This window comes from Marinomonas dokdonensis (genome assembly GCF_052747885.1).
This window is the reverse complement of sequence record NZ_JBRAND010000003.1, coordinates 1-57,671: the sequence shown is the minus strand read 5'-3', so window position 1 is coordinate 57,671 and position 57,671 is coordinate 1. Positions and strand designations below refer to the sequence as shown.

General features: G+C 46.4%; 48 protein-coding genes, 1 tRNA gene and 2 riboswitches (1 of these 51 running past the window's edge). Of the genes, 26 read left to right on the top strand and 23 right to left on the bottom strand.

All coding sequences use genetic code 11. The features are described 5' to 3' along the window. From ACUM5Y_RS08040 to ACUM5Y_RS08015, 6 genes are all read right to left on the bottom strand, one after another. On the bottom strand, window positions 1-159 hold the 5' end (the start) of the coding sequence (locus ACUM5Y_RS08040) for an ABC transporter ATP-binding protein (RefSeq protein WP_445976357.1). It extends 951 nt beyond the left edge of the window; the window shows 159 of its 1,110 coding nt (coding positions 1-159); it begins with the start codon at window positions 157-159; the stop codon falls past the left edge of the window. Between the two features lie 93 nt (window positions 160-252). Next, a complete protein-coding gene (locus ACUM5Y_RS08035) occupies window positions 253-1,137 on the bottom strand; it encodes a carbohydrate ABC transporter permease (RefSeq protein WP_445976356.1) in 885 nt (294 codons plus the stop codon). Then, window positions 1,130-2,059: a carbohydrate ABC transporter permease gene (locus ACUM5Y_RS08030; protein WP_445976355.1), complete on the bottom strand. Its 930-nt coding sequence runs from the start codon at window positions 2,057-2,059 to the stop codon at window positions 1,130-1,132. Before ACUM5Y_RS08030 ends, ACUM5Y_RS08035 begins: the two co-directional genes overlap by 8 nt. Window positions 2,060-2,147: 88 nt before the next feature. Further along, complete coding sequence (locus ACUM5Y_RS08025; protein ID WP_445976354.1) at window positions 2,148-3,395, bottom strand: ABC transporter substrate-binding protein; 1,248 nt, start codon at window positions 3,393-3,395, stop codon at window positions 2,148-2,150. A gap of 198 nt (window positions 3,396-3,593) precedes the next feature. Continuing rightward, on the bottom strand, window positions 3,594-5,042 hold the full coding sequence (locus tag ACUM5Y_RS08020) for an ATP-binding protein (RefSeq protein WP_445976353.1): 1,449 nt from the start codon (window positions 5,040-5,042) through the stop codon (window positions 3,594-3,596). After that, window positions 5,032-5,766 (bottom strand): response regulator, encoded by a 735-nt coding sequence (locus tag ACUM5Y_RS08015; RefSeq protein WP_445976352.1) that lies wholly within the window; start codon window positions 5,764-5,766, stop codon window positions 5,032-5,034. Before ACUM5Y_RS08015 ends, ACUM5Y_RS08020 begins: the two co-directional genes overlap by 11 nt. A gap of 195 nt (window positions 5,767-5,961) precedes the next feature. On the opposite strand from ACUM5Y_RS08015, the gene ACUM5Y_RS08010 reads away from it, so the two are divergent. The 7 genes from ACUM5Y_RS08010 to ACUM5Y_RS07980 all read left to right on the top strand — a co-directional run bounded on the left by ACUM5Y_RS08010 (window position 5,962) and on the right by ACUM5Y_RS07980 (window position 14,959). Then, on the top strand, window positions 5,962-6,936 hold the full coding sequence (locus tag ACUM5Y_RS08010) for a carbohydrate kinase family protein (RefSeq protein WP_445976351.1): 975 nt from the start codon (window positions 5,962-5,964) through the stop codon (window positions 6,934-6,936). 375 nt (window positions 6,937-7,311) lie between these two features. Further along, complete coding sequence (locus ACUM5Y_RS08005; RefSeq protein ID WP_445976350.1) at window positions 7,312-8,664, top strand: ABC transporter substrate-binding protein; 1,353 nt, start codon at window positions 7,312-7,314, stop codon at window positions 8,662-8,664. A gap of 115 nt (window positions 8,665-8,779) precedes the next feature. Then, a complete protein-coding gene (locus ACUM5Y_RS08000; protein ID WP_445976349.1) occupies window positions 8,780-9,790 on the top strand; it encodes a carbohydrate ABC transporter permease in 1,011 nt (336 codons plus the stop codon). Window position 9,791: 1 nt separating this feature from the next. Further along, complete coding sequence (locus ACUM5Y_RS07995; protein ID WP_445976348.1) at window positions 9,792-10,934, top strand: carbohydrate ABC transporter permease; 1,143 nt, start codon at window positions 9,792-9,794, stop codon at window positions 10,932-10,934. Between the two features lie 63 nt (window positions 10,935-10,997). Further along, window positions 10,998-12,089, top strand: a complete 1,092-nt coding sequence (locus tag ACUM5Y_RS07990) for an ABC transporter ATP-binding protein (protein ID WP_445976347.1) — start codon at window positions 10,998-11,000, stop codon at window positions 12,087-12,089. Window positions 12,090-12,167: 78 nt separating this feature from the next. Continuing rightward, a complete protein-coding gene (locus tag ACUM5Y_RS07985) occupies window positions 12,168-13,790 on the top strand; it encodes an alpha-glucosidase family protein (RefSeq protein WP_445976346.1) in 1,623 nt (540 codons plus the stop codon). A gap of 101 nt (window positions 13,791-13,891) precedes the next feature. Next, window positions 13,892-14,959: a LacI family DNA-binding transcriptional regulator gene (locus ACUM5Y_RS07980; RefSeq protein ID WP_445976345.1), complete on the top strand. Its 1,068-nt coding sequence runs from the start codon at window positions 13,892-13,894 to the stop codon at window positions 14,957-14,959. Here the strand turns inward: ACUM5Y_RS07980 and ACUM5Y_RS07975 are convergent, their stop codons facing one another. The 10 genes from ACUM5Y_RS07975 to ACUM5Y_RS07930 all read right to left on the bottom strand — a co-directional run bounded on the left by ACUM5Y_RS07975 (window position 14,960) and on the right by ACUM5Y_RS07930 (window position 26,011). Continuing rightward, window positions 14,960-15,682 (bottom strand): 3'-5' exonuclease, encoded by a 723-nt coding sequence (locus ACUM5Y_RS07975; protein WP_445976344.1) that lies wholly within the window; start codon window positions 15,680-15,682, stop codon window positions 14,960-14,962. A 1-nt stretch (window position 15,683) separates the two neighbouring features. Next, window positions 15,684-17,540 carry a DUF294 nucleotidyltransferase-like domain-containing protein gene (locus ACUM5Y_RS07970; RefSeq protein WP_445976343.1) on the bottom strand — a complete coding sequence of 619 codons (1,857 nt, stop codon included), beginning with the start codon at window positions 17,538-17,540 and terminating at the stop codon, window positions 15,684-15,686. A 24-nt stretch (window positions 17,541-17,564) separates the two neighbouring features. Then, a complete protein-coding gene (locus ACUM5Y_RS07965; protein WP_445976342.1) occupies window positions 17,565-18,131 on the bottom strand; it encodes a TMEM165/GDT1 family protein in 567 nt (188 codons plus the stop codon). An 11-nt stretch (window positions 18,132-18,142) separates the two neighbouring features. Then, a riboswitch (yybP-ykoY riboswitch) is annotated at window positions 18,143-18,319 on the bottom strand. 78 nt (window positions 18,320-18,397) lie between these two features. Then, entirely contained in the window at window positions 18,398-19,984 is a 1,587-nt protein-coding gene (locus ACUM5Y_RS07960; RefSeq protein ID WP_445976341.1) for a BCCT family transporter, read from the bottom strand. 408 nt (window positions 19,985-20,392) lie between these two features. Further along, window positions 20,393-21,580 (bottom strand): radical SAM family heme chaperone HemW, encoded by a 1,188-nt coding sequence (hemW, locus tag ACUM5Y_RS07955; protein WP_445976340.1) that lies wholly within the window; start codon window positions 21,578-21,580, stop codon window positions 20,393-20,395. Then, window positions 21,577-22,185 carry an RdgB/HAM1 family non-canonical purine NTP pyrophosphatase gene (gene rdgB, locus ACUM5Y_RS07950; RefSeq protein WP_445976339.1) on the bottom strand — a complete coding sequence of 203 codons (609 nt, stop codon included), beginning with the start codon at window positions 22,183-22,185 and terminating at the stop codon, window positions 21,577-21,579. The genes hemW and rdgB overlap by 4 nt, the downstream gene beginning before the upstream one ends. 18 nt (window positions 22,186-22,203) lie before the next feature. Next, entirely contained in the window at window positions 22,204-22,794 is a 591-nt protein-coding gene (gene metW, locus ACUM5Y_RS07945; RefSeq protein ID WP_445976338.1) for a methionine biosynthesis protein MetW, read from the bottom strand. Continuing rightward, on the bottom strand, window positions 22,794-23,966 hold the full coding sequence (gene metX, locus ACUM5Y_RS07940) for a homoserine O-succinyltransferase MetX (RefSeq protein WP_445976337.1): 1,173 nt from the start codon (window positions 23,964-23,966) through the stop codon (window positions 22,794-22,796). Before metX ends, metW begins: the two co-directional genes overlap by 1 nt. A 150-nt stretch (window positions 23,967-24,116) precedes the next feature. Further along, window positions 24,117-24,722, bottom strand: coding sequence for a 16S rRNA (guanine(966)-N(2))-methyltransferase RsmD (gene rsmD, locus ACUM5Y_RS07935; RefSeq protein WP_445976336.1), 606 nt, complete (start codon window positions 24,720-24,722; stop codon window positions 24,117-24,119). Continuing rightward, window positions 24,719-26,011, bottom strand: a complete 1,293-nt coding sequence (locus ACUM5Y_RS07930; protein ID WP_445976335.1) for a peptidase M16 family protein — start codon at window positions 26,009-26,011, stop codon at window positions 24,719-24,721. Before ACUM5Y_RS07930 ends, rsmD begins: the two co-directional genes overlap by 4 nt. Window positions 26,012-26,193: 182 nt before the next feature. On the opposite strand from ACUM5Y_RS07930, the gene ftsY reads away from it, so the two are divergent. The 4 genes from ftsY to rpoH all read left to right on the top strand — a co-directional run bounded on the left by ftsY (window position 26,194) and on the right by rpoH (window position 30,198). Then, window positions 26,194-27,477 (top strand): signal recognition particle-docking protein FtsY, encoded by a 1,284-nt coding sequence (gene ftsY, locus ACUM5Y_RS07925; protein ID WP_445976334.1) that lies wholly within the window; start codon window positions 26,194-26,196, stop codon window positions 27,475-27,477. Window positions 27,478-27,524: 47 nt separating this feature from the next. Beyond that, on the top strand, window positions 27,525-28,196 hold the full coding sequence (gene ftsE / locus ACUM5Y_RS07920) for a cell division ATP-binding protein FtsE (RefSeq protein ID WP_445976333.1): 672 nt from the start codon (window positions 27,525-27,527) through the stop codon (window positions 28,194-28,196). After that, window positions 28,196-29,203: a permease-like cell division protein FtsX gene (ftsX, locus tag ACUM5Y_RS07915; RefSeq protein WP_445976332.1), complete on the top strand. Its 1,008-nt coding sequence runs from the start codon at window positions 28,196-28,198 to the stop codon at window positions 29,201-29,203. The genes ftsE and ftsX overlap by 1 nt, the downstream gene beginning before the upstream one ends. Before the next feature lie 128 nt (window positions 29,204-29,331). After that, entirely contained in the window at window positions 29,332-30,198 is an 867-nt protein-coding gene (rpoH, locus tag ACUM5Y_RS07910) for an RNA polymerase sigma factor RpoH (protein ID WP_445976331.1), read from the top strand. Between the two features lie 45 nt (window positions 30,199-30,243). On the opposite strand, the gene ACUM5Y_RS07905 is transcribed toward rpoH, so the two are convergent. The 6 genes from ACUM5Y_RS07905 to metK all read right to left on the bottom strand — a co-directional run bounded on the left by ACUM5Y_RS07905 (window position 30,244) and on the right by metK (window position 36,480). Further along, the gene (locus ACUM5Y_RS07905; RefSeq protein ID WP_445976330.1) at window positions 30,244-31,101 is read right to left on the bottom strand and encodes an energy transducer TonB; all 858 of its coding nucleotides are present in this window, start codon (window positions 31,099-31,101) and stop codon (window positions 30,244-30,246) included. A 5-nt stretch (window positions 31,102-31,106) separates the two neighbouring features. Further along, complete coding sequence (gene gshB, locus ACUM5Y_RS07900; protein WP_445976329.1) at window positions 31,107-32,054, bottom strand: glutathione synthase; 948 nt, start codon at window positions 32,052-32,054, stop codon at window positions 31,107-31,109. A gap of 103 nt (window positions 32,055-32,157) precedes the next feature. Further along, a complete protein-coding gene (locus ACUM5Y_RS07895) occupies window positions 32,158-32,766 on the bottom strand; it encodes an OmpA family protein (protein ID WP_445976328.1) in 609 nt (202 codons plus the stop codon). A 104-nt stretch (window positions 32,767-32,870) separates the two neighbouring features. Continuing rightward, window positions 32,871-34,364 carry a TolC family outer membrane protein gene (locus ACUM5Y_RS07890; RefSeq protein WP_445976327.1) on the bottom strand — a complete coding sequence of 498 codons (1,494 nt, stop codon included), beginning with the start codon at window positions 34,362-34,364 and terminating at the stop codon, window positions 32,871-32,873. Window positions 34,365-34,491: 127 nt separating this feature from the next. Continuing rightward, window positions 34,492-35,223 (bottom strand): 16S rRNA (uracil(1498)-N(3))-methyltransferase, encoded by a 732-nt coding sequence (locus ACUM5Y_RS07885; protein ID WP_445976326.1) that lies wholly within the window; start codon window positions 35,221-35,223, stop codon window positions 34,492-34,494. Window positions 35,224-35,316: 93 nt separating this feature from the next. Next, window positions 35,317-36,480 (bottom strand): methionine adenosyltransferase, encoded by a 1,164-nt coding sequence (metK, locus tag ACUM5Y_RS07880; protein WP_445976325.1) that lies wholly within the window; start codon window positions 36,478-36,480, stop codon window positions 35,317-35,319. 77 nt (window positions 36,481-36,557) lie between these two features. Beyond that, window positions 36,558-36,633: riboswitch (SAM riboswitch) on the bottom strand. A gap of 228 nt (window positions 36,634-36,861) precedes the next feature. On the opposite strand from metK, the gene tkt reads away from it, so the two are divergent. From tkt to serA, 11 genes are all read left to right on the top strand, one after another. Beyond that, entirely contained in the window at window positions 36,862-38,862 is a 2,001-nt protein-coding gene (gene tkt / locus ACUM5Y_RS07875; protein ID WP_445976324.1) for a transketolase, read from the top strand. A gap of 103 nt (window positions 38,863-38,965) precedes the next feature. Continuing rightward, on the top strand, window positions 38,966-39,985 hold the full coding sequence (locus tag ACUM5Y_RS07870; RefSeq protein WP_445976323.1) for a type I glyceraldehyde-3-phosphate dehydrogenase: 1,020 nt from the start codon (window positions 38,966-38,968) through the stop codon (window positions 39,983-39,985). Window positions 39,986-40,053: 68 nt separating this feature from the next. Then, window positions 40,054-41,214 carry a phosphoglycerate kinase gene (locus tag ACUM5Y_RS07865; RefSeq protein WP_445976322.1) on the top strand — a complete coding sequence of 387 codons (1,161 nt, stop codon included), beginning with the start codon at window positions 40,054-40,056 and terminating at the stop codon, window positions 41,212-41,214. Between the two features lie 299 nt (window positions 41,215-41,513). After that, a complete protein-coding gene (fba, locus tag ACUM5Y_RS07860; protein ID WP_445976321.1) occupies window positions 41,514-42,581 on the top strand; it encodes a class II fructose-bisphosphate aldolase in 1,068 nt (355 codons plus the stop codon). A gap of 110 nt (window positions 42,582-42,691) precedes the next feature. Further along, window positions 42,692-42,776, top strand: a tRNA-Leu gene (locus tag ACUM5Y_RS07855). A 186-nt stretch (window positions 42,777-42,962) separates the two neighbouring features. Beyond that, complete coding sequence (locus ACUM5Y_RS07850; protein ID WP_445976320.1) at window positions 42,963-44,084, top strand: substrate-binding domain-containing protein; 1,122 nt, start codon at window positions 42,963-42,965, stop codon at window positions 44,082-44,084. Further along, complete coding sequence (locus tag ACUM5Y_RS07845; protein WP_445976319.1) at window positions 44,072-46,645, top strand: hypothetical protein; 2,574 nt, start codon at window positions 44,072-44,074, stop codon at window positions 46,643-46,645. The genes ACUM5Y_RS07850 and ACUM5Y_RS07845 overlap by 13 nt, the downstream gene beginning before the upstream one ends. A 3-nt stretch (window positions 46,646-46,648) precedes the next feature. Further along, window positions 46,649-47,341, top strand: coding sequence for a 5'-methylthioadenosine/S-adenosylhomocysteine nucleosidase (mtnN, locus tag ACUM5Y_RS07840; RefSeq protein ID WP_445976318.1), 693 nt, complete (start codon window positions 46,649-46,651; stop codon window positions 47,339-47,341). Between the two features lie 6 nt (window positions 47,342-47,347). Beyond that, complete coding sequence (locus tag ACUM5Y_RS07835; RefSeq protein ID WP_445976317.1) at window positions 47,348-48,325, top strand: hypothetical protein; 978 nt, start codon at window positions 47,348-47,350, stop codon at window positions 48,323-48,325. A gap of 101 nt (window positions 48,326-48,426) precedes the next feature. Beyond that, complete coding sequence (gene trmA / locus ACUM5Y_RS07830; protein WP_445976316.1) at window positions 48,427-49,524, top strand: tRNA (uridine(54)-C5)-methyltransferase TrmA; 1,098 nt, start codon at window positions 48,427-48,429, stop codon at window positions 49,522-49,524. A 140-nt stretch (window positions 49,525-49,664) separates the two neighbouring features. Next, window positions 49,665-50,894 (top strand): phosphoglycerate dehydrogenase, encoded by a 1,230-nt coding sequence (gene serA, locus ACUM5Y_RS07825; protein ID WP_445976315.1) that lies wholly within the window; start codon window positions 49,665-49,667, stop codon window positions 50,892-50,894. A 59-nt stretch (window positions 50,895-50,953) separates the two neighbouring features. On the opposite strand, the gene ACUM5Y_RS07820 is transcribed toward serA, so the two are convergent. Further along, a complete protein-coding gene (locus ACUM5Y_RS07820; RefSeq protein ID WP_445976314.1) occupies window positions 50,954-52,927 on the bottom strand; it encodes a methyl-accepting chemotaxis protein in 1,974 nt (657 codons plus the stop codon). A 340-nt stretch (window positions 52,928-53,267) separates the two neighbouring features. Here ACUM5Y_RS07820 and ACUM5Y_RS07815 point away from each other — a divergent pair, with 340 nt between their 5' ends. The 4 genes from ACUM5Y_RS07815 to ACUM5Y_RS07800 all read left to right on the top strand — a co-directional run bounded on the left by ACUM5Y_RS07815 (window position 53,268) and on the right by ACUM5Y_RS07800 (window position 57,214). Next, a complete protein-coding gene (locus ACUM5Y_RS07815; protein ID WP_445976313.1) occupies window positions 53,268-54,380 on the top strand; it encodes an extracellular solute-binding protein in 1,113 nt (370 codons plus the stop codon). A 74-nt stretch (window positions 54,381-54,454) separates the two neighbouring features. Next, window positions 54,455-55,546, top strand: coding sequence for an ABC transporter ATP-binding protein (locus ACUM5Y_RS07810; protein WP_445976312.1), 1,092 nt, complete (start codon window positions 54,455-54,457; stop codon window positions 55,544-55,546). Beyond that, on the top strand, window positions 55,530-56,417 hold the full coding sequence (locus tag ACUM5Y_RS07805; RefSeq protein WP_445976311.1) for an ABC transporter permease: 888 nt from the start codon (window positions 55,530-55,532) through the stop codon (window positions 56,415-56,417). The genes ACUM5Y_RS07810 and ACUM5Y_RS07805 overlap by 17 nt, the downstream gene beginning before the upstream one ends. Then, window positions 56,414-57,214: an ABC transporter permease gene (locus ACUM5Y_RS07800; protein ID WP_445976310.1), complete on the top strand. Its 801-nt coding sequence runs from the start codon at window positions 56,414-56,416 to the stop codon at window positions 57,212-57,214. The genes ACUM5Y_RS07805 and ACUM5Y_RS07800 overlap by 4 nt, the downstream gene beginning before the upstream one ends. Window positions 57,215-57,671: the final 457 nt, after the last annotated feature.

Sequence of the window (57,671 nt, the reverse complement as noted above, 5' to 3'; positions counted from 1 at the left end):
TTCTAAACCAGCGATGGAGTTCATTAGAGTGGATTTACCACAACCAGATGGCCCTACCAGAATGAGAAACTCACCCGCTTCGATGCCAATGTTAATGCCTTTTAAAACTTCTGTGCTGCCGTAGCGTTTTTTTACGTTATCAATGACTAGACTTGCCATGTTGTGCTCCAAATTCTTTACGAATCATAGTGTTAGTAAGCCACCCGCGCGGTGATGAATGAAAGAGCGCGAGTGCTGTTGCTGTAATAATGATTAACCTTTTACTGCTCCGGCGGTGAGGCCACGAACAAAATATTTACCAGCGAAAATGTACACAGCTAGGGTTGGCAATGCGGCGATGATGGCGGCGGCCATATCGACGTTATACTCTTTACCCCCAAAGCTGGTGTTCACTAGGTTATTCAATGCCACGGTAACCGGCTGGGTATCAAAGCCTGAGAAGGCGACACCAAACAGGAAGTCGTTCCAAATTTGCGTAAACTGCCAAATCACGGTGACCACGATGATAGGTGTCGAAACTGGCAAAATGATGCGATAAAAGATGGTGAAAAAGCCGGCCCCATCAAGGCGTGCTGCTTTCACCAGCTCACCCGGAATGGATTGGTAAAAGTTACGGAAGAATAAAGTGGTAAAGGCCACCCCATACACCACGTGAACAAACACCAGACCTGTGGTGGTATTGGCAATACCTAACCAGCCCAAGGTACGTGCCATAGGCAACAGAATTACTTGGAAAGGAATGAAACAACCTACTAATAGTGCTGCGAAAAACAGATCGCTACCGCGGAATTTCCATAGGGAAATAACATAACCATTGAGTGCGCCCAGCAGGGTGGAAATCGCCACCGCAGGTAACACGATCTGGAAGGAGTTCATGAAGTAGGGTGAGAGTCCGCCACAGCTGCTGCCGGTACATGCTCCAGACCAAGCTTTCGACCAAGCGTCAAAATTCAGTGCACCGGGTAATGACAACAAGGTGCCAGTGCGGATTTCTTCTACGTCTTTTAGGGACGTCAGTAACATGACAATAAAGGGCATCAAGTACACCGCCGCCATAACCAGCAAAACAGTGTATAGGGCTACTCTTAGTATCTTTTCAACGCCTGTGGTTTGACGGCGAGTCGCTTTATTACTCATGGCGTTCACCTCGCAATTCAGAGTACAAATAAGGGATCAAAATCGCCAACACACAACCTAACATGACCATGGCAGAGGCGGAGCCTAGGCCGATTTGGCTACGGGTAAAGGTATGGGCGTACATGAAGTTAGCGGGTAAGTCGGAAGAATAACCAGGGCCGCCATTAGTTAAGGCTGCTACCAAGTCAAAACTCTTAATGGCAATGTGTGACAAGATCACCAGAGCACTGAAAAACACAGGTTTCAGAGAAGGCAAAATAATACGGCGATAAGTGGTAAAAGTGCTGGCACCGTCTAGGTGAGCCGCTTTAATCAAGTCTCCATCGACACCGCGTAAGCCGGCTAGAAACAGCGCCATAACAAAGCCAGACGCCTGCCATACTGCGGCAATAACCAAACAGTAAACCACCATGTCTGGGTTGATTAGCCAGTCGAATTTAAAGTTTTCAAAGCCCATATCTACCATTAGCTTTTCTAAGCCATTGGTTGGGTTAAGTAGCCATTTCCATGCGGTACCTGTGACGATAAAAGAGATCGCCATAGGGTAAAGATAAATGGTACGGATAGCGCCTTCGGCGCGAATCTTTTGGTCTAGGAAGATGGCTAAGACCACCCCTAGGAATAAACAAATGAGGATAAATAGGCCACCGAATACACCTAGGTTAGTTAAGGCGACTATCCAGCGGTCATTGTTGAATAGGCGTTCGTATTGATCTAGCCCAACGAATTTATAAGAGGGCAACATACGAGAATTGGTGAAGGACAATACAGCGGTCCAAATCATATAGCCGTATATGCAAACTAGGGTCACGATGACCGTAGGCGCCATAACGAGTTTTGGCATCAAGTCGGCCAAGCTTAGGCGTGCAGGACGACCTGACTGAGTCTTGGCAGACACAGAATTGGCGGTTTTAGTATTCATAATGAGTGCTTCACTACAGGGGAGGAACGGAGAGGCTGACCACAGGCCAGCCTCCTGTTTTGCTTTACTGGTCTAATAAGACCTGTGCTTACATGCTGGCTTTCACCGCACGTGCTAGCTTGTCTACAGCTTCTGTGGCTTGCATAGACTCGTTGTTGAAGAAGTTCGTTACGACGTCGTAAATTGCTCCTTGAACCATAGAGTTTACGGCCATGCCGTGAGCCATACTTGGTACTAGATCACCCGTAGATGAGCTGGCCAAGAAAGCGTCCATGGCAGAATGAGCACAAGCATCAAACTTATCTCTTGGCATATTCAAGCGTGCTGGAATAGAGCCTTTGTTAAGGTTGAAGGTTTCTTGGAAGTTCGGCTCAAGGATCAGACGCGTAAGGTCTTGCTGGGCTTTTTGAGCTTCATCACCGTCCACTTGGAACATGGCAAGGGAGTCGATGTTAAAGGTGAAGGTGCCACTGGTGCCAGGCGCTGGGAAACAAACGTAATCGATACCGGCTTGTTTGCCCGCCGCAGTGAATTCGCCTTTCGCCCAATCGCCCATGATTTGAATGGCCGCTTCGCCATTGATGACCATAGAAGTAGCAATGTTCCAGTCGCGACCAGAGAAGCCTGGGTCAACAAAGTCGTGCATCTTCTTGAAAGTCGTGAAGACATCTATCATGTCTTGGCTGCGTAGGGTTTCATCAGAGAGTTCAATGAAGGCTTTTTTGTAGAAGTCAGAACCTTTAGCAAGGGCAATGGCTTCAAATAAGGTTGCGTCCTGCCATGCTTGGCCACCGTGGGCTAGCGGGGTAAAACCAGCATCTTTGATTTTTTGTGCTTCAACAATGAACTGTTCCCAAGAGGTTGGGATAGAAGCACCAGACTTACGGAACACTTCGGGGTTAGCCCACATCCAGTTTACGCGGTGAACGTTGACTGGCGCTGCAACATAGTGACCATCGTGTTTCATGGTTTCACTGATCACAGGAGGAAGTACTTGGTCCCATTTTCCTGCTGCTGCAACAGAGTCTAAGTTGGTTAGGAAGCCTAGATCACCCCATTCTTGAATGGTAGGACCTTTGATTTGCGCACTGGCTGGAGGGTTGCCTGAAATGGCACGGGATTTTAGAACGGTCATAGCGGATTCGCCTGCACCGCCGGCGACAGCGAAGTCTTTCCAAGTATGCCCTGCGTCTTTCATTTCTTCTTTAAGAACGTTGATCGCAGCAGCTTCGCCACCTGATGTCCACCAATGTAGAACTTCTACTTCACCCGCGTGGCTTGTGGTAGCGGCAATAGATAGCGCAACAGTGGTTAAACCGAAAGCAATTTTTCTCATGATAAAAACCTTTTTTATTGTTATTTGACCAATCAAACTATCTATTTAGATGAATGATTTGATGTTTTATTTTTATGCGGGTTGAGCTGACTGTGCAAGCTCTAACCTATCGCATGAAAGAATTTAGCAAAGGATAGAATCGGCGTGGGTAATATAGAGCAACCTAATGTAACAAAGTCTTGCATAGCGTGATTTTCTCTAATGACGAGGCAACCAGATGGTGGCTTCAAGTCCACCGTCGGGGTGGTTTTGTAGTGTCACTTCTCCCCCTTGTGCCTTGGCAATGTTGCGGGCAATGCTCAGTCCTAGCCCCATGCCGCCGGGATGTCCTGAGTGATCTGGAGTGAGGCGAGTGTAGGGCTGGAAAACCTTATCCATCTTGTCGAGTGGGATGCCGGGGCCTCGGTCACAAATTCGAATGCACAGAGCATCTTCACTGTCTTCGATGAAAACAGTGGCGGTTTTGCCGTAATAGAGCGCATTGTCCACCAAGTTCCCAAGGCAGCGTTTTATCGCCAATGGTTTACCAATATAGGGGTGGTTTAGCTCGCCTTTCACGTCGAGCTTTAGCGTCTCCCGATTGGCGGTTGACTGCATGTCTTTGAGCATTCTTAGAATGTTTACTTCGACGCGGTTTTCATGAATATCTGTCTCTTTTACGCTTTGTAAGGCACCTTTTACCAACATATCCAGATCTTCTAAATCTCGAATCATAGCGTCTCGGGTGTCGTCTTCGTCTATCATCTCGGCACGCAAGCGCAAGCGTGTAATGGGCGTTTTTAGGTCATGGGAAATGGACGAAAACAAGCGCTCACGGTCATTCAAATAACGCTGAATGCGGGTTTGCATGTCATTGAAGGCCCGTGCTGTGTTACGTACCTCAATACTCCCCACTTCTTTAATCGGCTGGCTGTCACCTTGGCCGAAAGATTCCGCGGCTCGGGCTAGGGTCGCCAAAGGACGGGTAACACGACGCAAAATAACAATGCTCAGTAACAGCACTGTGATCACCGACATGGCCATGGAAAACAGGCGATCCGCACTGAGTGCTGAGGATTCTTCAATGAAGTAGGGGTCGGGCATCAGGCTGGCAAGGTAGAGCCAGTCTTTGTCATTCACGGGTATTTGGATGACGATAATCGGTGGCGTAAGAGGTTTTACCAATAAGCTGTGATGTCCCCAACGCTCTGGTAGATCCACCAAGCGAGTGTGGTTATTAATGACATGCAGATCGCTAGGGCTGGAAAAAGCTATTTTGGCATTGGTAATGCCTAGCTGTTTGGCCAAGGTGTGCTGTACCTCATTTTTCACTATGTCTTTTAAGTGAGAGTCAGGCAGGGGATTAATGAGGATTTCTTCTTTGTTAAGGGTCACGAAGAATCGTGTACCGCCCATGTTCTGCAATTGATCAATGACAATATGGCGATAGTTTTGCGGAAGTGATTCAAAGTAACTGACGGTGGCGGCGATACGAAACGCCATGTGCTTGGACACCTCCAGCACGTTTTTCTCCGTATCGGACTCTAGCTGTTTGAGCCAAAAAGTAGAGCTAATAAACTGGGCGCTGGCGACCCCAAGAGCCATGATAATAAGTATCTGGCCCGTTAGGGATCTGGACCATCGCCCTATGCGAGCACTAATGGTCATAATCCGAACATTCTACGGTGGCCGTTAGAATATAGCCTTGTCCTCTAACGGTTTTGATCAATTGTGGGTGACGAGCATCTTCGTGCAGGCGCTGTCGTAAGCGGCTCACATGAACATCAATAAAACGATCAAGAGGGGTGCTGTCGCGGCCACGGGTGTTTTCCGCGATGTGTTCTCGGGTTAGCACTTCTCCTGGGCTTGCTAGGAATAACATGAGCAGGTTGTAGTCTGCTCCCGATAAAGACTCTTTCTCCTCGCCAAAGTGTAATTCTCGAGACAAAGTATCCAGCTTGAACTGTGCGAAGTGATAAAAGCGTTGGCTGGTGGAAGGCGGTTCAATCACTTCCGTGTGTTCCATACGGCGCAAAATAGCTTTGATGCGAGCCAGTAATTCTCTGGGGTTGAAGGGCTTTGCCAAGTAGTCGTCGGCGCCAATTTCTAAACCAATAATACGGTCCATTTCGTCTGAGTTGGCGGTCAGCATGATGACAGGAACTTGTGACTGGGTGCGCAGTGAACGGCACACGGAAAAGCCATCTTCACCGGGTAGCATGATGTCTAATATGACAAGGTCTACTTGTTGTTGGGGGTTAAAGTCGGCGAGGAAAGCTTCTCCGGAATCCGCTACTAAAACCTCAAACTGGTGCTTTTCTAGGTAGGTTTTTAGTAATGAGCGAATTTCGTCGTCATCGTCGACAACATAGATGCATTTAGCTTTTGTCATTATTATTTCTCGATTAATGCAAGTTTGCGCGAATAAGGTTTCGAGTCTAGCAAGAAAGTAGAAGGTAACCAATTCAAGCAGTGCTAGACTAGCGAGCAATAGTGCCACCGGTCTTAAATAAATTAAATTGATTTAACCTAGAGGGCGCGGCATAATTTCGACACTAACTGATTTTGCATGAAAGAGAATAAAACCATGACAACAAAAGTAATGGCCTTTGGCGAAGCCTTGATTGATTTTCTATCAAACGGTGCAACTAAGCCGGGTGAGCTAGAATCGTTCGCTAAATTTCCAGGTGGTGCGCCTGCCAATGTTGCAGTGGCCGTTGCACGCCTAGGGGGCAATAGCCATTTCGTCGGCCAAGTCGGTGACGATGCTTTTGGTCATTTTCTAAAAGACTCTTTAGCTCAATACGGTGTTCAGACCCAAGGCATGTTAATGACCAAAGAAGCTAAGACAGCTTTGGCGTTCGTTAGCCTAGATGACACGGGCGAGCGTAGCTTTGAGTTCTACCGTAGCCCATCGGCGGACATTCTATTCCGTGAGAGCGACTTTAATGACGCTTGGTTTGCTGAACCAAAAGGGGTTTTCCACACCTGTTCAAACACTTTAACCGATGCGGACATCACCCAAGCGACTTTAGCAGGTGTGCGTATGGCCAAATCGGCTAATTGGATTGTCAGCATTGATGTGAACCTTCGCACGAACTTGTGGCCAGAAGGTCAGGTAGACAAACAGCGTGTGATCGACTGGATGCAAAGTGGTGATGTGGTCAAAGCCAGCCTAGAAGAGTTAGAAGTACTTGCGGATGAGCCATTTGCACTCATCAATGAGTCTTTGGCAGCTGGCGTTTCTTTATTCGTATTGACGGATGGCGCGAATGCTATTCGCTTCTACGCTGGTGAGCGTGGTGAAGGCCAGGTGGTTACGCCAAAAATGAACGTAAAAGATACCACGGCAGCAGGGGATGCCTTTGTTGGCGGTTTGTTGTATCAATTGGCAGAGCGTGGCGGTGACCGTGCTTCTTTAGCGGGTTTCTCGAACGAAGAATTAACTGAGATTGTGCGTTTTGCCGCAGCCTGTGGTGCGGACTCAGTGACCAAGTTGGGGGCTTACCCATCTTTGCCTTCTATTGAAGAAGCTAACGAGCGCTTGAAGATGTTTGCTTAAGGCCGCTTTCTTTTAAGAGGCGATCCTCTCTTAATGAAGCACTTAGTTTTGCAAAGCACGGATTTATCCGTGCTTTTTTGTATCTATTGTAATATTTTTTTATCATCCTTTAGCGATTCAGTAAGTTATTGAATTGGCTAACTATCCTGCTAAAACGGTTATTTCGTTTTTCTACAATTCGCTCATCGAGCTAAAAATTAAACTTAATTAAGAAAATATTAAGCGTGCTCGCAGCTTGAACCACTGGGCGTGTTTGTTAATAATCAAATCCTTCTTAATCCTTAAAGAAGATGGGATATAGAGCTTTTCGACCTACGATAATAACAACAAAGGCGTACCACGGAGTCTCCGTAGTGAGCCTGGTAAGGAGCGATCATGAAAAAAACATTGTTGTCAGCCGCAGTTGCGCTGACGCTATCAGCCAATGCGGTACATGCCGCAGACCTTCTTTTCTCACCTGGTGAAGATGCTCGTTTCAATTGGGACAGCTACAATGCCCTAAAATCAACGAATTTATCTGGTGAAACCATTTCTGTTTTCGGCCCTTGGATGGGGGACGAGAAAGCCAATTTTGATCGAGTTATTGCTTACTTCGAAGAAGCCACAGGTGCGGACGTAGATTACGCAGGCTCGGACTCTTTCGAACAGCAAATCGTTATCGACGCCCAAGCGGGCAGTGCCCCAAATGTTGCTATCTTCCCACAGCCTGGTTTGGCAGCCGATATGGCGGCAAAAGGCTTTTTAACACCGCTAGACGACGTTGTAAAAGCGGGTGTTGTTAAAGACTATGCGGCTGGGCAATCTTGGGTAGATTTGGCGACTTTTAAAGATGCTCAAGGTAAACAAGATATGTTCGGTATTTTCTACCGTGCAGATCTAAAATCGCTTGTTTGGTATTCCCCAGAGAACTTCGAAGACGCTGGTTATGAAGTGCCAGAAACCATGGAAGAGCTGAAAGCCCTGACGCAAGAAATTGTTGATGACGGCGGCACTCCTTGGTGTATCGGTCTAGGTTCGGGTGCGGCAACAGGCTGGCCTGCGACCGACTGGGTAGAAGACATGATGCTGCGTACTCAGCCAGCAGCTGTGTACGATCAATGGGTGAAGAATGAGATCAAGTTCGATGATCCTCGTGTTGTTGAGGCCATTGAAGAGTTTGGTTGGTTCGCTCGTAACGACGATTACGTAGATGGCGGTGCAGGTGCGGTAGCATCCACTGATTTCCGTGATAGTCCAAAAGGCATGTTCCAGTCGCCTCCTAAGTGTTACCTACATCGTCAAGCCTCGTTTATTCCCGCCTTCTTCCCAGAAGATGTGGAGCTAGGTCTGGATGCAGACTTCTTCTACTTCCCTGCGTATGAATCAAAGGGTTTGGGTGAGCCAGTATTGGGTGCGGGTACTTTGGTAAGTATTACCAATGACTCGAAAGGTGCTCGTGCTTTCATCGACTTCCTTCGCTCGCCGATTGCCCATGAAGTATGGATGGCGCAAAAAGGCTTTATTTCAGCGCATCTAGGTGCCAACCCTGAGCTGTATTCTAGTGAAGCGGCGAAAAAACAAGGTAGCATTTTACGTGATGCGACGACCTTCCGTTTCGATGCCTCCGATCTAATGCCTGGCAAAATCGGCGCTGGTTCCTTCTGGACTGGTATGGTGGATTACACCGGCGGTAAAGATGCGCAGACAGTGGCTCAAGATATTCAAAAAACTTGGGATGCCTTGAAATAACGATTTGAAGCCCCTGCTGGTGAGCTAAGTGCTAACCAGTAGGGGCTTTGATGATCAGAATACCCTTAACAGCAAATCTGCTTTGCTGTGCTAATCAATGTAATGTGGAGTTTCTATGGGCCAGCTCGCTTCTGCGTTAGTGACCATGATTCTAGGTGTGTTGGGATGTGCCATATACTTTTATGGTTCTAACATTCTTTTAGACAAAATTTTTCCGACTAAAAAGCGTCCTTCTGCGGTGATTGCTCGTAATTTACGCATCGCTAACGCTGTTCGCCCTTGGCTGTTTTTAGGCCCAGCGGTGCTGCTACTAACCTTTTATTTATTCTATCCCGTCATCGACTCTATTCGTTTGTCATTCTTAGACCGAAGTGGTGAAGAGTTCGTTGGACTGGCCAACTACACCTGGCTGTTCGGTAGCGACGAGTTTTTTGAGTCCTTCCGTAACAACATGCTCTGGCTGATCGTGGTGCCAACTGTGGCGACCTTTATGGGCTTGATTATCGCCACCATGACCGATCGTATCTGGTGGGGGAATATCGCTAAGAGTTTGATTTTTATGCCGATGGCTATTTCATTTATCGGTGCCTCGGTGATTTGGAAATTCATTTATGACTACCGCAGTGGGGACGATGCCCAAATTGGTTTGCTTAATGCTGTAGTCGTGTTTTTCGGTGGTGACCCTCAGCCTTGGATCACCTTGCCGTTTTGGAATAACTTTTTCCTCATGGCCATCCTGATCTGGGTGCAGACAGGTTTTGCCATGGTGATCTTGTCGGCAGCGCTGCGTGGTATTCCTGATGAAACCATTGAAGCGGCGGTGCTAGATGGCGCCAGTGGTATTCAAATCTTCTTTAAAATCATGGTGCCACAGATTTGGGGAACCATTGCCGTAGTGTGGACCACTATTACCATCTTGGTATTAAAAGTTTTCGACATCGTTTTGGCGATGACCAATGGACAATGGGGAACGCAAGTATTGGCTAACCAAATGTTTGATTGGATGTTCCGCGGTGGCGGTGACTTTGGTCGTGGTGCGGTGATCGCGCTGGTGATCATGGTTTTGGTTATTCCGATTATGATTTGGAATATAAAACGTGCAAACGACGAAATGGAGGGCCGTTAATATGGTTTCATCATCTAAACGCACACCGCTTTCCTTCGTTGTGCATGGGGTAGTGCTGCTACTGGTCATCATGTGGACCATTCCAACGGCGGGCTTGTTTGTTTCTTCTATTCGAGACAAGGATCAGTTATCCGTTTCTGGCTGGTGGACAGCTTTATCGACTTCCGAGCAACGTTTGGTCGCCCGAGGGAATCTTCCAGAAACTCAGGTGCAAGAAGGGGATGTTTTTGTCATTCGTGGCAACTTGCTAGAGAAAGCCTCTGCCAAGGTGTCTCGTTTCGGTTCCAGCTCACTTAAACCGGAAGCCTTTGAAGTGGGGACGGTAGCCGAGCTAAAACGTGGTCAAACTCTACAAGTGATGGAGAATGGCGATTATATCTTTAGCTCGCCAACCGAATGGAAAGGTTCTCGCGGTAAGCGTATTTTCTATACGGCGCAAATTCCGCCGCGCTTTACCCTAGATAACTATCGCGAGGTGCTAAGTACCGAAGGTTTAGGACAGTCCTTTATTAACTCGCTCACCGTGACCATTCCGGCCACCATTATTCCGATTCTTGTAGCAGCGTTTGCCGCCTATGCGCTGGCGTGGATGCGTTTTCCTGGCCGAGCTTTGCTATTGGCGGCGGTTGTCGGTTTGCTGGTGGTTCCTTTGCAGATGTCATTGATTCCATTGCTGAAAAGCTACAACTTAATTGGCGAATTTTTCGGGGTGGGCTCGAAAACTTATGTGGGGGTGTGGCTGGCTCATACCGGCTTTGGCTTACCTTTGGCGATCTACCTGCTGCGAAATTATATTGCGGGTTTGCCTGCTGAAATCATCGAGTCAGCACGAGTGGATGGTGCGTCGGATTTTGATATTTTCCGCAAAATCATCTTGCCTCTGTCTTTCCCTGCGCTGGCCTCTTTTGCCATCTTCCAATTCCTATGGGTATGGAATGACTTGCTGATCGCCATGGTGTTTTTAGGCAACAACGCTGAACACTTGGTGCTCACCGGGCAGTTACGAGAGTTGTTAGGTTCCCGTGGCGGTAACTGGGAAATACTGACGGCGTCGGCCTTCATTACCATTATTGTGCCCCTATGTGTTTTCTTTAGTTTGCAGCGTTACTTGGTGCGAGGCTTGTTGGCAGGCTCAGTAAAATAAATTATCCCACTGGGTGAGTTGAGCCTAGCTCCTCACCCAAGCAACGAATTGAGAGGAAAAATCATGGCTGATGTTAAGTTAACCCATGTAAAGAAAATTTATTCAAATAAAGTCGAAGTGCTAAGAGACATTAATTTAGACATTAAACAAGGCGAGTTCATCGTCTTTGTTGGCCCATCAGGTTGTGGTAAGTCCACCCTGTTGCGCATGATTTCTGGTTTGGAAGAAATCTCTGGTGGAACGCTGGAAATCGACGGACAAGTGGTCAACGACATACCACCGGCGTTACGTGGTATCGCGATGGTGTTCCAAAGCTATGCCTTGTATCCCCATATGACGGTATACGACAACATGGCATTTAGTTTGCAGATTGCCAAGGTAAGTAAGGCCGATATTGATACTCAGGTACGCAAAGCCGCAGAAATGCTGCAATTAACACCGTATTTGGACCGTTTGCCGAAAGCTTTATCCGGTGGTCAGCGCCAGCGTGTGGCCATTGGTCGTGCCATTGTCCGCCGTCCTAAAGTCTTCTTGTTTGATGAACCCTTGTCGAACTTGGATGCGGCCTTGCGTGTCGCCACTCGTATGGAGATCGCCAACCTAAAAGAGAGCATGCCAGATTCCACCATGATCTATGTAACCCATGATCAGGTAGAAGCCATGACCCTAGCAGACCGTATTGTGTTGCTGTCGGCGGGTAATATCGAGCAAGTTGGTTCCCCATTAGAGCTGTACGAGAACCCTGCTAACGTTTTTGTGGCTAAGTTTATTGGTTCCCCGGCGATGAACATTGTGCCTTGTCAGATTGCCCAAACAGGTGAGCAAACTAAGGTAACTGTAGCGGATAACAGCGTGCAGACAGCCGTTAATACCGCGGCCAGTGAACAAGGCAAACCGGGTTTCTTTGGTATTCGCCCAGAAGATCTACACGTTGCAGACTCCGAAGAGCAAGGCTTTCTATCCGGTAAAGTATTCTTTGTTGAGTCTTTGGGCGAGTCGACCTTGTTATACGTGAAGGTGCCCGGTTGTGAAGAGCTGGTGATTGCTAAATTGATTGGCACTTTGCCGACACAGCGCGGTGATCTAGTGCACTTAACGGCGGACGCACAAAAGATGCACCTGTTTGATGAGAACGAGCTGGCTTACGGCCGTTAATTAAGCACTTTAAGTAATTCTTATGATAATGAGGCAATACAGAGGTATTGCCTCAGTTTTTTATTTTGGAGAGTCAGAATGACAACAAGCGATCTTAACTGGTGGAAAGGGGGAATCATCTACCAGATTTACCCTCGTAGTTTTATGGATGCCAATGGCGATGGTATTGGTGATCTAGCGGGTATCACCAGTAAGCTTGATTATGTGGCTTCATTGGGTGTCGATGCGATTTGGTTATCGCCTATTTTCACCTCACCTATGAAAGACTTTGGCTATGACGTGTCCGACTATTGTGACATTGACCCTATGTTTGGCTCGTTAGAAGATTTCAAAACGCTGATTAGCCGTGCTCATGGATTGGGTCTAAAAGTGATGATAGATCAGGTGATCAGTCACTCTGCAGATTCACACCCATGGTTTGAAGAAAGCCGCCAAGATAAAACTAACGATAAAGCCGACTGGTACGTTTGGGCAGACCCTAAGCCAGATGGCTCACCACCAAATAACTGGTTGTCGATCTTTGGCGGTAGCGCTTGGAAATGGGACAGCCGTCGTTTGCAGTATTATCTGCATAACTTCCTTGAGTCCCAACCAGACTTTAACTTCCACAACCCAGATGTTCGTGAAGCGCACTTGAATAATATGCGCTTCTGGCTGGACCTTGGCGTCGATGGTTTCCGCTTAGACACGGTGAACTTTTATTTCCACAGTGAAGGGCTAGAAGATAACCCACCTGTACCGCCGGGTGAGCCAAAAACCATGGGGGCTCCCCATGACAACCCATACACTTATCAGCGCCACGTGTACGATTTGAGCCGCCCTGAAAACCTAGATTTCCTAAAAGATCTACGTGCCATGATGGATGAATACCCAGGCACGACAACGGTAGGTGAATTGGGGGATGACTTCCCATTAAAACGTATGGCTGAGTACACCTCTGGTGGCGACAAGCTACACATGGCTTATACCTTTGATTTCCTTAACACTCCTCATTCACCTCAGTACATTCGTACGACCTTGGCGAATATGAATGACATCGTTGGTGATGGCTGGCCTTGTTGGGCATTGTCAAACCACGATGTGGTACGTGCTTGTACTCGTTGGGGAGCGAATGAAGACCCAGTCGCTTATCCGCTGATCGCCATGGCATTGATATTATCTCTACGAGGTAGCGTGTGCTTGTATCAGGGTGAAGAGCTTGGCTTGCCGGAAGCTGAAGTACCATTTGAGCGCATTCAAGACCCTTACGGCAAACCATTATGGCCTGTCTTTAAAGGTCGTGATGGCTGTCGAACCCCGATGGTTTGGGAAAATGTGGCTCAAGGTGGCTTCTCGACCATAGAGCCTTGGTTACCTGTCGATGACCGCCATTTGCCTTTAAGTGTGGCAGAGCAAGAAGCCGACCCAAGTGCGTTACTGCATAAGGTTCGTCGTCTTATTCATTGGCGCCAAAAGCAGCCAGAGCTGATCAATGGTGAGCTATCTCAACTTGAGGTGGGCAATGAAGAACTGATTGCTCTGGTACGTGAATATGAAGGCCAGCGAGTGTTGGTGGTATTGAATATGACCAGCGAAACTCAGCAAGGAGAGCTTAACTGCACCATTAGTGACGTGCTAGAAGGCCATGGCTTTACGGCAGAACTTAAGGATAACTCCTTGATCTTGCCAGCTTATCAGGCTTTTTACGCAAAACTTGCTTAGTCCCATCATATTGTCTACTTTAGGCAGGTTTAGAAAGTTTCTAGGCCTGTCTTTTTGGGCTTTATGATGATGTGACGGATTTGTTTTCTGCGGGATATGAGATGAAAAAAAATATAAAAAAACTAACCTTAAAAGACGTCGCTGAGCGTTTACAGGTCTCAACCGCCACCATATCAAATGCTTTTAATCGTCCTGATCAACTGTCAGCCAGTTTACGGGATAACATACTGCAAGAGTGCGAGAAAATGGGCTACTTTGGCCCGAACGCCGCAGCTCGCAGTTTACGCACAGGCCGCACAGGTATTGTCGGTATCGTGCTGTCAGATGATTTAAGTTATAGCCTGACTGACCCTGTGGCGAACCAGTTTTTACAAGGGCTGGCGGAAGTTTTCGAAGCGCACGAATACAACATGTTGTTGCTGTCTTCGAATGAAGAGCAACAAGACGCGCAAAGCCGTATGCAGTCTTCCATGGTGGACGGCTTTATTGTCTATGGACACAAGCCGCAACAATGCCAAAACGCCCCATGGCTCATGCCCCATAAAAACATCATCACGGTAGATAGCTTTATTCCCGGTACCACTTCTGTGAATATCGAAAACCATCAGGGTGCTTATACGATTGCCCGTCATGCTTTGGCGCATCAGCCGAAAGCTGTGGCCATTATGGGGTTAAGCTTGTTGAATACCGACCGTGTTTGTCGAGTGCGTGATGATGAGCTGTATGATCGCGCCGCGTCTATCTCGATTCAGCGTTTGCAAGGTTATGAGCAAGCTTTACAAGAGCATGGTTTGTCAGCTGTGCCAGAATATATTTGGAATGTCCCAGCTAATAGTCACAAACTGGCCTATCAAGCCGCACGAGAAGCCTTATCTATGGCCCAGCGCCCTGAATTGCTGCTGTGCATGAGTGATTGTATTGCCATTGCTTCGGTGCAAGCGGCTTTGCATATGGGCCTAAGAGTGCCAGAAGACATTCAAGTGGTAGGTTTTGATGGTATCGCCGAGAGCGCCAATATTCACCCTTCCATTACCACTATTCACCAGCAAACCGTGACCAAAGGCCGAGTGGCTGCCGAAGTCTTTTTGGGGCTACGGGAAGCTAAGGATGTGATTTTAGATACCGAGTTGGTGATACGAGAAAGCTGCCCGAGTGTGGTATCTAGCTAATCAAAGCCAATACTCACCGATAGGTTTGCTTTTATCGAAGTGATAGCTGAACTGAGCTTGCAGCAATTCTGCCGATGATAAAGCGTCGGTAAGGGCGTGATGGGCTTTATAGCGGGGTAATCGATAGTTCTGTCGGCAAGCATCCAGTCGTAACGATGGGACTTTGCCAAACCTCTGCCACCAAGGTTTATGCTGGACTTTACGCTCAATGGCCATGGTATCCAGCATGGGGAAATACAGCGGGTAACCATAGACTTTCAGGGCCGCTTCGAGCAAAAACTGCCTTTCTATCGCCAAACAATGCACGACCACTACCTTGCCAATTAGGGCTTCCAATACCTTATCTAAAATCGCACTGACCGGCGGCGCACCTGCCAGTTCACTATCCGTGATTTCATGAATGGTGACGGATTCTGGATGTAAATCTTTGTTGGGCTTAGCTATCCAGTATTGTGCCCCTTGGCAGCGGATAATACTGTGGTCAAAGGGCACTAAGCCTATGCTAATGATTTCATCTTGCAGGGCATCGAGTCCGGTGGTTTCTAAATCCAAAGCCACCATAGGCAAACTGTGCAGTGGTGTGTTGATGTCTACCACCCCTGCTTGATAATAACGCTTTAATGCGCCCTCAGGAGCTTCCTCTGCCCATTTTGCAAACATGTTAGGCCAGTCGAAGGCTTCTTCAAAAGAGTCTGTGGTGTTGCTCTGAGGGTCTTTCTTCATGCTAGTTACGTTTCCCTGCGTAGCGGAATTTTAAGAATTCCTGTTGGCGAGAAACAATGTCGAAGGCATCCCGTAAATGGCGTTTTTCGAACGCTGAGAGGTTCTCAGGATCCACATGGTTGTTGGCTGGCTGGCCCGCATCTAACTGATCCTTTTGGTGTTTGATTCGCACCATACCTATCATCTCTAGGGCAAGGGCAAGGTCTTTTGCTCGCCCTTTGAGCAATAAGCCTGCCGCTTCAATGTCTTCTAAACGCTCTAAGGTATTGAGCTTGCGGCTACCGCAGGCGAGGGCGTGAACGCGCACTATGTCGATAATGGGGGCAATGCCACGTTCTTTTAAGTTGAAGGTGCGGGATTGTTTTCCACTTCCATCAAGAACAAATTGACGGAAGAAGCCAAGCGGGGGCTTCCTTTGGTTAGCATTGCGCGCCATAAAGGTTAGGAAGGCTGGGTGCTGTTTGGTTTGGGCGAGGATATGCTTGTGTAACTGATTGGCTAAACTTTTATCCCCATAGACACCACGTAAATCGAAGAAAATAGACAGGCGTAATAAAGCTTCCGCTTTAGGCTGTTGGATCCATTCACTAAAGTAAGTTTTCCATTGCGCTAAAGGCTGTCGCCAACGGGTATTGGAAGCCATGATGTCACCTGTGCATAGGGTATAGCCGCATTGGTCGAGGTTTTGACAAACCCACTTACTCAGCGACTCGAAATAATCCCCATGTATTTGTTCATCGTACTGATCGCTTAAAATCAAGGCATTGTCTTGGTCGGTACTAATGGTTTGCTCTTCACGGGCTTGAGAGCCTAGGGCGACAAAGCAATAGGGCACTGGGGGCGGGCCGAATTTTTCTTCTGCTAATTTGAGCAGGCGCTTAACAAAAGCGGTGCCAATATGGGACATGGCGTTGCCGATCATTTGTGTGTTGGCATCGGCCACTACGAGCTGGGTAAAGGTGTGGGTCATTTTACGGCTAATGGCCTGTAAACCTTCAATACTAGTTTGCTTGAAGATGTCGCTAATGAGATACACACTGCCATGGCTCTCTTTTTGGACAATGTCCCCAGTACTAATAACGCCTATAGGCTGATCATTTTTCATGACTGGCAAATGGTGGATGTTTCTTTCCATCATTTTTAAGACGGCCTCGGAAGCGTAATCACCGCTGTCCATGACCAATGGGTCACGGGTCATAATATGGGCCACTGGGGTGTCGTAATCCAAACCTTGCGCCACAGCACGGGTGCGCAAGTCGCGGTCGGTCAAAATGCCAACCAGTTCCCCTTGCTCAATAATCAGTAGACTAGAAACCTTGTGTTCCGACATGGTCTGGGCAGCCATGCGGATGTTGGCGTTGGCATGAATGCTAATGGGTGGCCGACGTAACAGGCTTTTAACCGGCGTGGTCATCAAAGAAATATCGGAGCTTTGGGAGTCGACCGCAGTGCGCAGGCGAACATCTCGGTCCAACTCGAAGAAATCGGAGAAATGGTCACTTTCGGCATACAGTTTTAGAAACCATTTAGCCGGTATGCGGTACAGCAAACTGTCTTCTATGGTACGCATAAACTGTGTTGATTTGCCGCCCCGTAGCAGGGAGGCGTAACCAAACAGCTCGCCTTCGTTCATGCGTCGAATCAGAGTGTTTTCTTTGTGTAAGACTTCCACTGCCCCACTGCGAATAAAAAACAGCACTTCATTCAGGGTGTTGGGAGCGATGGCCCATTCACCTGCACGTAGATATTGGATTTCAATCTCGCTGACCATGTCTTTGAGCTGTGGGTCATCGGCGATTTCCTCAAAGGGAGCATGCTGACATAGGGCATCCAGAATCTCTGATAATTCGACTTCCATGCTAATACCCTCGTGAGACCTAATTTAGTGAAGTAATGGTGACAGAATAGTGCCGACACCGATAATAATAAAGAGCGCACAAGCCAGCTGGCGGGTGCGCTTGGCGTTGATTCGTTGCATCAGCCAATTACCCGCATACACCACAGGCACATTGGCGAGCATCATACCCAGCGTAGAGCCGATAAGCACCCACCAAACAGAGCCATAGTGAGCACCTAGCAAAACCGTTGCTATCTGTGTTTTATCGCCAATTTCTGCAACAAAAAATAAGATAAAGGTGGCAACAAAAGCACTGTGTTTCAGAATTTTGCTGTCGTCACTGTCATCTTCATCTGGAATGAGTAACCACAAACCCACCAGAATAAAACTGGCGCCCACAATCCAGTTAGCCCACGCCATAGGCAGCCAGCGAGCAGCTTCGGCACCAAGCCAAGCAGACATTAAATGATTCAATAAAGTGGCGGCTAAAATACCGAATACAATGGCGCTTTTAGAAGCAAAGCGAGTGGCTAAGAATAAGGCGAGTAATTGTGTTTTATCACCCATTTCAGCGAGGGCGACTGTGCTGACGGATGTGATGAGTGCTTCCATTGATAAACTTCCTCGGTGGGCAAAAACATAAGACAATAAACCTGTGCCCACCAGAGCCAAGTTATCGTCTTAAGTCTCATCAATCTTGGTGATCTACACCGAGACTTCTTTGCCACGAGCATGAGGCTCAATTATGTTGACAAAGAATCTTTGCATTGCAAAGAAGATTACTCCCCTAAGAAGAGGTTGTATCTTAATCTAAGGTCATTCAAAAAACAACTCAGCAGAGGACTCTACTGAGTTGTTTTATAACCTTTTATGACAGACTACTTAGCAATAAGGTGAACATCACCCTGCAAGCCTTTCCATAGGCTGACACACATTACTAGCATCAATAAGGTGAAAGGTAGACCAATGGTAATCGCGGCAGATTGGATGGCTCCAAGGGAGTCAGAACCGCCGCCAACCAATAGGGCGATAGCGATGACGCCCTCTAGAATGGCCCAGAAGACACGCTGAGTCATAGGCGCATCGGTTTTACCACCGGCGGTGATACCGTCGATAACCAATGAACCAGAGTCAGAAGAGGTAACAAAGAAGACCAATACCAAGACGATACCAATGAAAGAGATCACGGAAGTAAGCGGCAGGCTGGCAAACATTTGGAACATGGCCAGAGAAGAGTCTGTTAGACCACCAGCCAGTGCGCCAACACCGTTTTGTACTTGATCCAATGCCGAGCCACCGAAGATTGCCATCCAGATAACGGACACCAAGGTTGGTACTAGCAAGACGGCAATAACGAATTCACGAACAGTACGACCACGAGAAACGCGAGCGATAAACATGCCGACAAATGGCGACCAGGAAATCCACCAAGCCCAGTAGAAAACAGTCCAGCCATGGTAGAAGGTTTCATCTTCACGGCCAATCCAGCTACTTAGCGGGATAATGTTTTCAACATAGCTCAACAACAAGGTGCCCACAGCGCCCAAAATCGCGCCAGTATGACCAATGATGATGATCAATAGCGCCAAACCTGCAGCAATGATCATGTTGATGTTACTAAGCAGCTTCACACCACCTTCCAAACCACGTGCCACAGAAACAATGGCTACGGCGGTGACACCACAAATCACTAGGATTTGAGTGGTTAGCGTATTGGGAATGCCGAACAAGAAGTTTAAGCCACTGGTCGCTTGCAGCGCCCCGAAACCCAAAGAGGTTGCTAGACCAAAAATCGTTGCGATAACCGCCAAGACATCAATGATGTGACCAATCACCCCCCATACTTTTTCACCGAACAGTGGGTAAAAAGCGGAACGAATGGTTAGCGGTAAGCCTTTGTTGTAGGCAACAAAAGCAAGAGATAAGGCCACAACTGCATAGATAGCCCAAGGGTGCAGACCCCAGTGGAACATGGTTGCACCCATAGCAAGGTCAGCGGCTTCTGGTGTGTTTGCCGTAACGTTTAGCGGTGTACCGTACCAACCTGTATAGTAGGCCACAGGCTCTGCGACACTCCAAAACATTAGGCCGATGCCCATGCCTGCTGCGAACAACATAGAGAACCAAGTGATGGTTGAGTGTTCGGGTTTTGCTTGGCTGCCGCCTAAGCGGATTTTACCGAGTGGGACAAAAATCAGTGCTAAACAGAAAAGCACAAAGATGTTACCCGCGATCATGAAGAACCAATCAAAGTTATTGATTGACCAACCGCGAGCGCCGGTGAGAATTTCTTTGGCGTCGGTAGGAAACCAAATACTGCCGATAATAAAGGCAAAAATGATTAGTGCGCTGGTGGTGAAGACGGGGTTAAGGACATCTAGGCCAAGGAACTGAATGTTGTCCTGACCGACTTTATAAGATGTGCTGTATTCTTCCCGACCCGAGTCTGGGACCTGATTACTCATAAATTTCTCCTGAATGAGTGTCTATTTTCCTAAAAGTAACAACGTTTGTTCGCTGAGCACTTTTCAAACGAAACACCAATTCAGCCTAGAAGATAACCAGCCAATTCAATGTTCTTAACACGACGAATATTGTTCTATTTCGACAAGTTAAATAATCGCTATTCGTTTGATTGGATAGTATGAATCCTAGTCCATCTCGCTCGACAACCTGCGACAAAAGGCCGTGTTAACAGGCGTTCTTAAGCAAAATGTTTTGCGTTGTATGGTTATTTTTGAAGTAGATACAGATGCTATCGTTTGAGTTACTCAGACAAGAGGCTAAGCGAGCTAGCCTCTATGGATGTAATAAGGCGAGAATGTTGACAGTTATTTAGTTAGATGTCAAATCATCGTCAGGAAAGAGGGCGTTCAGGGTAGGAAAAGTTCAAGCAATTCATTAAGGAAAAGTTTGCCTTTTTCTGTGGTCTGAATACGTTGCTTTTGCCATGCAGTGGCGTCAAGTAAGCCTCGGTTTAAGGCAATAACACAGGCATCTATCAGGGATTTTGGCACTTTTTGATAGCAATATTGCTCATATTCATGCAAATCAAAGGTTTCAAACAAGCGCAGGCGATTCATCATAAATTCCAGTGGCAAGTCTTCATTGGCTATCTCATCTTTGGTGATGAGAGCTTGGGCTATGTTGTTTAGGTAGTGGTTTGGGTGACGAGTCTTTCGAGTTCGAAATATTTGTCCATCTTGTAAGGTGATCTTGCCATGGGCTCCCGCTCCTATACCAAGATAATCCCCAAAGCGCCAATAATTCAAATTGTGCGCCGCTTGATGCTGTGCTTTAGCATTAGCAGAAACCTCGTACTGTCGATAACCGTTTGTGGCGAGTAGCTCTTGGCCTTTGTCTTGGATGCCCCAAAGAGTGTTATCTTCCGGCAAACTTGGCGGTCGACGATAAAACTCGGTATTCGGCTCAATGGTTAATTGATACCAAGATAAATGTTCAGGATCAAGGTCAATGGCTAAGGACAAGTCTTCCATGGCCATGTCTAGACTTTGATCCGGTAAACCATGCATCAAATCTAGGTTGATATTATCAAAGCCTGCCATACGGGACTTATCCACAGCATGGATGGCTTCTTCACGATTGTGGATTCTTCCTAGGGTTTTCAACAGCTTTGGCTGAAAACTTTGAATGCCGATCGAGAGTCGATTAATACCTGCTTGACGAAAATGGCGGAATTTTTCTTGTTCGAAGGTACCTGGATTGGCCTCCATGGTGATTTCAGCGTTGTCCACCCAGGTCAGTTTGTCCCGCAAGGCGTCCATTAAGCGATAATAGAAGTCCTCACTCATTAAGCTCGGTGTGCCACCCCCAATAAAAGCCGTTTCAATAGGGCGACCAGCTACATAGGGCAAGTCTGCCTCCAAGTCAGCTAGTAATTGCTGTAAGTAGGCTTCTTCAGGCAGTTTACCATCGTTACCAAAACGGTCTGCTTGGTGGGAGTTAAAGTCACAGTAGGGACATTTTTTCACACACCAAGGCAGATGAATATACAGACTGAGTGGCGGCAGAGAAGGGCTTGCAGGTAAGGATGTACTCATAAAGTAAGGTTTGCTTGAGCAAAGGTTTCGGCCAGTTGTTTTAGCGCCTTGGCGCGATGGCTGAGTTGGTTCTTTATTTCTTTCGGTAAGCTGGCGGCACTACAGCCACATTCAGGCACGTAAAATACAGGGTCATAACCAAAACCTTCAGCGCCCTCTAAGGTGTCTAATATGCGGCCTTCCCAAACTCCATGAAAAATTCGCGGCGTAGCATCGTCTTTATGGCGCAAATAAGCCAACACACAATGAAAGCGGGCGGTGCGCTCGAGTTCTGGTACCCCTTGCATTTTTTCTAGTAACAGGCGGTTATTGGCGTCGTTATCCCCATGGCGACCAGCAAATCGGGCTGAGTAAATGCCCGGAGCGCCGTTAAGGTAATCCACTTCGATTCCTGAGTCATCGGCGAGTGCTGGTAATCCAGTGCTAGCGCAGGCGTGACGGGCCTTTAAGATGGCATTTTCAATAAAGCTCAAGCCTGTTTCTTCGGCTTCACTGACCGCAAATTCACTTTGTGGTTTGACCTGCCAGCCCATGTCAGCCAAGAGGGCATTGAACTCTTTAATTTTACCGGCGTTATTACTGGCCAGAACGATGGTTTTGTTCACCTTAGCTCCTTTTATGGGTTAGCGGCTAACATGGAATATTGCGGTTTCACTAAATAAGTTAGGCATGGCACGTATCCACCAATGGTCTTTCAGGTGTCCATCCACGGCAGCCCAACGCATAATCTTGATGCCTTTCTCTTGGCATAAGCGCTCAAAGTCGTTGAAGGTACAAAAGTGAATGTTCGGTGTGTCATACCAGTTGTAAGGTAGAAATTCGGACACCGGCATGTGGCCTTTGATGCCCAAATGAATTCGGTTACGCCAATGGCCAAAGTTTGGGAAGGTAATGATGCATTCTTTGCCTATGCGTAGCATTTCGTCGAGCAATAGATCTGGGCGACGAAATTGTTGCAGGGCATGAGTCATAACGACTAGGTCAAAGCTTTGGTCGCCAAAGTTCTCCAAGCCTTCATCAATGTTTTGGTCTAGGACTGGGATGCCTTTTTCAATACAAAGGTTGAGGTTTTCTGGGTCAATCTCTAAGCCGTAGCCCTGCACTTGTTTGTTACCAATAAGGTGTTCTAACAGTTCACCTGGTCCACAACCTAGGTCAAGCACGCGGCTTTTGGGCTGGATCCACTCATTGAGCAGTTCTAAGTCGGTACGCATTATTCTGTAGGCTCCTTCAGTAGTGGTTTACCTATGCGTGTCAAAAAGCTTCGCAGGGCATTCATATAACGAGGAATAGGGAAGAGGAAAGCATCGTGACCTTCGTCGGCGACGATTTTAGCGTATGAAACATGCTTGCCTGCTTTGACGAGGGCATCGACAATTTCTTCACTGCGCTCTGGAGCAAAGCGCCAATCGGTCGAGAAGGAAACTAATAGAAATTCACACTGAGCTTTACTCAATACCGCTGCAAGGTCCCCATCCGCTGCGGCCGCTGGGTCAAAATAGTCCAGCGCCTTGGTCATCAACATATAGGTGTTGGCATCAAAGCGTTTGGTGAAGGCTTCCCCTTGGTAGCGCAAATAGCTTTCTACCTCGAATTCAATGCCATAGTTGTATTGGTAATGATCGTGGCGCATTTGACGACCAAATTTCGCCCCCATGGCATCATCCGACAAATAGGTGATGTGCCCTAGCATGCGGGCCAAACCAAGGCCGTTAGTCGGCACGGTTTGCTTGTCGAGATATTGGCCGTCAAAAAAGTCTGGGTCGCGACGAATGGATTGTCTGGCGACCTCATTAAAGGCAATGTTTTGAGTGGACAATTTAGGTGCGGAAGCAATAATCACCGCGGCTTTTAAGCGATCAGGGAAGCGAATACTCCATTCCAAGACTTGCATGCCCCCTAGGCTGCCACCGACGATGGCAGCAAAGGTTTGAATGCCTAATTTATCAGCTAAACGTGCTTGGCTTTCTACCCAGTCTTCGACGGTTAATAGGGGAAAATCTGCTCCCCACGCTTTTTGTGTGTCTGGGTTAATGCTGACAGGACCAGTTGAGCCGCAACAGCCCCCTAAATTGTTAAGACTGATCACAAAAAACTTGTTGGTATCGATGGCTTTGCCCGGCCCAATGGCTGAATCCCACCAGCCAGGCTTTTTGTCTGCTATGCCTTCTTCATTGGCATGATAGCCTGCCGCATGGTGGTCACCACTGAGTGCATGGCAAATTAGAATAGCGTTGCTGGCGGCTTCATTGAGAGTGCCGTAGGTTTCATAAATCAATTGGTAAGACGATAGGCTCTGTCCACAGGCGAGTGCCAGAGGCGTATCAAAGTGCGCAATCTGTGGCGTTACAATGCCAACGGAGTCGACAGGAATAGTGTCCGACATAGGTTTTGACTGTCCTAGTGAAAGTAATCGAATTCCCAGCTGGAAGAACGGGAAGATTTATGCAAAGTTAATCTTTTACAGTCTAGCGTTTGCGCCCTCTACCATCAAGGGATAGGCGCAGAAAGCCTCGTATTATGAGGCTCTCGGGGACTATTGATGATCGACTTGAGTGACTTCAAATAAACGGTAGACCAATTGTCCTGCCGTCTTCTCTTTGCTCAACTGCCAATGGCTGGGTAGCTCCGGCAAACTGGCTTCTTTTTCCATCTCGATATAGACCAAGGCTCTGGGTGCTAGCCAGCCTCTTTCGAGTAAAGGAATAATTTGGCCTAGCCAGCCTTTTCGAAATGGTGGGTCAAGGAAGACTATGTCTAAGGCTTGCGGTGTAGCGGTTTCCAAAAACTGAGCCGCATTTTGTTGAACGACCTGAGCGTTCTTTGCGTTTAAGGTGCTGAGATTTTCCTGCATTTGTCGGGTAACTTGCTTGGAGTTGTCGACAAATGTTAAGTGTTTTGCCCCTCTCGATAGGGCTTCTAAGCCTAGCGCGCCAGAACCACAGAAGAAATCGCCACAACAAGCCCCCGGTATATAATGATTGATCCAGTTAAACAGTGTTTCACGTACTCGATCTGGCGTGGGGCGTAAGCCTTCTATGTTCGGAATGGGTAACTGGCGGGAGCGCCACTCACCGGAAATAATGCGCAACTTTGAAGGTTTGGTTTTCCCGCTGGGCTTGGCGTTGTTCAGTTTTTTCATTGATAAACCTGGATTTCTTGGTAGGAAGAAGGCACAAATAGGCGTTCTAGTCGTTCTTTATAAGTGCCTCGAGTTAAGTTATCAATAGTGTCTGGTAACTGGTCGGCAAAGGTTTGTAAGTCGAATGGGCCTTGAGGTTGTACTACTTGAGTGGCGATATGGTTCCACCAAGTGGGCGATAAGGCTTGGCTGGTGACTTGCTGCTTAAAGGTATCAAACAGCTCGTTAAATTTTGTTTGGTCGTTCGCTGAGGGCAGATTCTCGAGCTGTACAAAACTGGCGGCATTAAATTCGCCAGCCACCGCTTCTTCATCAGAGACTAATACTGCCTGCTGGTATTGAATGTTCCACCAAGCCCAAGGTTGTTGTGGCGTGAGGCTCAGATTAAGTTGTACAAAGTTCATGCTGGGTTCTTGGTTAAACTGCCTTACTAGGTCGCCACCCCAAAGTTGTAAACTCACCCAATCTTGTGTGCTGCTTAAGGGTTGTAGAGCCAGCGCACTGCTGGTTTGCCAAAGCTGTCCGTTACCCACTTGCTCCGTATGGTGCTCTTGTAATGTAACGGACTGAAAAGGTGTTTCTGGTAATTGGAAACCTTGGGTGATCTTATTTAGGTGACTTTGTATTTGTGATAAAGCGTGATCATCCAATGGGCCAACTAGGCTGATCGCTACGAGGTTTTGCTGAAGTGTTTGGTAATACTCGCTCACTTGAGACAAAGAAGTTCTTGTATCGTCGTGGTCTGTTGGGGTTTCAAACAGCGCCTTGGTTAAGGCCACTTGGGTGTTAAGTTCGATCGGTGTGCGTTGCTGTTTGTTGGCAAATGTACGTTGTTTAAAGCTTGGTTCAGACAACCATTGCTGCACAAAACTGAGAGTTGGCTCTAGGTATTGGTTTTCGTTACTAAAAGTTAGCCCGAGTATTTGACGCTCGCTGTCGAAATTAGCGCTGGCTTTCGCCGCCAAAGGAGAGAGCCTTTGGTTAATTGTTGCGGTACTTAGAGGCAATGAATCACTCATCAGCATAGCCAGTGTAAGATGAGTGAGTTGGGCCGAGTCACTAGGGGCTTGGAAGATAAAGCTTAACTCAAGCTTATTGCCCTCTTGCCATTGAGAGGTGGTGAGCCAAGTGACGGGTATGCCTGAGTCGGTGTGCCATTGGGTGATAGAAGGCGTCGGTAATTGTTGGCTTGGGGCGGTAAGGTTAAGTGCCCAAATTCCTAGGGTGGAGAGCAGCATAATAGCCGCCAAAACGGGTCGACTAAACAGCGGTTTTGATTGTTCAGGCATAATGAACCTTGATCTGGTGTGGATTTTGGGCTTTTTCCATGAAACTAAGCCTGTTTGCGAATAGGAATGATGATAAAATCACCATTTTAACGCCAATACCCATGACGAATCATACTTGGTAGGTTAGATCATAACATTTCACCTATGTATTCGGCATTAATCTATTTTAAGAGATCAATTTAATGGAATTTGTTCAGCAACTAATTACTTTCCTAACGCCCTATCTTGGCGAATATGCACGTTATGCACCGATCGCCATTGGCTTATCCTTATCTTTTACGGCGATTGTGATACGTCGTCGCTTTAACCGTAAAATGGCTATAGAAAAACAAAAAGCCAGAGAAAAGGCTACAGCTGCGCTAGAAGCTGAAAAAACCAACGAGAGTGAGTCTGTTCAAGAAGATTCCCCGCAAGTTGTTGAGCCTGTAGAGACAGCAACTGACACTCCGGTTGTGGCCGAACCCCTTGACGCAACCGTTGAGCCGGAAACCGTTAAAGAGGTTGCAGAAGAGATTACACTGGCACAAGCAGAAGAAAAACCGTCTCTGTCTTGGGCGCAACGCATTAAGTCTGGCCTATCGAAAACACGTAGTGGTCTGGGTAGTGGGCTGGCTTCTATTGTGGTCGGTAGCAAAAAAATCGATGACGACCTCATGGAAGAGTTGGAAACACAGTTGCTTATGGCCGATGTAGGGCTAGATGCTACGCAAGCATTAATGCAAAGTGTGACGGACAAATTGAACCGCAAAGAGCTAAAAGACTCCAATGCACTGCTGGCGAGTTTAAAAGCCGATATGGGCGATATCCTTGCTAACTCCCAACAAGAACTTGTGCCGGTGAACAAAGAAGGGCCATTTGTTATCTTGATGGTTGGGGTAAATGGTGTCGGTAAAACCACCACCATTGGTAAGCTGGCGAAGAAATATCAGGCCCAAGGCCAAAGCGTTATGTTGGCCGCGGGGGATACCTTTCGTGCCGCAGCGGTTGAGCAGTTACAAGTATGGGGTGAGCGAAACAATGTGCCTGTTGTGGCACAACACACGGGTGCAGATTCTGCCTCGGTTATCTACGATGCCATCGAATCTGCGAAAGCTCGCGGTATTGATGTGGTGATTGCCGATACGGCAGGGCGTTTGCAAAACAAAGCGAACCTGATGAATGAGCTGTCTAAAGTTGTGCGTGTGATGCAAAAGCTTGATGTGCATGCGCCTCATGAAGTAATGCTAGTATTGGATGCTGGGACAGGACAGAATGCGTTAAGCCAAGCAAAACTTTTCTCGGAAGCGGTAGGGGTGAGTGGCATCACCTTGACGAAACTAGACGGCACCGCGAAAGGGGGTATTATTTTTGCGATTGCTAAGCAGTTCGCGCTGCCTATCCGTTATATTGGTGTGGGCGAACAAGCTGAGGATCTACGACCTTTCGTCGCGCAAGAATTTGTTGATGCCCTGTTTGATAGCGAATAATGAACAATCAGCGACTGTGGTTATGCAAATAAGGAAGCTTTACAAACGTGGAAATTGAATTTCAGCGGGTTGGAAAAAGGTACGAAAGTGGTCAAGACGCTTTGTCTCAGGTGAGTTTTCACTTGCGACAGGGGGACATGGCTTTTCTTACTGGGCATTCAGGGGCCGGTAAAAGCACCTTGATGAAGCTTATGATGATGATTGAGCGCCAGACATCCGGGCAGATCCTAGTGGATGGGGTGGATTTAAGAACTTTAAGTCGCCGAGCTATTCCACAGCATAGGCGTCGTGTCGGTGTGGTTTTTCAGAATCACCAGTTGTTATTTGATCGCAGTGTTTTTCATAATGTTGCCCTACCTTTGCAAGTGAGCGGTGCAGATCCTCAACAAACCGCCAAACGTGTGCGTGCTGCATTGGATAAAGTTGGCCTTTTGGGCAAAGAAAAGTTTAACCCAATGGCCCTATCCGGTGGTGAGCAACAACGTATAGGTATTGCTCGCGCAGTGGTCAACAAACCACAATTGCTGTTAGCCGATGAGCCGACGGGTAACCTAGACCCTAGGTTGTCTGCTGAAATCATGAACCTATTCCAAGAATTTAATCGCGTTGGTGTTACCGTATTGGTTGCCAGCCACGATCTTGCGCTGGTGGCTAGAATGCGCCATCGAGTGTTGACCCTGAATCAAGGTCGCATGGTGAATGATGGAGGTTTTGCTTAATGCCGCAAAAACCGAATCAGCGTGGTGCTACTCGCGATGCCGTCAAAGCTACTAAGCATAAGTGGTCGAAGAACTCTTCTTTCAATATTAAGAAATACCTCTTACAACATCAGGCAACGCTGACGGAAAGTTTTGTGCGCTTGCTTGGTTACCCACTGGCCAGCTTGATGACAGTGATGGTGATTGCTATTGCTTTGTCACTGCCGGGCGGTTTGTATGTGTTATTGAAGAACGTCCAGTCTGTGACGGACCAGTGGGAGCAGCAATCGGTTATTACCCTGTACTTGTTCCCGCAACTTGAAGACACTCAAGCTTTGGCGTTATCCCATCGAATTTCTGCCCAAGCTGATGTGGCCAGTGTTGAGTACATTTCTAAGGAAGAGGGGCTGCGTTATTTCGAGCAGGAAAGTGGCTACGAGCAAATTTTGTCGTCTTTGCCTGAAAACCCTTTGCCCATTGTGTTACGGGTGATTCCTAAGCAAGAGGTGAATTTAGAGTCCCTGCAGAGCTTACAATTGCTGCGAGATAACTTAGCGAGAGAGAATGAAGTAGAAAGAGCGGACCTAGATGCACAATGGTTACAACGTCTTGCCAATATCTTAAGCTTCGGCCAGCGCTTTGTGTATGTGTTATCGACCTTGCTGGTGGTTGCCGTCTTGCTTATTGTGGGTAATACCATTCGTATGGCGGTTGAAAGTCGACGTAATGAAGTGCTCGTAATGAAGCTAGTGGGAGCGACCGATGCTTACATCAGAAGGCCATTTTTATACATGGGCTTTTGGTTTGGTGTGCTGGGTGGTTTCTTCGCAAGTCTTTGTATTTTATTGGTTAGTTGGTGGGTGAGTGCGCCAGCTGAGCGCCTCATTGACTTGTATCAAAGCGGATTTGAGCTGCAGTCTTTCAATGTGGATGAGATCGTTTTATGCTTAGCCATCAGCGCCATGGTGGGCGTATTCGGAGCTTGGATTGCTGTGAATCGCCACATCGCTAATATTGAGTTAGAATAGTGCGCCACGGACAAAGGGGAAGCAAAATAATAGTCATGCTTTCTCCACATTTATGTCCTATACAAATAGAATTAAGTTGATAGTATTTTGTCATACACAGTATGAACAACTACAAGGTGGAAATAGAGATGAGTAAAGCTCTTCAGCCTACGGATATTATGATTCCAGGCCAAAATCTAGAATCTTACATGCAAGCCGTTAGCAGAATTCCTATTTTGACAGCGGAAGAAGAAAAAGCGCTGGCAGAACGTCTATATTACAAAGAAGACCTTGAGGCCGCGCGTACCCTAGTTATGTCGCACCTAAGATTTGTTGCACATATTGCAAAAAGTTACTCAGGCTACGGCCTAGCTCAAGGCGACTTGATCCAAGAAGGCAATGTCGGTTTGATGAAAGCGGTGAAGCGTTTTAACCCAGAAGTGGGCGTACGCTTGGTGTCTTTCGCGGTACATTGGATTAAAGCCGAAATTCATGAATTTATTCTGAAAAACTGGCGCATCGTGAAAGTGGCGACGACTAAAGCCCAGCGCAAAATGTTTTTCAATCTTCGCAGTGCGAAGAAAACTTTGTCTTGGTTTAGCAATGACGAAGTCGAGTCTGTGGCGAGTGATCTTGGTGTGACACCAGAAGTTGTCCGCCAAATGGAAGGTCGTTTAAGTTCCTCTGATATGGCATTTGATGCCTCAGCAGATGACGATGATGAAAGTGCCTTCCAAGCGCCGTCTCAATATCTTGAAGACCATAGCTATGACCCAGCTATGTTGCTTGAGAATGGTAACTGGGAAGCGGATTCTAATCAGCGTCTTGAAGAGGCTATGGCAGATCTAGATGAGCGTAGCCGTAATATCCTAGTGCAGCGTTGGTTGTCGGATGGTAAGTCTACTTTGCATGAACTAGCGGATGAATATGGTGTTTCTGCTGAGCGTATTCGACAGTTAGAAAAGAATGCGATGAAAAAGATTCGTATCGCCATGGGCGATGGTCAATTCGACTAAACGTTTAAGCTAACGTCTAAGAAGGTCCTCAAATGAGGGCCTTTTTTATTGGCTTTGTAGCTGGTTTCCTGGGGTAAAGCGCCAAGTTCGAATGATTTCTAGCTGGTCGACTTCGGCTTTTAACTCAACTGGAAAAGCTTGAAAAGGCTCGGCTAAGCGTACAATGCGCATGGCGGCATCGTCTAGCACTCTAATGCCGGAAGTTTGCAACACTTCTATGTCATCAACATAGCCGGTAGGCAAGATACTGACGGCTAATCTTAACTCACCGTATAAATGACTGCGTTTCGCTTCGATAGGGTAGTGGATATTACCAATGCGCTCAATTTTGCGTCGCCAGTCGTCTAGGTATTGGGCGTCTATTGCCGCTTTTGCAGACACGGATGTTAGACGACGAATACGCGGGCGTTTGGCATAAGCTTGTCTTTGTTGATCTAGCAAGGCTTCCAGCGTGGCAATGTTGCTGGATAAATGGCTGGGGATTTGAGTCTCCCCTGAAAACTGTTCTTCTAGGGTTTTCGGCTGCTGGTCAGGCTCTTCCAACACTTCAAATTTTGCTTCTTGGTGGCTTGAGAGCAAGGGCTGCTCTTCGATAGGCCTAGAAGAGGCCAATTGGGGCTGAACCGGAGGCGTAATGTCTTGGATATTATCGGATAAAAATTTAGCCGTTTCGGAGGTGGTGAGCTTTTGCTTATGAAGCTCGGTACCGCTGCCTTGTTGATTTGCTTGGGCAATGAAATCCGCTTCTTTCGGGGCCTTTGAGACGTGTTGAACGAGAGTGATCTCAAGCGTCTTAGGCTTTGCCGGAGCACTGAGAAAATCAAAGCTCACAATCATTACCATCAGCACATGAAAGCTAATGGCAATGAAAAGAGCAATGGAAAATCGATCAATAACGCGCATCTAGGCTACTGCAGTTTCGACTCGATGGCCTCTATCAGTGTCATAGCAATGTTAAGACCGAATTGATTGTCTAACTCGCGTACACAAGTTGGGCTGGTGACGTTAATTTCGGTCAAATAATCCCCGATCACATCTAGGCCAACGAACATAAGGCCCTTTTCTTTCAATGAAGGAATGATCTGCTCACAAATCCAACGGTCGCGCTCGCTTAACTCTCTGCCTTCACCACGGCCACCTGCAGCAAGGTTGCCTCGGGTTTCACCTGAAGCGGGAATACGTGCTAATGCATAAGGCACAGGCTCACCGTTAACCACTAGAATACGTTTGTCCCCTTGTTTGATTTCAGGGATAAACTTCTGCGCCATGATTTGCTCTGCACCCATATTGGTTAAGGTTTCAATAATCACGCTAACGTTTGAGTCATCGGCTTTCAAACGGAAAATAGAGCTACCGCCCATACCATCTAAAGGTTTGAAGATAACGTCACCATGCTCTTGGTGAAAAGCTTTTAAGAGATCTGCACGACGGGTCACAAGAACTGGAGGGCAGCATTGTGGAAACTGAGTGGCAAACAGCTTTTCATTGCAGTCACGTAAGCTTTTTGGGTCGTTGACGACCATAGCACCATCACGTTCAGCTTGCTCCAGAATCATGGTGCTGTAAACGAATTCGCTGTCGAACGGAGGGTCTTTACGCATCAGGATAACGTCAAGGTCACCCAAGGCTATTCTGCTTTCTTCGCCTAGGTCGTAAAAATGTTCAGGGTCTTTATAAACGCTAAGAGGGCGAGCCATGGCGTATGCTTTGCCATGGTCCAAAAATAAGTCTTTTTGCTCCATGTACGTAAGCTCCCAGCCTTTTTCAGCGGCAGCCCATAACATGGCAAGGGAAGTGTCTTTCTTGTAATTAATGGAGGTAATGGGGTCCATTACGATGCCAAGTTTGATTGTCATAAAACGATTCCCTCTGTGTCATATTCGAATAGTAGCTATGCTACATAAATATGGGGGCAGAGGGAAAAAAAACTAGTGAAGGAAGCACCCTAGAAACAAATAATTACTCGCCTTGATAAATATCCCAGCGTTTCACATCCTTCTTAGCTCTGGAGAAAACTTCTGCCATGACGCGACGGTTTCTAGAGCGCCCTTCTGCAGTAGAGTTATCAGCAATTGGTTGTTCTTCACCATAACCTTTATAGGTCACGCGAGCAGGGTCCACTTTGAAGTAGGAGGTTAATACATTGGCGACAGATTGAGCACGGTTAAGAGAAAGCTCTTTGTTGTAGCTTTCGTCTCCGACATTATCTGTGTGACCCTCTATATGTACTTTGGCGTTGGGGTGTACTCGGAGAAAGTCGGCAACTTTCTGGATCTCATGGTAATAGGGGAGCTTTACATCAAACTTACCTGTGTCGAACAAGATAGCGAGCTCGACTGATAATAGTAGTTTAACGTTTATGGTGCAGCCATAAATATCGATGGCGGAATCATCGGAGGGCGTATTTCTACAGCGATCGCGCATATTAATGACACCGTCTTTGTCATCATCACGTAACTGCTTTTTTATGCGACCTTGCTGATATAAGTTATCTGAAGCTTGTACGGGTTGGTTTACTAACATCACCATGGATGCAATGAGTACTAAGAGTAGGAAAGTAGTGTTCATTAAGTATCTGACTCCCTGTCATGATCTTGTTTTCAATGTAGTCTTGACGCCACAACCTTGAATACATCCATATGGGTTGTGGCGTAAGCAACGAGATTAACGTATTACCAAGATCCCGAATTGTCGTCCGCTTCAAGAAACAACTCGCTTTCTAATGAGTTTGTTTGATTGCTTCTCTGGGAAGACGGAGCTGTTGGTGTTTTTGTCTCTATCTGCTGCTCTGCTGCTTTTAGCTCTTCGCTCGCAGACGTTTTCTCTGGTGGATGGTCATAGTCAAAGTCGTCATTAAAGCCGAGTAATTGTGGACGATAAATGCGGAATGCGCGCATTAGCTCACCCTTGGCGTTAAATAAACGGAACTCAGAGAAAAGCTGGTCGTAGTCCGCATTAACATAGTCTTGGCGGGCTTGAAAAAGCTCGTTTTCACTGTCGAGTACATCAAGTAGGGTACGGCGACCTAAACGGAATTGTTTCTCGTAAGCGATTTGAGATTCCTTGGTCGAAATTACATACTGGCGAATGTGCTCTTTTTGCCCAACTGTTGCTTCATAGGCTGCCCATGCTAGACGAACTGTTAGCTCTGTATCTCTAATGGTGTTACGGCGAATTTCGGAAGCTTGGACATTCTGCTGAACAGCCACTTCTTTTTGTCGTTTTTGATTACCACCGCTATAAATATCATAGCTCAAACGGAACATCGCCAAGAGGTCTTCACTAGGACCTTCATCACCATCTAGATTATTATCCCATGAACGCTCTAAGGAGAAGTTGATGCTTGGGTATAAGCTAGAATCAGATATTTTCTGGAAGCTTTCGGTCGCACGAACATCCCACTTAGACCCTTCAATGGCCGGGTTTTTCGCCAAGGCTTGTTTAATTGCCACATCTAGACTGTCAGGAATAAGGTCTTTATCCGGTACAGGGTAGATCAAATCTTCAGGTGGTAACTGACCGACAACATTTAAGTAATTACTTTCAGCGTCACGTAAGTTATTGATGGCCGCAAGGTTGTTTGCATGAGCTTTCGCTAAACGTGCCGTGATTTGACTAAGATCGGACTGTCGACCGATGCCAGTATCGCTCTTAAGCTTAATTTGCCCGTAAATACGTGTGTGGGTTTCAAGGTTTAGGTCCGCAAGAGCCACTAGTTCACGGTAACGTAAGACGTTGGCATAGGCCTGAGCCACTTCAAGAGCCGTATTTTCCACAGCAATCAAAGCGTTCCATCGCTCTGCTTCTGCTTCATGGCTCAAACGCTCAATTTCATACTTAGTAGAAAAACCTTCGAAAATAGGCTGGTTAAGAGCAAGTGTGAGCTCTCGACGAGTCAAGCTAATGTCGCTACTAGTGTCTGAGTCGGCATAAGTGGTCTCATGACCAATACCAGCCGAAAGGTTTATGTTTGGGTAGTAGCCTGAATGGCGCGATATTTCACCGTCTTGGGTGATCTCACGGTAACGGGCAATGGCTTGCCTAACTTCTGGGCTGCCTTCTATAGCGATATAGGTTGCTTCTTCCAGCGTTATCGCATTGGCCCAACTGGAAGACAGTGCCGTGCCTAAGCAAACCGCACTGGTGAGAATGATTTTATAGAACATAAGCTACTTATTCCTTTTGTGTTCGCTGCTATATGAAAACCTCGTAAGTAGGAATATATCGCAATTGTCTTACGGATTGTTGCAATTTTACTTTTAAAATGTGTGTTTGTTGTAAACACACATTAAGTTAAATATCTCCCCACAAGAGATTCAAGACACCTAATGCTATAACGGGAGCGGTTTCTGTTCTCAGTACTCTTGGGCCAAGTGCAATTGGGTTAAAGTTATGATTTATCGAAGTTTTCACTTCTTCTTCGGTTAAACCTCCTTCTGGCCCAATTAGCAAACTAATGTGATTATTGGCAGGACAAGCAAAGTTTTTGAGAGGTTTTGCGCTATGGTGGTGCAGGGTAAGCTTTAACAAATCACTACATTCAGCGACCCATGAATCAAGTGCTATAGGTGGATAGACCTTCGGCACAATGCCGCGACCAGACTGTTCCGCGGCGCTGATAGCAACTTGTTGCCAATGATTTAGGCGTTTTTCAATACGGCTGTCGTTAAGTTTTACCTCACAACGTTCGCTGAATAAGGGTTGTATCGCATAGACACCCGCTTCTACGGATTTTTGTATGGCGTAATCCATGCGCTCGCCGCGAGATAAGGTTTGACCTATGGTGACTTTTAGAGGGGATTCGTTATGTAGCGGTTCGAATTCGGTAATGTCGGCCTTGGCTTGACGCTTTTCGACGTCTGCTAGAGTTGCATGATATTGCCCTCCTTGGCCGTTAAATAAGCGAATAGGGTGGCCGCTTTTAAGGCGTAATACCTTACATAGGTGTTGGAAAGTGGCGTCGGGTAAGGTGAAACGGGTGTTTTCCTGTAACTCGGCGTCTACATAAACTCTTGGTATGCGCATGCTTTACTCTGCTGCTGTGGTCTTAAGTTAACTAAAAAAGCCCTCTCTAAAAGATGTCTTAGAGAGGGCTTGTTATAACTTAAAAAACGCTACTTATAAACCTGCCGCTTTACGTAATAGGTCAGCTTTATCTGTTTTTTCCCACGTGAAGTTATCACCGGAACGACCAAAGTGACCATACGCCGCTGTTGGCAAGTAGATTGGGCGTTTTAGATCCAACATCTTGATTAGGCCTGCTGGGCGCAGTTCAAAGTGGTCACGGACTAGATCAACAATTTGTGCGTCACTAATTTTGCCCGTACCAAAGGTATTAATACTGATAGATGTCGGCTCAGCCACACCAATAGCGTAAGACACTTGGATTTCACACTTATCTGCAAGACCTGCAGCGACGATGTTTTTGGCAACGTAACGACCAGCGTAGGCAGCAGAACGGTCAACCTTGGATGGGTCTTTACCAGAGAAAGCACCACCACCGTGGCGAGCCATACCGCCGTAAGTATCTACAATAATTTTACGACCGGTTAAACCACAGTCGCCAACAGGACCACCGATAATAAATTGGCCCGTTGGGTTAATGAAGAACTTGGTTTGAGCTGAAAGCCATTCTTCTGGCAAAACTGGCTTAATGATTTCTTCCATAACCGCTTCGCGCAAATCAGACTGCTTCACGTTAGCGCTATGTTGTGTAGAGAGAACGACAGCATCAATTGCGCAAGGCTTGCCGTTTTCATCGTAGCGGAAAGTTACTTGGCTTTTTGCGTCTGGGCGCAGGAAGTCTAGGGTGCCATTTTTACGAACTTCTGCTTGGCGCTGAACAAGACGATGAGCATAGGTTACAGGGGCAGGCATCAAGACATCGGTCTCGTTGGTAGCAAAGCCAAACATTAGACCTTGGTCGCCGGCGCCAAGCTCTTTTTCGTTAGCTTCATCAACACCCACAGCAATATCCGCAGACTGTTTGCCGATGGCGTTCATTACCGCACAGGACTCCCAGTCAAAGCCCATGTCTGAGCTGTTGTAGCCAATGTCTTTTACAACGTTACGAGTGATCTCTTCAATGTCTACCCAGGCGTTAGTGCGTACTTCACCTGCTACCAATACCATGCCCGTTTTTACTAGGGTCTCACAGGCCACGCGGGCTTCAGGGTCTTCCGCTAAAATAGCGTCAAGGATGGCGTCAGACACTTGGTCTGCAATTTTATCTGGATGGCCTTCAGAAACGGATTCTGAAGTAAATAATGAATAATCTGACATGTAATTAGTGCCTCTATCAAAATGATGGATAAGCGCTAAAAAGGTATAAAAAAACCCGCTTAGCAATTGGTACAGCTAAACAGGTGTCGTGCTTCTGTTTAGCTGATTTTATATAGCGTCCGCAAGCCGAAACAAATCGACGCTGTTAAGGCTGAGAATAATGCATGAAAAATGTCTAAATATCAACCTAAGGGGTGGATATAAGAGAGCAAAGCGGTTTCTTTTTTGCTAGGATTGGAATCATTCTAATGCAGTTTCATTTTTCATTGCTCTAATCTGGGGCGTAACCGCAGAGCTTAACTGTCTGCACGCTAGACTTTGTCTCTATGGCGTGGAAAGTGGATCTCTATTGTTCATTAAGCTACTAGGAGTGGAATAACAATGCCGTCTCGTAAACAACTCGCTAATGCTATACGCGCTTTAAGTATGGATGCTGTTCAGAAAGCCAAATCAGGCCATCCTGGTGCGCCTATGGGTATGGCTGATATAGCTGAAGTTTTGTGGAACGACTTTTTAAAGCATAACCCTAACAACTCTAAATGGGCAGATCGCGACCGTTTTGTTCTGTCTAACGGCCACGGCTCTATGCTGATTTACTCACTATTGCATTTATCAGGTTATGCGCTACCGATTGAAGAGCTTAAACAGTTCCGTCAATTACACTCCAAAACACCAGGTCACCCAGAATACGGCTACACAGACGGTGTAGAAACGACAACCGGTCCTTTGGGTGCTGGTATTAGTAATGCGGTGGGTATGGCGATCGCTGAAAAAACCTTGGCGGCCCAATTTAACCGTGAAGGTCACACAGTGGTTGACCACAACACTTACTGCTTCTTAGGTGACGGCTGTTTGATGGAAGGTATCTCCCATGAAGCGTGTTCTCTAGCGGGCACTTTGGGCTTAGGTAAGTTGGTCGCGTTCTGGGATGACAACGGCATTTCCATTGATGGTCATGTAGAAGGTTGGTTCACAGACAACACACCACAGCGTTTTGAGTCTTACGGCTGGCACGTGATTGCTGATGTTGATGGCCATGATCCAGAAGCTATTAAAGCAGCTATTGAAGCGGCGAAAGCGGAAACCAGCAAACCGACATTGATTTGCTGTAAAACTATTATCGGTTTTGGTTCTCCTAACAAGTCTGGTAGCCATGACTGTCACGGTGCTCCACTAGGCGAAGAAGAAATTGCTGCCGCTCGTGAGTTCTTGGGCTGGGAATATGCGCCATTTGAAATTCCTGCTGATGTTTACGAAGGCTGGGATGCGAAAACAGCAGGTGCTGAGCACGAAGCCAAGTGGAACGAAACTCTTGCTGCTTATAAAGCTGCTCATCCTGAATTGGCTGCAGAATTTGAACGTCGTGTCTTGAACGGTGAATTACCCGCTGACTTTGCTGCGAAAGCACAAGCTTACATTGAAGAGTGCCAAGCGAAAGGCGAAAACATTGCCAGCCGTAAAGCATCACAAAATGCTATCGGCTTCTTCGGTGCTATGTTGCCAGAATTACTAGGTGGCTCTGCTGACTTAGCAGGTTCAAACCTAACCCTTTGGTCAGGCTCTAAAGGCATTCAAGAAGATCCAGCAGGTAACTATGTTTACTACGGTGTACGTGAATTTGGCATGAGCGGCATTATGAACGGTGCTTCTTTACACGGTGGTTTCATTAACTACGGCGCGACCTTCATGATGTTCATGGAATACGCGCGCAATGCGGTACGTATGTCTGCCTTGATGGGGATTCAAAACATCTTCGTTTACACCCATGATTCGATAGGTCAAGGCGAAGACGGCCCGACACACCAACCGGTTGAGCAACTTGCCAACCTTCGTATGACCCCTAACATGGCGGTGTGGCGTCCTTGTGATGCAACAGAAACCGCTGTGGCCTGGAAAGCGTCTATTGAACGTCGCGATGGCCCAACTTCTTTGGTTTTCTCTCGCCAAGGTTTGCCAGCTCAAACTCGCTCAGCGGATCAATTAGCGAATATTGAAAAAGGTGCGTACGTGCTACAAGATTGCGCTGGTACACCAGACTTGATCTTAATGGCGACAGGTTCTGAAGTGGCATTAGCGGTTGAATCTGCTGCAGCGCTTACGGCAAAAGGCAAAAACGTTCGTGTGGTTTCTATGCCTTCAACGACTGTCTTTGACGCTCAAGATGCGGCTTATAAAGCATCAGTATTGCCAGCTTCTGTAACGAAGCGTGTCGCTATTGAAGCGGCCCATGTAGATTTTTGGGCTAAATACGTAGGTTTTGAAGGCGCTACAGTTGGTATGACAACATTTGGTGAGTCTGCTCCTGGTGGCGATCTATTGAAGCACTTTGGCTTTACCGTCGAGAATGTTGTCGCTACGGCAGAGAAAGTACTGACTGCATAATTGATGACAGCACTCAATTGCAAATGGGGGCGCTTGCAAAAGCCCCCCATTTTTGTGTTTTACGAAAGAGGTTTATCCCTCATGAATGCGATGAAGTAGGGCTATGTTGCGAGTCGCGATAAATGGTTATGGCCGAATCGGCCGTTCGGTGTTACGAGCTTTGTATGAAAATGGCTACCGTGAACAAATGCAGGTGGTCGCGATTAATGAGCTTGCTGATATCGAAACAATCAGCTACCTAACCCGCTACGACACCACTCATGGTCGTTTCCCTAAACAAATTTCAACTTCTGCGAACAGCTTGTTGGTAGAAGATGATGAGATACTGTGTTTCGCTTGCGAAAATCCAGAAGACATTCCTTGGTCAGATCTGGCTATCGATATGATTCTTGAATGTTCCGGCAGCTTTGCGGACAGAGAAGGGGCACAAGCTTATTTAACCACGGGTATTCCACGTATCTTGTTGTCTCAGCCAGCAGATGCGGAAGTAGATGCCACAATCGTTTATGGCTTTAATCATCAGGAAGTGAGTCTTGATCATAGTGTTGTGTCGGCCGCTTCTTGCACCACGAATTGCCTACTGCCTGTATTAGATACAATAAAGCAGTTCGCAGGTATTGAGCACGGAACGACGCAAACCATTCACTCTGCGATGAATGATCAGCCGATTATTGATGGTTATCACACTAAAGATCTGCGCCTCACTCGGGCAGCATTAAGCTCTATTATCCCGGTTGATACCGGTTTGGCGAAAGGGATTAATCGCATGATGCCTGAGCTGAACGGCAAAATGGCTTGTAATGCCGTGCGTGTACCCACATTGAATGTTTCTGTTATCGATTTGGTGTTGCGCACAGAGCGTGATGTGACTGAGGCCGAGATCAATGCTCAGTTGTTAAACGCGACTCAAGGCAAATACGCGGGTCTAATGGGTTATACACAAGAAGCTCATGCATCGGTTGATTTCAACCATGACTCTCGATCTGTGATAGTGGACGGCACGCAAACGAAAGTGGTTGATGGACGCTTGGTTAAGTTATTGTGTTGGTTTGATAATGAATGGGCTTATGCCAACCGAATGTTAGATGTGGCGAGATATTGGGCGACCTTGATCGAAAAGTGAGAGGGTCGTGTCAGGCACAAGAAAATTTAAATTTTTACTGTTTAAGCTTAAATGATGAGGGTATCGAAATGACTGTAATTAATATGACGGATCTGGATTTAGCAAACAAGCGTGTGCTGATCCGTGAAGATTTAAATGTGCCAGTAAAAGATGGACAAGTTACCAGTGATGCACGTATTCGTGCGGCGTTACCAACGATCAAACTGGCCCTAGAAGCTGGAGCGAAAGTCATGGTCATGTCTCACCTAGGCCGCCCAACGGAAGGCGAGTATGACGAGCAGTACTCTCTGAAGCCTGTGGCTGATCATTTGTCTACACTACTTGGTCAAGATGTACCATTAGTCAAAGATTGGCTAGACGGTGTTGAAGTCGAAGCCGGTCAGCTTGTTCTTGTTGAAAACGTGCGTTTTAACGTCGGTGAGAAGAAAGACGATGAAGCACTCTCGAAAAAAATGGCCGCCTTGTGTGACATCTACGTCATGGATGCTTTTGGTACGGCGCACCGTGCTCAGGCATCGACTCATGGTGTGGGTAAATTCGCTCCTGTGGCCTGTGCAGGTCCTTTACTGGCTGCAGAGCTAGAAGCACTTGGAAAAGCCCTAGACAATCCAGCGCGTCCTTTAGTGGCCGTTGTTGGTGGCTCAAAAGTATCAACTAAGCTGACAGTGTTAGAGTCTTTGTCGAAAGTCTGTGATCAGTTGATCGTTGGCGGTGGTATTTCTAATACCTTTGTGGCGGCAAGAGGCTACAACGTAGGCCAGTCTTTGTATGAAAAAGACTTGATCCCTCAAGCACAAAAGCTAATGGCAGACCTTGATATTCCTGCAGTGACTGACGTTCGTGTGGGAACTGAGTTCTCTGATACCGCCGTTGCAACGGTCAAGCCTGTTGATCAGGTAGCGGACAACGAAGAGATCATGGATCTTGGTCCTGACTCTGCTCAAGCCTTAGCGGAAATTTTGAAAGGTGCAAAAACGATTCTTTGGAACGGCCCTTGTGGTGTGTTTGAGTTTGATAACTTCTCCAAAGGCACGGAAGTGGTTGCTCAAGCGATCGCTCAAAGTGATGCCTTCTCTGTCGCAGGCGGTGGTGATACCCTAGCCGCAATTGATAAATATGGTTTAGCGGATCAAGTTTCTTATATTTCTACTGGTGGCGGCGCCTTTTTGGAATTTGTTGAAGGAAAAGTGCTGCCAGCTGTTGCGATGTTGGAATCCCGCGCGTCATAATAGTATACAAAGAATGACGTTAGATCATTCTACATAATAATGGCGAAAGCCGGTCACGCTAACCACGAGTGAATAAGTCAGAATCCAGGTTTTGCTTATTCACGGTGAGTTGGCGGATATGAAACTAGAGAGTGACCCTCTTGGTATTCGTACCAAGAATGACGATAAGGCGTAAGCCACACAGTGTTTATTTTTTGATAAACCTTGTGAATATAAATAAAACAGCGACCTAACCCTAGGTTAGTTCCGTCTTTTGTGATGCTTCGCAAAAGATATACTGTCAGTCAGAGGAAACTTTTATGCCTTTAATTAGTATGCGTCAGTTATTAGATCACGCTGCCGAGCACAGCTACGGCTTACCTGCTTTCAATGTGAACAACATGGAGCAAGTCAAAGCGATCATGGAAGCGGCGCACGAAGTCAATTCGCCTGTCATTATGCAAGCATCTGCTGGTGCACGTAAGTACGCAGGTTCTCACTTCTTACGTCACCTTATCGCAGCCGCTATCGAAGATTACCCTCATATCCCTGTTGTGATGCATCAGGATCACGGTACCTCACCTGCCATTTGTCAGCGTTCAATTCAACTAGGTTTCTCCTCTGTAATGATGGACGGCTCTCTTGAAGCAGACGGTAAAACACCGGCTTCTTACGAGTACAACGTTGACGTTACTCGCCGTACGGTGGAGTTTGCCCACGCTTGTGGTGTATCGGTGGAAGGCGAGCTTGGTTGCCTAGGTTCTCTAGAAACAGGGCAAGCTGGTGAAGAAGATGGTGTTGGCGCGGAAGGGATCTTGTCCCATGACCAAATGCTAACAGACCCTCAAGAAGCGGTAGATTTTGTTAATGCAACGGGCATTGATGCCTTGGCTGTTGCCATAGGTACAAGCCACGGTGCCTACAAGTTTACTCGTCCACCTACCGGTGACATTCTTGATATCGAACGTATTAGTAAAATCGTTGAATTATTGCCAAACACTCATATCGTATTGCATGGCTCTTCTTCTGTGCCTCAGGATTGGCTATCAATCATTAATGAATTTGGTGGTGATATCCCTGAAACTTACGGTGTACCTATTGATGAAATCGTTAAAGCCATTCGTTACGGTGTGCGCAAGGTGAATATTGATACCGATTTACGTTTAGCGGCTACGGGTGCTATTCGTCGTAGTTTGGCGGAGCACAAAGGCAACTTCGACCCGCGTAAATACTTAACGGAAAGTATTAAAGCGATGAAGGCTGTTTGTATCGACCGTTATGAAGCGTTTGGTTGTGCAGGCCAGGCTTCCCGTATTCAGACCATTGATTTAGAAGAAATGGCGGTACGCTACGAACATGGCGAATATCAAAATGGCCGTGTTTTTTAAAGCAGCCTTATAGCTTGGTGAGCAGGGCAAGATTTTTTCAAGTATTTTAAAATTTATTATAAAAGTGCTTGACCTATAAAATCATTTGCCTATAATGCTCGCCATTCCTTGCGGGAGTGGTGGAATTGGTAGACACGCTGGATTTAGGTTCCAGTGCTTCACGGCGTGAGAGTTCGAGTCTCTCCTTCCGCACCAAATTTAAAAAAGCTGACTTTATGTCAGCTTTTTTTTTGCCAAAAATAAGTCATTGTAGTGTTTCTTTAGGGCTCAACCTTTGCTGGCGCTTGTGTTGCCATGGTATTGCCTTTATCTTCTAAGATTAAATTTTGCTTTTTTTGGCGTTGGAACAAAAGCGCAGCGGCTTCGTCTTGGAACCTCATTATGCAACAGACATTCTTTGGTGCTTTTTTAAGAATTGTGCTTATTGGCCTTTTGCCTATTCAGTCTTCTTTCTCCACAACACTTTCCTCTATTCTTATTGATAGCCAGCAGTTCTATAGCGCATATCCTGAGCAGTTACCCTTAGGTGAGCAGTTTGCCGAAGCTGTTGAAGCATCAGGAGTCACCGTCAGTAACCCCCCACAAGATACCTTGCGTATTGTTATTCAGTTGGTGGGGCCAGAATCAACGCTTAAAAACCAAGCCATTTTAGAAACCTTCAAACAACGGATGCGCGAACTGCGTATTGATTACCGTTTAGATACCTTTACGGAAAGTGACTATTTAGGAGATAAAGAAGGCGCGTTACAAGGCTATTTAAAAATCGCCGCGATGGACCCTGATTACTTATTGGTTACAGGTGTTCATGCTATACAGAGTCGTATTGTCGAGCGCTTTTTACTGCCTCGAAAGCCTAAAGTCATTGTTTATGATATGGCAACCCCACTCAGCAGCTGGGAGAACCATCCGCCTTTAATTTATATCGGCTTTGATGAAAAACTTGCTACGTCTCAATTGGCCTTAGCAATTCATAAAAAATTGCCTGTAAAATCTACTATGCATGCCTTGGTGTTGCCTTCTGGTTATCTTAGCCACACTCGCTGTGATACTTTTTTGGACCGTACTTACGACAATAATCGCAAGATTCAAGTCATTAGACATGTCGAAAATAACAGGAAATTGGCCTATCAAGCGGCACTTGAATTGTTATCGGCTTCCCCAGTCGATTTTGTGTTTAGCTGTACCCAGGCTATTTCTGATGGTGTCATGATGGCAATTAAGGCGCTGGGACTGGAAGGAAAAACTCAAACGAACACTTGGCGTTTATCTTCTGAGGATATTAAGGGCTTAAGAGATGGACGCCTCCTCATGAGCTACTTATTTATGCAAGATGAATTGGCGGTTGGTATGGCCGAAGCGGTTAAAAGGGATTTGGAGGGTGCACGTATGCCAAGGTTGTACATGGCAAACGGCCATTTAGTATATATGCCATTAAGCGATAAGCGTCTGGGTGAACTACAGCGTCAGGCATATCGCTATTCGAGGTCTATATGGCAGAAATAAAAGCCAGTTTAAGAAAGCGACTGCAGCAGCTTTTTATGGGCATGTTTTGCGCAGTATTTGTTGTCGCGTTAGGTGGCGCCTTATATTTCATCAACGCACAGAATAAAGCCCTAGTAGAGCAAAAACTGAACTTAAGTCATTCTGCAGTTGAGCAGGCCTTTAATGCCTATTTGGTTCGCTCAGAGTTTGAGATGAGTTTTATCAGCCAAGATCTAATTTTAGGGGACTATGAGGCGGGTCGTGAATTAGAAACCCTTTTTGGTCACCATGAAATTTTGTTTTTTGGGGGCTTAGACTTTTTTTACATTGAGTGGAGCGATGGTCGTCAATCCATTGATCCAAGAGCACGATTATTTACCAAGGTCGATTTATCCAGCTTAATTATTCCCACTGAGATCAGTCAGTGGGTTAAACGGACCACTTCAGATGGTGCGTCTTTGCTGATTTATAAGAAAAAGCTGATCTCTAAAGAAGGTGAAAACCTAGGCTTTCTATATGGCTTTATCTCGTTAAATGGCAACTTAACTCTTGCCCATGAATTGCATGTTAGTGCGCAAGCCGACATGGTGCGTATTTACGATCAAGCCAGTGGCCAAATTGTACTGGAAGAACATGCGAACGATTTTGAGCCGAGCTTATCTTTGTTACGCTCAACACAAGTGATGAAGACCCCAGTTCAGGCGCAGTTGCAATTGGAACTTAGTCAGCAGGGTTACTTAACAGGGAATGTACTGTCAAAAAGTATCGTACCCATGGTCGTAATTGTCTGTGTGTTATTAGGCTTGTGTTTCCTATTGTTGATCGGCGCACGTCATCTGATTTTTGCCCCCCTTAAACGAGTGCAAACGGCTTCGCCAAATAATTTGCCTTTCAATGAGTTTGCCCCGATACAGCAGCAAAATAGTCACTATAGAGCACTGATAGAAGGCAAAGATAGGCGTTTTCATGTGCTATTAGAGGCCAGCGATAATGTTATTATTTTTTGCAGTGAAATAGCGGAAATCGAAATGATGAATGGTCAGGCTAAATCTCTATTTCCTGACCACAAGCGGGCAAAAACGGTGTTTGATTTCATGCCAATTCATTGCCACCAACCGATACAAGATGCCCTTAAGGGGGCTTCGGACATTGCCTTTGAATTGACGTTTCAGGACATAGGCCAAATTTATCATTGGCAAGTGATGTCGTTCCGCAATGAGTACGCTTATCGTGGGTTGCTGCTGATCGGCACCAACATGACACAGGAAATGCGGCTAACTTGGCAGTTAGAGCAACTCGACCCGAATTCTGACTTTATGCAAAGCCGAGCGGAAGGCAGTGCTTTGTTGGCTGAAATGGATTATTTATCTACTCAGCCCTTCTATGACAATAGTAACGAGCTGCAAGGCTGGCTTAGCTTATTGGTGTCTGTCTTTGAATGTTTAAAGAGTGAGCCAAGCCAAGAAGATATGCGGCCGCTAGGGGATTTATTAAGTGAAGAGAGCATTTTTGTTGCCTCAGCACTGAAGATTACAAGCGCTTCGATACAACTGCTATGTTCGACGAATACCGGCTCGCAACTGGTGCCTAACAGCGGCTGTTTACGGAGTTTGATTCGTGTCGTTCTGATGACCAGCTACGTATTGAACAAATCAATAAATGTGGAGTACGAAGCAAATCAATTGGTTCTTAAGATAAGCGGGGATGTGAATTCTCGACCCTTGATTGCTTGGCTCATCCAATCGCTCTTGGAAAAGTTATCTGGTACTCAGCAAGAGACAAGTACCGGTTTACGATTAGACCTTGGCCTGCCGCGAGTAGGCACAGGAGAAAATCCTGCTCCTTTGTCTTTAGTGGTGGCTTGGGTCTCTCTAGATTACCCCCACGAAGAGACGGTTCAGGCCCTGTTGCGTCAACTAGGGGTTAGGGTGGAGTGTTACAACGACGCGGATAGCTTCTTTACTCAATCGAGAATGGTTGAACGCTTCGATGCGGTGATCATTGGCTGTTTGAACGAGGGTGTCGCGCAACAAAAAATGACCCAATCCCTACAAGAGCAATATGGTAAAGAAAACTTACCTTTACTCTGGCTTAATAGTCAGTCAGAAGCCTCACATTCGGAGTCTGACATAGTGACGTTATCGGGTGGTATCTTTGAATATTACCTATATCAAGGCTTACGTAAAGCCAGCTCAAAAGGCACTATATTCCCCAGTGCTTTTGGGGAGCAGGGTGTCGCATGGATTGTTGTCGGGGGCAGTCGGGTTTCCCGGGCTATTTGGTTTTCTGGCTTAGAGTTATGCTCGATTCCTTCTCATTGGCTGGAAAGCTTGTCTGCGCCGACAACATTATTATCCTATTACCGTGATGCAGTAATGGTATTATTAGAACCTCAAGATGAAGATTTAATTGAAAATGTACAATCACATTATCCTAATGTGACATTTGTGGCGGTACAAAACTGGCCGCAAGGAATACCTGAGAGAGTTCAACTATTTGAAATGAACCTACCCTATTCTAGTGAACAGATCGCAGCCTTGAGCAGTGCTATGTCCAAGGAAACTAATAAAATCGAGGAGTAACGAATGAGTGTAATTGGATTAATTGGTGCAATGGATGAAGAAGTTGCCCTAATCAAATCTTGGATGGCAGATGTAACCGAAGAGAGCATTGCTGGCTGCCATTTCTTCAGTGGCTCATTCGAAGGCCAGGAGGTTGTGCTTCTACAATCTGGTATTGGTAAGGTGAATGCTGCAGTTTCTACTACTTTGCTGTTAGCCAAATTTGCACCTGAGTATGTGATTAATATTGGCTCTGCTGGTGGTTATGATAGCGCATTGAATGTCGGTGATGTAGTGATCTCTGATCGCGTGCTACACCATGATGTAGATGTGACGGCTTTTGGCTATGAAATGGGCCAAGTGCCACAGATGCCAGCGACATTTTCGGCAGACCCTACACTATTGGAGAAAGCGTGTGACGCCGTGCAAGTGGTAAATCGTGTACAGGCAAAGGTAGGCCTTATTGGCACGGGTGACAGCTTCATGAGTGATCCAACCCGGGTTGAAAGTGTTCGAAAATTATTCCCAGAATTAGTGGCCGTTGAAATGGAGGCTGCTGCCGTTGCTCAGGTTTGTCATAAGTTTGCAACGCCATTCGTGGTGGTGCGCTCTTTATCGGATATTGCCGGCAAAGAATCGCCACAAAGTTTTGAAGAATACTTAAAAGTTGCGGCGGAAAACTCTTCTTTAATGATTCAGCAAATGCTACGAGGCTAAGCCTCTATGCTCAATGGCAAGGAAGCATTGTACCCAGTGTTGTATGGCATTGGCTTGTTTTTTTCTATGGACGTACTGGCTCAGAGCGACTCTGCCAGTGACGCCGTAGAAGATGAGTCTGTGATGTCATGGTGGCAAACGGGTCACCATAAGGCATCGACTCAAATAGCGGCTTGGTCTCAGGGAATAGATGAATATTTATCTGGACAAGAGCAGAACCTCCCTGGTGATAGCTATGTGCGTTTGCGCATGGGGCCTATCATTAATGATCGAGATGAATATTCGGGCTTTTTTGACTTTAGTGCTCGCCTTAAGCTCCCTAATACCCAAGACCGCTTACGACTGGTCATTGAATCCGATGGAGATACCATATCTCAAGATAATGTTCGTGGTGAATCGACTGAGAACATCGGTGTTTTAGATTCGGCACTAGACTCTAATGTCAGTGCTGTGGTCCGTTATATTAAGGAAGAGTGGCGGGCGGATTTTGATGCCGGGATAAAAATTGATTTTCCATTGAACCCATTTGTGCGCTTTCGCCTGTTCCAAGGGGAACACTATGGCGATTGGGAGTGGCGACAGAAGCAAGAGGCATTCGCCTACTATGACGAAGGTATAGGGGCTCGATACGAGGCTGGTGTGACCTACTTCACGACGCCTCAAGTCTTACTTGGTGCCAACTTTGGTACAACTTGGCTGGAAAGTAAGTCAACCCTGTATGTGCGAGAGGACCTTTATCTTCACCATCAGCTTGATGAACGGAATCGTTTGGACTATCAACTGAGCTTTTTACAGGAAGGTAAATCAAAAGTCTCTTCCGACAGCGTGTTATATTTCCTCGAATACCATCATAAACTGTATAAAAACTGGTTGATTGGCAGAGTGAAGCCGCAAATGACTTATGAGGCTGACGAAGATTACCGAGCCGTACTTTCCCTTACCTTATCGATGGAAATCCTGCTAGGGCAAAAATACTTGCACTAATAAGGGTATTTCTGTGCTCTCGCCTTGGCGATTAGATTTGTTGCTGGATAACTCGTATAATCCCGCGCCATTATTGTTTGCTATCGCCAAAGAGAAAGCCCATGAGACCGGATCAAATTCAACCAGAACAGTACGATGCCCAGCTAACCGAAAAACAAGCTGAACTGGGTCGTGTCATGACTGGCCTCACGCTGCCTGAAATGGAAGTGTTTGCCAGCAAAGCTAGCCATTATCGTATGCGTGCAGAATTTCGTATTTGGCACGATGGCGATGATTTGTTCTATGCCATGTTTGATTCTGCAGACCCAAGAACCCCTATTCGTACGGATCAATTTCTTGCCGCGTCCGAACAAATAAACCAGTTGATGCCAGCCTTATTGGATGCGGTTCGGGATGTACCTGTACTGCGTCATAAGCTCTTTCAAGTAGACTTCTTGACCACCACCACAGGTGAAGCCCTCATTAGCTTGCTCTACCATAAGCCCATTGATGAAGAATGGCACAATGCGGCGAAAGCACTTTATAAAGACTTTCCTGCGTGCCACTTTATTGGTCGTAGCCGTAAGAAGAAACAAGTGTTAAGCCGTGATTTTGTTATGGAGACACTGACCGTAAATGGCCAAAAATTCCATTACCAACAAGTGGAAAACAGCTTCACCCAACCTAATGCTGGCATCAACGAAAAAATGCTCGAATGGGCGTTGGATGTGACGCAACAGGCCAGCGGTGATTTACTCGAAATGTACTGTGGTAATGGTAATTTCTCTATTCCCTTAGCGCGTCATTTTGATCGCGTGGTGGCCACAGAAATTTCCAAGGTATCGGTGAACTCTGCGCAATTAAACATCGCCATGAATGGCATGAATAACGTTCAGGTCGTGAAAATGGCCAGTGAAGATGTCTCTGCGGCTTTGAATGGCGATGCGGAACTGCCGAAAAGCCTACAACAGGCAGGCGTTAAAGAGTTATCCCCTGCTGTGGTTTTGGTAGACCCACCGAGAGCCGGTTTGGATGATGCCACCGTAGAATTGATCCGCAAAGTCGATGGTATTTTGTATATCTCTTGTAACCCTCTCACCTTGAAGGCGAATCTAGACGCCTTGTCTAGCACCCACAAGGTAGTGCGATACGCAATGTTTGACCAATTTCCCTATACACACCACGTTGAAACTGGTGTGTATCTACAGCGTATTGTTTAGCGAATAGCCTAGTTTAAGATATGAATTTTGTTCTTATGATTATGAATGACTTGATCGTATCTTAACCACGAAAATTAATTGTTTTGTGGTAAGATACGCCACACATTTTCCTCCACAACCATAGAGAAGTTGAACCAGCCATGAGCATCACCTCACTAAACAAAGACAAGATCAAAATTTTGTTGTTAGAAGGCGTTCATCAATCTGCATTAGATGCATTGCACGATGCGGGTTATACGAATATTGAGTACCACAAAACCGCTTTAGCGGAAGATGAGCTAATCCGTAAAATTGAAGATGCTCACTTTATTGGTATTCGCTCCCGTACTCAGCTGACAGAAAAAGTGTTGAGCCATGCGAACAAATTGGCAGCGATTGGTTGTTTTTGTATTGGTACCAACCAAGTTAATTTAGAAGCCGCTAGCGCGAAAGGTATTGCAGTTTTCAATGCGCCTTTCTCAAATACTCGTAGTGTGGCTGAGTTAGTACTAGGTCAATTGATTCTGTTGTTGCGTGGTATTCCTGCGAAAAACGCAGCGTGTCACCGTGGTGGCTGGATTAAATCCGCTGTAGGTTCTTATGAAACTCGTGGTAAGCGCTTAGGTATTATCGGTTACGGTAGTATCGGTACTCAGTTAAGTGTTTTGGCTGAGTCGCTAGGTATGGAAGTATGCTTCTACGATATCGTCACGAAATTACCGCTTGGTAATGCTCGTCAAATCAAAAGTTTGAAAGAGTTACTAGGCAGCTGTGATGTGATCAGCTTGCATGTGCCAGAAACCGCTTCTACTAAGCTGATGATTGGCAAGAAAGAAATCTCGCAAATGAAGAAAGGCGCGATTTTCATGAACGCTTCTCGTGGTACGGTTGCCGATCTTGATGCTTTGGCGGATGCCATTAAAGCGGGCGACCTAAGCGGTGCAGCAATTGACGTATTCCCAGTTGAGCCTAAAGGTAACGATGAAGAATTCGTATCGCCTCTACGTGGCTTAGACAATGTTATTTTGACTCCTCACGTGGGCGGCAGCACCATGGAAGCTCAAGAAAATATCGGTGTTGAAGTGGCAGAAAAACTGATTAAGTACTCTGATGTGGGTACAACTATCGCTTCGGTTAACTTCCCTGAAGTGGCTTTGCCAGCGCAAGCAGACGATCATCGTATTTTGCATATTCACGAGAACCGCCCTGGTGTGTTGTCTAACATCAACACCATTTTCTCTGAAAACAACATCAACATTACTGGTCAGTACTTGCGTACATCGGAAAAGATTGGCTACATGGTAATGGATGTTGATTCTGACACGGGTGAGCTAGCCCTTGAGAAGATCAAGGAAGTGGCAGGCACAATTAAGGCTCGAGTGTTGTTCTAGCGCCGAGTTTATTCCTGAACAAAAAATCCAGCCTAGCCTGGATTTTTTTATGGGTGCTGTTAGCGCCTGATCCCTAAGGTCGATGTGATGTCCTGAATCTTTTGCTGGATGTTATTGGCCATTCTATCCATGAATTGCTCTGATTCATCAGCTTGTTCTTTTACTTTATCGACCGCCTGATTCAGGCTGTTCATGCCACTTTTTTGTTCTTCAGCATAGCCAGTGGTTTTTTGAGCTAAACGAGCTGACTGTTCGGATTTCTCTAAAACCTGCTGAGCGGATTCCCCTAGATCATGGGTTAATGCTCGTTGTGATATAGAGGCCTGTTCGATTAGCCCTAAATTACGGCTGAGTTTACCTGTGGCTGTGGTTAAGGTGGCAAAAATGCTGGTAATCTCTTCAAGAGATTGCTGGGTACGGCTGGAGAGGGTGCGTACTTCAGTGGCAACCACGGCAAAACCACGACCATGTTCTCCTGCTCGAGCCGCCTCGATGGCAGCATTTAGAGCCAATAAGTTGGTTTGCTCAGAAATATCACGAATAGCGCTCACAATAGAGGCGGCACTGGAAACCGAGGCTTCTAGGTTTTGTAAGGATCTTTGGCTGCTTTCTAGGCGCTCTAAGGTGGTTTGGTTAGCCTGAGCTAAAGATGCCGCCTGTGCGACACTGTGCTGCATCGCTTGGTTAGTATCCGTGGCGTAGCTTTCGACTTCTCGAGCACGTACTTCGGTTTTGTTTGCCAGCACATGAATCTGGTTAGACAAGCTCAAGGTCGCATCTAGCTCTTGTTTTGATGCGGTGCTGATAGAGTGAACTTCTCCAAAAGCACTGAGCATTTCATTCAGCGAAGCGGAAATATTCGCAAGTTCGGTATCTTTCTGTTGGCGCTGTTGTGCCATCTGCTCCAAGTAGGTGTTGAGATAGCGCGCGACATCGGTGAGCTCATTATTGCGCTTGCCAAGATGAATGGTGTTGGTGTCTTGATGATCGACTAGGTTTTTCACAGCAGTGAATAAGTCTCTGGCACTACCAACCACCACACGGCTTTGAAATTGATGGACGAAGGTTGTCACCAACAGCATCAAAATAACAAAGGCAGAAAAGGCAATGAGAGTTTGTTGCTGGGTTTTCTCTGCGTTGCTTTGAATAGTGTATGAGCCATCACTAATTATCTGTTTGAGCTCAATGATAAGCTGACGAATGTGCTGTTGCGCAATCAGAGCACTTTCAATATTGGTTAAACTCGACTGCACATCTTTTAAGTAACGGCTAGACCAGGTGTGTAATTCGCTCTTGGTTTCTTCTAAAGGGTCGCTCACCTCTACATCATCTTCATCGCTTGCCCACCCCATTAGAGCGGATAAATCATCCACTGTGTCATTGTCTTGAGATTCGTCTAGGGACATTATCGGCAGAGTATTGAGCGTTTGAACATAGGATTGGAAGTTTGAAATGGCTTCCTTAAGGCGCTGATCATTGACTGTCGTTTGTTGCTTTAGGTATTCATCTTTGGCCTGACTTATTTGTGCTAGGCCGGCATAGAGCTTAGCTTGATTGGCGAGATAAACGGCCGCATCGGTGAGGCTATTTCGATCAATATAGTCTTGGGTTTTGGTTGCCAAGGTGTCTAGAGATAAACGAATTTGTCGTTCATTATTCTCAATTAACGCGTAAGGGTTTCCCGACAATTTGCCAGCGGCGCGAATATCAGACTGTAGACTCTGCTGTATCTTCTCAAGCTGTTCGCGAATCGGAGCTTGAACAGAGCTTGGGATATTGGCGAGAGAAGGAAAAATTGCTTGGCTAATGAAACCCTCTGCACCCTGTAACTTAGAGGCTTCTCCGCTTGATAAGTAGCTTTCAATCATTTGGTTAAGTTCTATGGCGGAGCTTTCCCATACTTTGTTATAAGCCTCATTCTGCTCGAACGCATCAGCAAACTTAACTAACGTCCACAAGAGCAAAGCGGCCAATAGGCTCGCAATAACAAAATAGCTAATTGTAGTGGTACGAGTTACCTGTGATATTTTCAATGTGACGCACGCCTCAATTACATAAGATTACAATGCGTGCCACCATAGCGGCATTATGTGACGAAAATATTTCAGTAAAGAAAAATAACGGTAACTAATGGTGATATTTAAGAGCGTTATATGTGCCAATAACGACAAATTACTATCCGTAGGCGACTTTTTGTCTGTCTATAAGCTATTTCTGTGAAAAAAAGCTGTTCCTGTCACGAATTGGTCATTATTTTGTATTAGATTGGTTTTTTATTAAAAGCATGTTTAATAAAAAATGCTTTAAATGTAATTCGATTTAAGCGCTATTCTTTTAACGCAACATAACCATTTAAAAAACAGGAGCTCACGCATGACTCTTTCTCGTCGACAATTTGTAAAAGGTGCCACCGCAGCTAGTGCTGTTGCCGCAGCCCCATTTTCAATTAACCGTGCAATCGCAGCGAACAAAGAGCTACGAATCTATGCATGGGCGGGTTACATCACGGATGAAATGTTAACGGATTTCAAAGCGAAAACAGGTATCAATGCTACGTTCACGCCATACGGCACAAATGATGAGTTGATGAACTCATTGCGTGCAACCGATGGTACAGGCTTTGACATCATCATGCCGACTGTTGACCGTGTACCTGGTTATGTGGACTACGATCTAGTTCAACCGCTTGATACCTCACGTATTAACTGGGACGGCTGTTTAGACAGTGCGATCAGTGGTTCGGAAGTGGGCGGTATAGTCGATGGCAAACGTTACTTTGCTCCTGCCGATTGGGGTACAGAGGCCATTGCTTACAACACGGATTATGCTAAGGCTGATCCAAAGAATTTGAGCTACGGTGATTTGTGGTTACCAGAAAATGCTGGTGGTGTTACCGTGCGAGGCCATTCTTCTTTAGTGGGTATTGGTTTGTGGTTAGAAAAAGCAGGTAAGTTGCCTTTCCCATTACTTGATTCGTACAAAAACGAAAAAGCTATGCGCGCTAACTTTGATGTGATCTTGAAAGTAGCGACAGAGCACAAAGCTTCTATTGCTCAGTTCTGGTCAACAGAAAATGAAGCGCAAGGTGCATTCAGAACCAATGGTGCCGTGATCGGCCAAACTTGGGACAGCACAGCGTTTAAACTGAAGTCTGAAGGTGAGCCTATTGCTTACGGTGCGCCAAAAGAAGGTGCATTAGCTTGGATGGAAGGTTTTGTTATTCCGAAAAATGCTAACAATGTGGATTCCGTTTACGAATTCATCAACTGGTATTACACACCAGAAGCGGGCGCTATGTTTGTTGAGTCGACGGGTTATAACTCAACATCGAAAGGTGCTGACGCCTTGTTGCCAGCCGCAACTAAACAGTTCTTCCAAGACTCTTACACTGAGCAAGACTTGGCGAACCTTTGGTGGTGGCCAATTCAAGAACCATGGTACGTTGCTCTTCGTAACGAGTACCAAGACCGTTTCTTGTCTGCTTAAGTTAGTTAAAAAGCCCCTCGTAGTTATCTGCGGGGGGCTTTTTTGTTTTTATTAATGAGTTTTTGAGGAGTCTCATGGATAGTAGTGTTCATTTAGATAATGTAGTGATGCAGTTTGGTGATTTTACCGCCATTCAACCAAGCGATTTAAAGATTGAATCGGGCGAGTTTTTTAGTTTTCTGGGTCCATCTGGCTGTGGCAAGACTACAATACTTAATATGATCAGTGGTTTTTTAGACCCCACACAGGGGGATGTAAAAATTGGTGGCCAATCCATGAGCGGCGTACCGGCCAACAAACGTCCCACTTCCATGATTTTTCAAAACCTTGCGTTATTTCCTTTAATGACAGTGGCCGAAAACATCGAGTTTGGCCTTGAAGTCCGTGGCGTGCCGAAAGCTGAGCGTAAAAAGACGTCAGATCGCCTATTAGAGTTGGTGGCCTTAGAGGGCAGCGGCACAAAACGTGTCTCAGAATTGTCTGGTGGCCAAAAGCAACGTATCGCTATTGCCCGAGCTTTAGCGGTTGAGCCGCAGGTATTATTACTGGACGAGCCTCTCTCTGCATTGGATTTAAAATTGCGCCAACACATGCGTACTGAGCTAAAAGAGATTCAACGTAAAACAGGCATTACCTTTATCTATATTACCCATGATCAGGGTGAAGCCTTGACCATGTCTGACCGTGTGGCGGTTATGTCAGCCGGGCGTATTCAACAAGTCGCCGACCCAATTACCTTGTATCGTGACCCGCAAACCGCTTTTGTTGCGTCGTTTGTTGGAGAGAACAACAGTATCGCAGGCAAGGTGACGGAGATTAATGAAGGGTATGCCGTGATTGACTGCGCTGGGCTAGGCATATTGTCAGGTCGCGCCCAAGGTGAATTGAAAGTGGGTGACGAGGCGACTTTGTTTGTTCGCCCAGAGCATTTCCGACTTGAGGCCGAAGAAGGTATGCATGCTTTGCAAGCGACCATAGAAGAGGTTAATTTCGAAGGTGCTTACCTAACGCTTAATGCCAATACCGCCAGTCAAAAAACCTTATCTATTCAACTGGCTGCTCACCAGTACACGGATGCTTTACAAAAGGGCGCGCAGATCAAGCTGTCCTACCATCAAGCAGATGCCGTAGTGATTGGAGGAGGTGACGATGTTCAAACAGCTTAAAGCTCGCTTTGGAAGTGGCTTGGCGGTTGGCATTATCGGTATGATTGCGATTTGGCTGATTGGCTTGGTAATACTGCCGCAGCTATTGATGATTGATTACTCCTTTCGGCCAAATCTACTGCCTGCTGAAATTGGTGGGCCAAAGGATACTTATTCACTCGTAAACTACGACACCTTATTCAACAATCAAATTCATTTGGCGATTTTCTTTAAGACAATTTGGTCAAGTGTCTTGGTGACCTTACTGACTCTAGTAGTAAGCTACCCAATTGCTTTTTACTTGGCTAAAGTCGCGACAGCTCGCCAAGCGGCTCTATGTTTGTTGCTACTGATTATTCCATTTTGGATTAACGAGATATTAAGAACCTTTTCTTGGTACATCATTCTGGCTTACAAAGGGCCTTTGAATGCCTTATTGCTTAGTTTAGGTGTCATTGATCGACCCGTACGATTCCTGTCGGGTGATGGCGGGGTAATGATAGGTATGGTGTATGCCTATATTCTGTTTATGGTGTTCCCTATCTATAATGCCATTGAAAGCCTAGATACTAACCAAGTAAAAGCGGCACGTAACCTTGGCGCCGGTTGGATACGTACGCATTATCGAGTCATTATCCCCCATGCGAAACCGGGTATTGCTACAGGCTGTATCATGACCTTTATGTTGGCAGCAGGGAGTTACGCTGTACCAGCATTGCTAGGCTCGCCGGGTAGCCGTTGGTTTACGCAAATTATCTATAACTGGTTCTTTGAAGGGGGGAATTGGAACCAAGGGGCGGCTTATGCCTTCTTGTTGCTCGTCATGTGTATTGGTTTCATTGCTTTTGTTATGCGGGTCTTTAAAGTTGGATTAGGAGATATCGCCAAATGAAGTCAGAAACCATTATGCGTATTGGCGTACGCTTCTATATCGGTATCTTTTTCCTATATCTTTTTACGCCGCTTATTATCATGGGGATTGCGACCTTCAACGACAGCCGCTTTCCTACTGTCTCTCCTTGGAAAGGCGCGACACTTAAGTGGTTTGAAGCCTTAGCCCAAGACGGTGCCATGTGGAAGGCATTATGGACCAGTGGCATTGTTGCATTAGGTGTTTTGCTGGTGGCTGTGCCCATTGGTATCTGTTGTGCATTATTGCTTTCAACTTACCAAGGGCGTGGCAAAACCTTCCTATACACCCTGATGATGTCGCCCTTGCTAACTCCAGGAGTAATCGTGGGTATCTCCACACTGATCTTCTGGAAAAGCTTATCAGTGAGTGGCGGGGTGTTCTTGACGGTTGTTGCGCAAACGACCTTTATTGCAGCTTATGTAATGCTGATGGTACTGGCTAGACTGCAGCGCTTTGATAGAACACTAGAGAATGCTGCCTTAAGCTTAGGGGCGACCCAGTGGCAAACCTTTAGACGCATACTTTTACCTTATTTAAAGCCGGCAATTATTTCCGCTGCGGGTATCGCGTTCTTACAGTCCTTCGAGAACTACAACACAACCTTGTTCGTAAAAGGCTATGACACAACCTTAACGGTTTACATCGCATCTAAAGTTCGAACCGGACTGACACCTGCGGTGAATGCCCTAGGTTTAGTGATGATCTCAGTGACCGTTTTGCTGGCCATTGTCTACGAAGTGAAACGACGTAGAGAAATGGTGGGAAATCAAAACTAGATTTTCAAGGTTCGCCAAGCCCATTCCTGTTTATGGAATGGGCTTTTTTTTGCCTTTTCTGTTCGAAAAACAACCAAAAACACGGTCGGTTGGTGAGAAAGCACACAAATATGACAGAATGATAAATTAATTGGTCTTTTTTAAAGAAAAGGGTTGCACTAAATCTGTAGATCCTTAATATACGCCCTCGCTGACACGGACAGGGCTTCACTCTTTAAGAGAAACGAAGCAGCTTAAGTGGAACGGCAACGCTCTTTAAAATAGATAATCAGATAATTTGTGTGGGCGCTCGCTGGAGACTTCAGAAGATCGGCTTACTGGCTTTGCTAGTAGTTTGATCAAAAAAATTGAAGTCTTACGAGACGTCAAACACGTCAATTCGCTTTATAAGTAAATTGTTAGTGTTTCGATACTTGAGTAAGCAAACTTTTTTAACTGAAGAGTTTGATCATGGCTC

What these genes read in the sequence shown, in the direction of transcription:
- ACUM5Y_RS08035 (WP_445976356.1), bottom strand. Translation starts at nt 1,137, where the DNA reads ATGAGTAATAAAGCGACTCGCCGTCAAACCACAGGCGTTGAAAAGATA.
- ACUM5Y_RS08030 (WP_445976355.1), bottom strand. Translation starts at nt 2,059, where the DNA reads ATGAATACTAAAACCGCCAATTCTGTGTCTGCCAAGACTCAGTCAGGT.
- ACUM5Y_RS08025 (WP_445976354.1), bottom strand. Translation starts at nt 3,395, where the DNA reads ATGAGAAAAATTGCTTTCGGTTTAACCACTGTTGCGCTATCTATTGCC.
- ACUM5Y_RS08020 (WP_445976353.1), bottom strand. Translation starts at nt 5,042, where the DNA reads ATGACCATTAGTGCTCGCATAGGGCGATGGTCCAGATCCCTAACGGGC.
- ACUM5Y_RS08015 (WP_445976352.1), bottom strand. Translation starts at nt 5,766, where the DNA reads ATGACAAAAGCTAAATGCATCTATGTTGTCGACGATGACGACGAAATT.
- ACUM5Y_RS08010 (WP_445976351.1), top strand. Translation starts at nt 5,962, where the DNA reads ATGACAACAAAAGTAATGGCCTTTGGCGAAGCCTTGATTGATTTTCTA.
- ACUM5Y_RS08005 (WP_445976350.1), top strand. Translation starts at nt 7,312, where the DNA reads ATGAAAAAAACATTGTTGTCAGCCGCAGTTGCGCTGACGCTATCAGCC.
- ACUM5Y_RS08000 (WP_445976349.1), top strand. Translation starts at nt 8,780, where the DNA reads ATGGGCCAGCTCGCTTCTGCGTTAGTGACCATGATTCTAGGTGTGTTG.
- ACUM5Y_RS07995 (WP_445976348.1), top strand. Translation starts at nt 9,792, where the DNA reads ATGGTTTCATCATCTAAACGCACACCGCTTTCCTTCGTTGTGCATGGG.
- ACUM5Y_RS07990 (WP_445976347.1), top strand. Translation starts at nt 10,998, where the DNA reads ATGGCTGATGTTAAGTTAACCCATGTAAAGAAAATTTATTCAAATAAA.
- ACUM5Y_RS07985 (WP_445976346.1), top strand. Translation starts at nt 12,168, where the DNA reads ATGACAACAAGCGATCTTAACTGGTGGAAAGGGGGAATCATCTACCAG.
- ACUM5Y_RS07980 (WP_445976345.1), top strand. Translation starts at nt 13,892, where the DNA reads ATGAAAAAAAATATAAAAAAACTAACCTTAAAAGACGTCGCTGAGCGT.
- ACUM5Y_RS07975 (WP_445976344.1), bottom strand. Translation starts at nt 15,682, where the DNA reads ATGAAGAAAGACCCTCAGAGCAACACCACAGACTCTTTTGAAGAAGCC.
- ACUM5Y_RS07970 (WP_445976343.1), bottom strand. Translation starts at nt 17,540, where the DNA reads ATGGAAGTCGAATTATCAGAGATTCTGGATGCCCTATGTCAGCATGCT.
- ACUM5Y_RS07965 (WP_445976342.1), bottom strand. Translation starts at nt 18,131, where the DNA reads ATGGAAGCACTCATCACATCCGTCAGCACAGTCGCCCTCGCTGAAATG.
- ACUM5Y_RS07960 (WP_445976341.1), bottom strand. Translation starts at nt 19,984, where the DNA reads ATGAGTAATCAGGTCCCAGACTCGGGTCGGGAAGAATACAGCACATCT.
- hemW (WP_445976340.1), bottom strand. Translation starts at nt 21,580, where the DNA reads ATGAGTACATCCTTACCTGCAAGCCCTTCTCTGCCGCCACTCAGTCTG.
- metW (WP_445976338.1), bottom strand. Translation starts at nt 22,794, where the DNA reads ATGCGTACCGACTTAGAACTGCTCAATGAGTGGATCCAGCCCAAAAGC.
- metX (WP_445976337.1), bottom strand. Translation starts at nt 23,966, where the DNA reads ATGTCGGACACTATTCCTGTCGACTCCGTTGGCATTGTAACGCCACAG.
- rsmD (WP_445976336.1), bottom strand. Translation starts at nt 24,722, where the DNA reads ATGAAAAAACTGAACAACGCCAAGCCCAGCGGGAAAACCAAACCTTCA.
- ACUM5Y_RS07930 (WP_445976335.1), bottom strand. Translation starts at nt 26,011, where the DNA reads ATGCCTGAACAATCAAAACCGCTGTTTAGTCGACCCGTTTTGGCGGCT.
- ftsY (WP_445976334.1), top strand. Translation starts at nt 26,194, where the DNA reads ATGGAATTTGTTCAGCAACTAATTACTTTCCTAACGCCCTATCTTGGC.
- ftsX (WP_445976332.1), top strand. Translation starts at nt 28,196, where the DNA reads ATGCCGCAAAAACCGAATCAGCGTGGTGCTACTCGCGATGCCGTCAAA.
- rpoH (WP_445976331.1), top strand. Translation starts at nt 29,332, where the DNA reads ATGAGTAAAGCTCTTCAGCCTACGGATATTATGATTCCAGGCCAAAAT.
- ACUM5Y_RS07905 (WP_445976330.1), bottom strand. Translation starts at nt 31,101, where the DNA reads ATGCGCGTTATTGATCGATTTTCCATTGCTCTTTTCATTGCCATTAGC.
- gshB (WP_445976329.1), bottom strand. Translation starts at nt 32,054, where the DNA reads ATGACAATCAAACTTGGCATCGTAATGGACCCCATTACCTCCATTAAT.
- ACUM5Y_RS07895 (WP_445976328.1), bottom strand. Translation starts at nt 32,766, where the DNA reads ATGAACACTACTTTCCTACTCTTAGTACTCATTGCATCCATGGTGATG.
- ACUM5Y_RS07890 (WP_445976327.1), bottom strand. Translation starts at nt 34,364, where the DNA reads ATGTTCTATAAAATCATTCTCACCAGTGCGGTTTGCTTAGGCACGGCA.
- ACUM5Y_RS07885 (WP_445976326.1), bottom strand. Translation starts at nt 35,223, where the DNA reads ATGCGCATACCAAGAGTTTATGTAGACGCCGAGTTACAGGAAAACACC.
- metK (WP_445976325.1), bottom strand. Translation starts at nt 36,480, where the DNA reads ATGTCAGATTATTCATTATTTACTTCAGAATCCGTTTCTGAAGGCCAT.
- tkt (WP_445976324.1), top strand. Translation starts at nt 36,862, where the DNA reads ATGCCGTCTCGTAAACAACTCGCTAATGCTATACGCGCTTTAAGTATG.
- ACUM5Y_RS07870 (WP_445976323.1), top strand. Translation starts at nt 38,966, where the DNA reads ATGTTGCGAGTCGCGATAAATGGTTATGGCCGAATCGGCCGTTCGGTG.
- ACUM5Y_RS07865 (WP_445976322.1), top strand. Translation starts at nt 40,054, where the DNA reads ATGACTGTAATTAATATGACGGATCTGGATTTAGCAAACAAGCGTGTG.
- fba (WP_445976321.1), top strand. Translation starts at nt 41,514, where the DNA reads ATGCCTTTAATTAGTATGCGTCAGTTATTAGATCACGCTGCCGAGCAC.
- ACUM5Y_RS07850 (WP_445976320.1), top strand. Translation starts at nt 42,963, where the DNA reads ATGCAACAGACATTCTTTGGTGCTTTTTTAAGAATTGTGCTTATTGGC.
- ACUM5Y_RS07845 (WP_445976319.1), top strand. Translation starts at nt 44,072, where the DNA reads ATGGCAGAAATAAAAGCCAGTTTAAGAAAGCGACTGCAGCAGCTTTTT.
- mtnN (WP_445976318.1), top strand. Translation starts at nt 46,649, where the DNA reads ATGAGTGTAATTGGATTAATTGGTGCAATGGATGAAGAAGTTGCCCTA.
- ACUM5Y_RS07835 (WP_445976317.1), top strand. Translation starts at nt 47,348, where the DNA reads ATGCTCAATGGCAAGGAAGCATTGTACCCAGTGTTGTATGGCATTGGC.
- trmA (WP_445976316.1), top strand. Translation starts at nt 48,427, where the DNA reads ATGAGACCGGATCAAATTCAACCAGAACAGTACGATGCCCAGCTAACC.
- serA (WP_445976315.1), top strand. Translation starts at nt 49,665, where the DNA reads ATGAGCATCACCTCACTAAACAAAGACAAGATCAAAATTTTGTTGTTA.
- ACUM5Y_RS07815 (WP_445976313.1), top strand. Translation starts at nt 53,268, where the DNA reads ATGACTCTTTCTCGTCGACAATTTGTAAAAGGTGCCACCGCAGCTAGT.
- ACUM5Y_RS07810 (WP_445976312.1), top strand. Translation starts at nt 54,455, where the DNA reads ATGGATAGTAGTGTTCATTTAGATAATGTAGTGATGCAGTTTGGTGAT.
- ACUM5Y_RS07805 (WP_445976311.1), top strand. Translation starts at nt 55,530, where the DNA reads ATGTTCAAACAGCTTAAAGCTCGCTTTGGAAGTGGCTTGGCGGTTGGC.
- ACUM5Y_RS07800 (WP_445976310.1), top strand. Translation starts at nt 56,414, where the DNA reads ATGAAGTCAGAAACCATTATGCGTATTGGCGTACGCTTCTATATCGGT.